Origin of the sequence: Candidatus Aeolococcus gillhamiae, from assembly GCF_016464765.1 — a bacterium.
In the GTDB taxonomy this organism is placed as follows: Bacteria; Chloroflexota; Dormibacteria; order Aeolococcales; family Aeolococcaceae; genus Aeolococcus; species Aeolococcus gillhamiae.
Genome location: NZ_JAEKNS010000040.1, coordinates 1 through 56821 on the forward strand (window position 1 = coordinate 1; position 56821 = coordinate 56821).

At 69.4% G+C, this 56821-nt stretch carries 56 protein-coding genes and 2 tRNA genes; 17 read left to right on the forward strand and 41 right to left on the reverse strand.

What is annotated here, in order from left to right:
* Positions 1-419: sulfurtransferase (locus JF886_RS03240; protein ID WP_337309562.1), on the reverse strand; the 419-nt coding region annotated here is incomplete at its 3' end.
* Positions 420-487: 68 nt separating this feature from the next.
* Between JF886_RS03240 and JF886_RS03245 the strand changes: the two genes are divergently transcribed.
* Together JF886_RS03245 and JF886_RS03250 are read left to right on the forward strand one after the other, a co-directional pair.
* Complete coding sequence (locus JF886_RS03245; protein ID WP_337309563.1) at positions 488-1732, forward strand: L,D-transpeptidase; 1245 nt, start codon at positions 488-490, stop codon at positions 1730-1732.
* Positions 1733-1779: 47 nt separating this feature from the next.
* Complete coding sequence (locus JF886_RS03250) at positions 1780-2694, forward strand: class I SAM-dependent methyltransferase (RefSeq protein WP_337309565.1); 915 nt, start codon at positions 1780-1782, stop codon at positions 2692-2694.
* On the opposite strand, the gene JF886_RS03255 is transcribed toward JF886_RS03250, so the two are convergent.
* The 3 genes from JF886_RS03255 to JF886_RS03265 form a co-directional block, all read right to left on the reverse strand.
* Complete coding sequence (locus JF886_RS03255; protein ID WP_337309567.1) at positions 2684-4174, reverse strand: flippase; 1491 nt, start codon at positions 4172-4174, stop codon at positions 2684-2686. The genes JF886_RS03250 and JF886_RS03255 overlap by 11 nt on opposite strands.
* Positions 4175-4185: 11 nt before the next feature.
* Positions 4186-5451, reverse strand: coding sequence for a ribonuclease H-like domain-containing protein (locus JF886_RS03260; RefSeq protein ID WP_337309569.1), 1266 nt, complete (start codon positions 5449-5451; stop codon positions 4186-4188).
* A gap of 93 nt (positions 5452-5544) precedes the next feature.
* Positions 5545-7257, reverse strand: coding sequence for a sialidase family protein (locus JF886_RS03265; protein ID WP_337309575.1), 1713 nt, complete (start codon positions 7255-7257; stop codon positions 5545-5547).
* Between the two features lie 290 nt (positions 7258-7547).
* Between JF886_RS03265 and JF886_RS03270 the strand changes: the two genes are divergently transcribed.
* Positions 7548-7970, forward strand: coding sequence for a hypothetical protein (locus tag JF886_RS03270; RefSeq protein ID WP_337309577.1), 423 nt, complete (start codon positions 7548-7550; stop codon positions 7968-7970).
* On the opposite strand, the gene JF886_RS03275 is transcribed toward JF886_RS03270, so the two are convergent.
* The 4 genes from JF886_RS03275 to JF886_RS03290 are packed head-to-tail and all read right to left on the reverse strand — an operon-like array spanning position 7885 to position 12656.
* A complete protein-coding gene (locus JF886_RS03275) occupies positions 7885-8550 on the reverse strand; it encodes a DNA-3-methyladenine glycosylase family protein (protein ID WP_337309578.1) in 666 nt (221 codons plus the stop codon). The genes JF886_RS03270 and JF886_RS03275 overlap by 86 nt on opposite strands.
* Before the next feature lie 28 nt (positions 8551-8578).
* On the reverse strand, positions 8579-11044 hold the full coding sequence (locus tag JF886_RS03280) for a DEAD/DEAH box helicase (RefSeq protein WP_337309580.1): 2466 nt from the start codon (positions 11042-11044) through the stop codon (positions 8579-8581).
* Positions 11045-11095: 51 nt separating this feature from the next.
* Positions 11096-12019, reverse strand: a complete 924-nt coding sequence (locus JF886_RS03285; RefSeq protein ID WP_337309581.1) for a DNA-3-methyladenine glycosylase family protein — start codon at positions 12017-12019, stop codon at positions 11096-11098.
* 43 nt (positions 12020-12062) lie between these two features.
* Positions 12063-12656: a GNAT family N-acetyltransferase gene (locus tag JF886_RS03290; protein ID WP_337309583.1), complete on the reverse strand. Its 594-nt coding sequence runs from the start codon at positions 12654-12656 to the stop codon at positions 12063-12065.
* A 99-nt stretch (positions 12657-12755) separates the two neighbouring features.
* Between JF886_RS03290 and JF886_RS03295 the strand changes: the two genes are divergently transcribed.
* Complete coding sequence (locus JF886_RS03295; RefSeq protein ID WP_337309584.1) at positions 12756-13748, forward strand: DnaJ C-terminal domain-containing protein; 993 nt, start codon at positions 12756-12758, stop codon at positions 13746-13748.
* On the opposite strand, the gene JF886_RS03300 is transcribed toward JF886_RS03295, so the two are convergent.
* The 7 genes from JF886_RS03300 to JF886_RS03330 all read right to left on the reverse strand — a co-directional run bounded on the left by JF886_RS03300 (position 13745) and on the right by JF886_RS03330 (position 19905).
* Positions 13745-14296, reverse strand: coding sequence for a TlpA family protein disulfide reductase (locus tag JF886_RS03300; RefSeq protein WP_337309585.1), 552 nt, complete (start codon positions 14294-14296; stop codon positions 13745-13747). The two genes, JF886_RS03295 and JF886_RS03300, sit on opposite strands and share 4 nt — an antisense overlap.
* A 40-nt stretch (positions 14297-14336) precedes the next feature.
* Positions 14337-15158, reverse strand: coding sequence for a dihydrofolate reductase family protein (locus JF886_RS03305; protein WP_337309586.1), 822 nt, complete (start codon positions 15156-15158; stop codon positions 14337-14339).
* Between the two features lies 1 nt (position 15159).
* Positions 15160-15957 (reverse strand): VIT1/CCC1 transporter family protein, encoded by a 798-nt coding sequence (locus JF886_RS03310; protein WP_337309588.1) that lies wholly within the window; start codon positions 15955-15957, stop codon positions 15160-15162.
* Positions 15914-17194, reverse strand: coding sequence for a sensor domain-containing phosphodiesterase (locus tag JF886_RS03315; protein ID WP_337309590.1), 1281 nt, complete (start codon positions 17192-17194; stop codon positions 15914-15916). Before JF886_RS03315 ends, JF886_RS03310 begins: the two co-directional genes overlap by 44 nt.
* Positions 17195-17314: 120 nt before the next feature.
* Positions 17315-18238, reverse strand: coding sequence for a YihY/virulence factor BrkB family protein (locus JF886_RS03320; RefSeq protein WP_337309592.1), 924 nt, complete (start codon positions 18236-18238; stop codon positions 17315-17317).
* 10 nt (positions 18239-18248) lie between these two features.
* A complete protein-coding gene (locus JF886_RS03325; RefSeq protein WP_337309594.1) occupies positions 18249-18803 on the reverse strand; it encodes a GNAT family N-acetyltransferase in 555 nt (184 codons plus the stop codon).
* A gap of 1 nt (position 18804) precedes the next feature.
* Positions 18805-19905, reverse strand: a complete 1101-nt coding sequence (locus JF886_RS03330; protein WP_337309595.1) for an isocitrate/isopropylmalate dehydrogenase family protein — start codon at positions 19903-19905, stop codon at positions 18805-18807.
* A gap of 96 nt (positions 19906-20001) precedes the next feature.
* On the opposite strand from JF886_RS03330, the gene JF886_RS03335 reads away from it, so the two are divergent.
* The 8 genes from JF886_RS03335 (at position 20002) to JF886_RS03370 (ending at position 27762) form a co-directional block, all read left to right on the forward strand.
* Positions 20002-20853, forward strand: coding sequence for an HhH-GPD family protein (locus JF886_RS03335; protein ID WP_337309596.1), 852 nt, complete (start codon positions 20002-20004; stop codon positions 20851-20853).
* A gap of 9 nt (positions 20854-20862) precedes the next feature.
* Positions 20863-21840 carry a methionyl-tRNA formyltransferase gene (locus JF886_RS03340; protein WP_337309597.1) on the forward strand — a complete coding sequence of 326 codons (978 nt, stop codon included), beginning with the start codon at positions 20863-20865 and terminating at the stop codon, positions 21838-21840.
* An 18-nt stretch (positions 21841-21858) separates the two neighbouring features.
* The gene (locus JF886_RS03345; protein WP_337309600.1) at positions 21859-22293 is read left to right on the forward strand and encodes a response regulator; all 435 of its coding nucleotides are present in this window, start codon (positions 21859-21861) and stop codon (positions 22291-22293) included.
* Positions 22294-22306: 13 nt separating this feature from the next.
* Positions 22307-22717, forward strand: a complete 411-nt coding sequence (locus JF886_RS03350) for a hypothetical protein (RefSeq protein WP_337309602.1) — start codon at positions 22307-22309, stop codon at positions 22715-22717.
* Positions 22718-22765: 48 nt separating this feature from the next.
* The gene (locus JF886_RS03355) at positions 22766-23605 is read left to right on the forward strand and encodes a polyprenol monophosphomannose synthase (protein ID WP_337309603.1); all 840 of its coding nucleotides are present in this window, start codon (positions 22766-22768) and stop codon (positions 23603-23605) included.
* Positions 23606-23643: 38 nt separating this feature from the next.
* Positions 23644-25032 carry an ArnT family glycosyltransferase gene (locus JF886_RS03360; RefSeq protein ID WP_337309604.1) on the forward strand — a complete coding sequence of 463 codons (1389 nt, stop codon included), beginning with the start codon at positions 23644-23646 and terminating at the stop codon, positions 25030-25032.
* Positions 25033-25070: 38 nt separating this feature from the next.
* Positions 25071-26219 carry a putative hexosyltransferase gene (locus JF886_RS03365; protein WP_337309606.1) on the forward strand — a complete coding sequence of 383 codons (1149 nt, stop codon included), beginning with the start codon at positions 25071-25073 and terminating at the stop codon, positions 26217-26219.
* Between the two features lie 103 nt (positions 26220-26322).
* A complete protein-coding gene (locus tag JF886_RS03370) occupies positions 26323-27762 on the forward strand; it encodes a hypothetical protein (protein ID WP_337309608.1) in 1440 nt (479 codons plus the stop codon).
* 17 nt (positions 27763-27779) lie between these two features.
* Here JF886_RS03370 and JF886_RS03375 read toward each other — a convergent pair.
* Positions 27780-27852, reverse strand: a tRNA-Phe gene (locus JF886_RS03375).
* A gap of 83 nt (positions 27853-27935) precedes the next feature.
* Between JF886_RS03375 and JF886_RS03380 the strand changes: the two genes are divergently transcribed.
* Together JF886_RS03380 and dtd are read left to right on the forward strand one after the other, a co-directional pair.
* Positions 27936-28571, forward strand: a complete 636-nt coding sequence (locus JF886_RS03380) for a hypothetical protein (RefSeq protein WP_337309610.1) — start codon at positions 27936-27938, stop codon at positions 28569-28571.
* A complete protein-coding gene (gene dtd / locus JF886_RS03385) occupies positions 28568-29035 on the forward strand; it encodes a D-aminoacyl-tRNA deacylase (protein ID WP_337309612.1) in 468 nt (155 codons plus the stop codon). The genes JF886_RS03380 and dtd overlap by 4 nt, the downstream gene beginning before the upstream one ends.
* 8 nt (positions 29036-29043) lie before the next feature.
* On the opposite strand, the gene JF886_RS03390 is transcribed toward dtd, so the two are convergent.
* From JF886_RS03390 to lipA, 10 genes are all read right to left on the reverse strand, one after another.
* On the reverse strand, positions 29044-29772 hold the full coding sequence (locus JF886_RS03390; RefSeq protein ID WP_337309614.1) for a hypothetical protein: 729 nt from the start codon (positions 29770-29772) through the stop codon (positions 29044-29046).
* 150 nt (positions 29773-29922) lie between these two features.
* Positions 29923-31593: a catalase gene (locus tag JF886_RS03395; protein WP_337309617.1), complete on the reverse strand. Its 1671-nt coding sequence runs from the start codon at positions 31591-31593 to the stop codon at positions 29923-29925.
* Between the two features lie 116 nt (positions 31594-31709).
* Positions 31710-32042: a hypothetical protein gene (locus tag JF886_RS03400; RefSeq protein WP_337309619.1), complete on the reverse strand. Its 333-nt coding sequence runs from the start codon at positions 32040-32042 to the stop codon at positions 31710-31712.
* On the reverse strand, positions 32039-32494 hold the full coding sequence (locus JF886_RS03405; RefSeq protein ID WP_337309621.1) for a PIN domain-containing protein: 456 nt from the start codon (positions 32492-32494) through the stop codon (positions 32039-32041). Before JF886_RS03405 ends, JF886_RS03400 begins: the two co-directional genes overlap by 4 nt.
* A gap of 38 nt (positions 32495-32532) precedes the next feature.
* Positions 32533-32606 (reverse strand) — tRNA-Val (locus tag JF886_RS03410).
* A gap of 38 nt (positions 32607-32644) precedes the next feature.
* Complete coding sequence (locus JF886_RS03415; protein WP_337309623.1) at positions 32645-32908, reverse strand: hypothetical protein; 264 nt, start codon at positions 32906-32908, stop codon at positions 32645-32647.
* A gap of 33 nt (positions 32909-32941) precedes the next feature.
* A complete protein-coding gene (gene rpiA, locus JF886_RS03420; RefSeq protein WP_337309625.1) occupies positions 32942-33643 on the reverse strand; it encodes a ribose-5-phosphate isomerase RpiA in 702 nt (233 codons plus the stop codon).
* Positions 33644-33677: 34 nt separating this feature from the next.
* Positions 33678-33998: a hypothetical protein gene (locus tag JF886_RS03425; protein ID WP_337309627.1), complete on the reverse strand. Its 321-nt coding sequence runs from the start codon at positions 33996-33998 to the stop codon at positions 33678-33680.
* 205 nt (positions 33999-34203) lie between these two features.
* The gene (lipB, locus tag JF886_RS03430) at positions 34204-34929 is read right to left on the reverse strand and encodes a lipoyl(octanoyl) transferase LipB (RefSeq protein ID WP_337309629.1); all 726 of its coding nucleotides are present in this window, start codon (positions 34927-34929) and stop codon (positions 34204-34206) included.
* Positions 34930-34931: 2 nt separating this feature from the next.
* On the reverse strand, positions 34932-35882 hold the full coding sequence (gene lipA / locus JF886_RS03435; protein ID WP_337309631.1) for a lipoyl synthase: 951 nt from the start codon (positions 35880-35882) through the stop codon (positions 34932-34934).
* Between the two features lie 72 nt (positions 35883-35954).
* Here lipA and pruA point away from each other — a divergent pair, with 72 nt between their 5' ends.
* Both pruA and JF886_RS03445 read left to right on the forward strand, forming a co-directional pair.
* Complete coding sequence (gene pruA, locus JF886_RS03440; protein WP_337309633.1) at positions 35955-37583, forward strand: L-glutamate gamma-semialdehyde dehydrogenase; 1629 nt, start codon at positions 35955-35957, stop codon at positions 37581-37583.
* A gap of 5 nt (positions 37584-37588) precedes the next feature.
* Positions 37589-38014, forward strand: coding sequence for an iron chaperone (locus tag JF886_RS03445; RefSeq protein WP_337309635.1), 426 nt, complete (start codon positions 37589-37591; stop codon positions 38012-38014).
* A gap of 21 nt (positions 38015-38035) precedes the next feature.
* Here the strand turns inward: JF886_RS03445 and JF886_RS03450 are convergent, their stop codons facing one another.
* The 10 genes from JF886_RS03450 to ftsE all read right to left on the reverse strand — a co-directional run bounded on the left by JF886_RS03450 (position 38036) and on the right by ftsE (position 48440).
* Positions 38036-38566 (reverse strand): GNAT family N-acetyltransferase, encoded by a 531-nt coding sequence (locus JF886_RS03450; RefSeq protein WP_337309637.1) that lies wholly within the window; start codon positions 38564-38566, stop codon positions 38036-38038.
* A 55-nt stretch (positions 38567-38621) separates the two neighbouring features.
* Complete coding sequence (locus tag JF886_RS03455; RefSeq protein ID WP_337309639.1) at positions 38622-40085, reverse strand: dihydrolipoamide acetyltransferase family protein; 1464 nt, start codon at positions 40083-40085, stop codon at positions 38622-38624.
* Positions 40086-40097: 12 nt separating this feature from the next.
* Positions 40098-41081 (reverse strand): alpha-ketoacid dehydrogenase subunit beta, encoded by a 984-nt coding sequence (locus tag JF886_RS03460; protein ID WP_337309641.1) that lies wholly within the window; start codon positions 41079-41081, stop codon positions 40098-40100.
* Positions 41081-42025 (reverse strand): thiamine pyrophosphate-dependent dehydrogenase E1 component subunit alpha, encoded by a 945-nt coding sequence (locus tag JF886_RS03465; RefSeq protein ID WP_337309695.1) that lies wholly within the window; start codon positions 42023-42025, stop codon positions 41081-41083. The genes JF886_RS03460 and JF886_RS03465 overlap by 1 nt, the downstream gene beginning before the upstream one ends.
* Positions 42026-42103: 78 nt before the next feature.
* Entirely contained in the window at positions 42104-43507 is a 1404-nt protein-coding gene (gene lpdA, locus JF886_RS03470; RefSeq protein ID WP_337309643.1) for a dihydrolipoyl dehydrogenase, read from the reverse strand.
* A gap of 68 nt (positions 43508-43575) precedes the next feature.
* A complete protein-coding gene (locus tag JF886_RS03475) occupies positions 43576-44100 on the reverse strand; it encodes an RDD family protein (RefSeq protein ID WP_337309645.1) in 525 nt (174 codons plus the stop codon).
* Between the two features lie 84 nt (positions 44101-44184).
* Positions 44185-45585 carry a S41 family peptidase gene (locus JF886_RS03480; protein WP_337309647.1) on the reverse strand — a complete coding sequence of 467 codons (1401 nt, stop codon included), beginning with the start codon at positions 45583-45585 and terminating at the stop codon, positions 44185-44187.
* Entirely contained in the window at positions 45582-46808 is a 1227-nt protein-coding gene (locus JF886_RS03485) for a murein hydrolase activator EnvC family protein (RefSeq protein WP_337309649.1), read from the reverse strand. The genes JF886_RS03480 and JF886_RS03485 overlap by 4 nt, the downstream gene beginning before the upstream one ends.
* A gap of 40 nt (positions 46809-46848) precedes the next feature.
* Positions 46849-47745 carry a cell division protein FtsX gene (locus JF886_RS03490; RefSeq protein ID WP_337309651.1) on the reverse strand — a complete coding sequence of 299 codons (897 nt, stop codon included), beginning with the start codon at positions 47743-47745 and terminating at the stop codon, positions 46849-46851.
* On the reverse strand, positions 47742-48440 hold the full coding sequence (ftsE, locus tag JF886_RS03495; RefSeq protein ID WP_502711385.1) for a cell division ATP-binding protein FtsE: 699 nt from the start codon (positions 48438-48440) through the stop codon (positions 47742-47744). Before ftsE ends, JF886_RS03490 begins: the two co-directional genes overlap by 4 nt.
* Positions 48441-49042: 602 nt before the next feature.
* On the opposite strand from ftsE, the gene JF886_RS03500 reads away from it, so the two are divergent.
* Positions 49043-49174, forward strand: a complete 132-nt coding sequence (locus JF886_RS03500; RefSeq protein ID WP_337309655.1) for a hypothetical protein — start codon at positions 49043-49045, stop codon at positions 49172-49174.
* 7 nt (positions 49175-49181) lie between these two features.
* Here JF886_RS03500 and prfB read toward each other — a convergent pair.
* The 5 genes from prfB to JF886_RS03525 all read right to left on the reverse strand — a co-directional run bounded on the left by prfB (position 49182) and on the right by JF886_RS03525 (position 56136).
* Positions 49182-50289, reverse strand: a protein-coding gene (gene prfB, locus JF886_RS03505; RefSeq protein ID WP_337309657.1) for a peptide chain release factor 2 whose coding sequence is annotated in 2 segments (ribosomal slippage) — positions 49182-50222 and positions 50224-50289 — 1107 coding nt in all. Because the reading frame shifts where the segments join, the coding sequence is not laid out codon by codon here.
* A 53-nt stretch (positions 50290-50342) separates the two neighbouring features.
* Complete coding sequence (locus JF886_RS03510; protein ID WP_337309659.1) at positions 50343-51686, reverse strand: sialidase family protein; 1344 nt, start codon at positions 51684-51686, stop codon at positions 50343-50345.
* A complete protein-coding gene (locus JF886_RS03515) occupies positions 51679-52200 on the reverse strand; it encodes an RNA polymerase sigma factor (RefSeq protein ID WP_337309661.1) in 522 nt (173 codons plus the stop codon). Before JF886_RS03515 ends, JF886_RS03510 begins: the two co-directional genes overlap by 8 nt.
* 325 nt (positions 52201-52525) lie before the next feature.
* Positions 52526-55468, reverse strand: coding sequence for a preprotein translocase subunit SecA (secA, locus tag JF886_RS03520; RefSeq protein ID WP_337309663.1), 2943 nt, complete (start codon positions 55466-55468; stop codon positions 52526-52528).
* Between the two features lie 44 nt (positions 55469-55512).
* Entirely contained in the window at positions 55513-56136 is a 624-nt protein-coding gene (locus tag JF886_RS03525) for a ComF family protein (protein ID WP_337309665.1), read from the reverse strand.
* Positions 56137-56821: the final 685 nt, after the last annotated feature.

Consider the following 56821-nt stretch of genomic DNA (forward strand, 5'->3'; position numbering starts at 1 on the left):
GTCCAGGCGCCGACGCCGCCATCGAGGACGCGCACGTCGCGGTGGCCGTGGTGGCGCAGCAGCCACCAGGCGCGGGCCGCGCTCAGCCCACCGCCGGCGTCGTACACGACCACCGTCGACCCGCTGGTCACACCGGCCCGCCGCATCGCGCTCTCGAAGACGGCCGCCTCGGGGAGGGGGTGGCGGCCTCGGCCACCGCCCGGCGGTCCGGCGAGGTCGCGATCGAGGTCGACGAAGCATGCTCCGGGGAGGTGTCCACGCCGGTAGTCGCCGGCACCGGGCGGCCCGGTCAGGCTCCAGCGGACGTCGAGCAGGACCAGAGGCTCGGCGCCGTCCATGAGGGCGGCAAGCTCGGCGACTGCGATGGTGGGACCTTGCTCTGCGCCGGAACCCGGGAGGTCCGCTGGACGTTCTGTCATCATGAACCGGCGCACATATGTACTTCCGCGCGGCTTGGATCGGTGACCTCATGGTACGGTTCGATTCGATGATTTCTCGCCGAATTCTCCTGCTCGCCGCCACGTTTGGCGGCGTGGGCATCCTGGCCGGCTGCTCCGCCCCGGTCGCGGGGGGCGGCCCCGCCTCCAATGGCAGCGCCAACGCTGTGCTCGCCGCGGCCGCGCCTGACGTCACCGTCACGCCCGTCGACCACGCCACCGGTGTGGCGCTGGACGCCCCGGTGACGGTCACCAGCAACATCGGCACCCTGACCTCGGTGAGCGTCACCAAGGTCGGCGGCGCCGCCGTCCCCGGCGCCATCGCGGATGACGGACGGACCTGGACGGCCAGCGACGGCCTCGATCTCGCCGCCCAGTACCAGGTGACCGCGAACGCCAGCGGCCCCGGAGGCACGCACACCTCGACCGCCGTGACCTTCGCCACGGTGCGCTCGGTGTCGGCACGCCTGCTCACCACCAGCACGCCGGATGACGGCGCCACCGTCGGCGTGGGCGCTCCCGTCGACCTGCACTTCAACACCTCGGTGCCGCAAGCGCAGCGCGCCGCGCTGGTGCAGCACCTCCACGTCGTCTCCAACCCGCCCCAGACGGGCGGCTGGCACTGGTTCGACGGCGCCAGCCTGCACTACCGGCCCGAGAATTACTGGCAGAGCGGCACCACGGTCACGGTGACCGCCAACTTCCACGGCCTCAACGCCGGCAATGGCGTGTACGGCCTGGCCAGCTGGACGAAGAGCTTCACCGTCGGCGCCAAGCACGTGTCGATGATCGATGACACCACGCACACGATGAAGGTGTACACCAACGACCAGCTGGTGAACACCTGGCCGGTCAGCCTCGGCAAGTCCGGGTTCCGCACCCTCGAGGGCACACTGGTGGTGCTCTACAAGGCGCAGAAGGTGATGATGGATTCGTGCAGCACCTTCGGTGGGGCCGCCTGCCATCCCGGCGGTGCGAACTACTACCACGACTACGTGTACTGGGACACCGCGGTGTCGACCAACGGCTTCTTCATCCACGCGGCGCCGTGGTCGGAGGGCTCGCAGGGGTTCGCCGACGTCTCACACGGTTGCATCAACCTGAGCACGTCGCATGCCGCCACCTATTACAGCTACGCGATCCCCGGCGACGTGGTGATCATCAGCCACACCGGCAACATCGCCGACCTCTCCAACGGCGAAGCCGACTGGCAGATCCCCTTCGCGCAGTGGGACAACAGCGGCGTTGCGCAGGGGTCGAACACCGCTCCCCCCTCGACTGCCGGCGGTCCCTAGCGCAGATCGCGCCGCCCGCCGAGGTGGGTTGGCTAAGCTAGCTCGCGATGTCCATGCGCTACACGATGCGGGTGCTGCGTGCCAACCGCGTCTGGGGCCGCGTCGCGCGCGAGCGCCTCACTGAGCCGATCCACCTCAACCTCGCCTCGGCGGCGGTATGGGCGTTGGGCTCGTACACCCGCAAGATCGACTGGGATCTCATCTACAAGCAGCCGTACGCCTACAGCGTGCTCAAGGCGGCGCGCTTCGCCAAGTACCGTGACATCCACACCGTCAGCCTGCTCGAGTTCGGTGTGGCGAGTGGCGCCGGCCTGATGAACATGGCCGAGATAGCCCGCCATGTCGGCGAGGAGCTCGGCATCAACTTCCGCCTCTACGGCTTCGATACCGGCCAGGGCATGCCCCCCGCGCGTGACTACCGCGACCATCCGGAGTACTACCAGCAGGGCGACTTCCGCATGGACCTCGACGCGCTGCGCGCCAACCTGCCCGCCAACACCAAGCTGGTGCTTGGCGACCTCAACGAGACCATCCCCGCGTTCCTGCAGTCGCTGCCCAGGGGTGAGCCGATCGGCTTCGTGTCGATCGACGTCGACTACTACTGGTCGACGGTAGAGGCCCTGCGCGTCCTCGACGGCGCCCCAGAGCAGTACCTGCCGACCACGGTCATGTACCTCGACGACGTGCTCTTCGACGGACACAACCGGTGGCAGGGTGAGCTGCTCGCGATCGAAGAGTTCAACGCTGCCCACGATCGCCGCAAGATCGAGCTGGCCGCGCTGCTGCCGACGCAGCGCATCTTCCGCAATCCGCAGTGGTTCCGGCAGATCTACTCGCTGCACGTGATGGACCACCCGGTGCGGTCGGAGGTCCGCTCCTCCTCCACCAGCCGCCACATCCCCAACCAGTACCTCGTCGACCGCGGCCACGCCGACACGTTCGAGGTGCCCGTCAGCCGCTAGCCCGGCGGCGCAGTCCCAGGGTGCGGCGCAGGATCGCCTTCTCCTCGTCGTCGGCCGTCCGGAGCAGAATCAGCACGGCTGCGTAGATCACCGCTGCCACCGCGGTGACCGCGAGCACGGCAAAGCGGCCGTGGGGATGGACGAACGCGATGAAGCCCCCCATCACCAGGCCGGCGATGAGCGGCTTCCAGCAGATGTGCACCAGCCGCAACGTGCCCAGCGCGCCGCGCAGCGCGAACCATCCCGCCGCCACCAGGCCGACCTCGGTGGCGACTGTCGCCCAGCTTGCCCCGATGTAGCCGAACTGCGGGATCAGCACCATGTTGAGCGCGAAATTGATGGCCAGCCCGCACAGCGCCACGTAGGCGTACAGCTTCTGGCGGTTGATGGCGTTGAAGATGGCCGCGAAGGTGTTGTCGACGAACATGACCGCGATGGCGATGCCGAGGATCTGCAGCGCGGCGGCGCTCTGCGGGTACAGGCCCAGGATCTCGTTGAACTGAGGCGCCAGGAGGAAGATACCGACGCTGATCGGCCAGCCCATGATCGCCAGGCCCTTGAACAGCTTCTCCGCCGCGGCCAGCACCCGGTTGGGTGCGTTGCGGTAGTAGATCGACAGCACCGGGAAGATCACCGTGCGCAACGTCGCTGGGATGAACAGCAGCGCCTCGAAGGGGCGGTACGCGAACGTGTACCAGCCCACCTCCGCGTAGGAGCGGTAGTGCTGGAGGATGGGAACGTCGAGCTTGAAGTACACGGTGGTGAGCACGTAGGTGATCGCCAGCGGGATGCCGGCGCGGATCCACGTGCGGAAGAGGTTCACGTCCAGCTCCCAGCGCGGGCGCAGGATGCGCGTGCCAAGCAGGACCGCGATGAAGTACACGGTGGCGAACGCGTAGCCGGCGACGTACGCCCACAGGAAGAAGCCGGTGCCGGCGTGGATGTGTGCTCCGATCAGCGCCAGGACAAGCACCACCGCTGTCTCGGGGATGATCTCGGCAACCTCGAAGTTGAGCCGCTGCAACGCGTACAGGGTGCTGCGCAGAAGCAGCGAGTAGCCGCTCACCACGAGCAGCGCGAAGCCGGGCAGCAGGAGGGACTCGATGCCCGAGAACCACAGGCACCCGGCCAGCAGCGGCAGCGCCACCGCCACCAGGAACAGCTTGATCGAGGCGACGTTGTTGAAATAGCGAGCCAGGTGCTGCGGGTCGCGCGCCCCCTCGCGGATGTACAGCGCGGTGAAACCGATGTCGACAACCGCGCTGACCAGGGCAGTGTAGGTGACCACCGTCTGCATCTGTCCGAATCGGGTGTCACCGAGCGCGTTGCCGATGGCGACGACGCCGATGAGCGCGAGCACCCGCGACGCGACGCGCGCCAGCAGTATGAGGATGGTGAAGCGGAGCGCCCTCGACCCGAGCCCGCCGGTGGAGTCAGTCGTGACGGTGCCGGGCGTCTGCGGCGGCGTCGTCTCCTGCAAGGTGGCTCATTCTACGAATGCAATCGACGCTGCAAGCGGGTTTCGCGACGTACCCACTCCTCGTCGCCCGCGTCTCCCCCACCGCCCAGCCTCGACCACCAGCGGCCCAGCTCGCTGCGGGTGCCGCGCACGCTGCGGCACACCTCGAGCGCGGTGCCGAGATCGCCGGCGCGCTCCAAGCGGATGGCGAAACCGCGGGCGGCGCGCAGGTCGCGGGGGTCCTCGACGTGAAGACGCCGCCACAGCTCGAGCGCCTCCTTCATCTCGCCGCGCCGCTGCAGGACGACGGCGAGGCGGTGCGCGGCTTGACGCGCCCACGGATCGATGCCGGCGTCGATGGTGCTGCGCAGTTCCACCTCGGCGGCGTCGGCGAGCCCGTGGCGCTGGAGGTGGCGCGCGAGGTGGTACGGGTCGGCGGCGTGGGCGGGACGGATGCGCTCGCCACCAACGTGGGCGGCCAGGCGGGCGCCCACCACCACGGTGCTGACGATGTCCTGGAGGTTGTGCTCCACCACCCCGGCGACGACCGCGGGCCGTGCGCCGCGCAACCACGCGCGATAGCGTCCCGGCGCCTCGATGCCGGGGACGTCGTCGACGCGGTGGTGGTTGAGCAGCGACATCTCGGCGTGGCGCAGGGTGCAGGCACCGAGTCGCTCCCGGAAGAGGCGGCGGACCGGGCCGAGCAGGTCGCCGTGGAGGCGCGGCTCGACGCCGGTGGGGTCGAGGCGGTTGAGGGTGCATCGCGCCGCCAGGACGGGGATGTCGAAGCTGCGCCCGTTGTAGGTCAGCCAGAGGCGATGGCTGCGGATGCGCTGTGCGATGGCGGTGAGCATGGCCGCCTCGTCGCCGGGGTCGACGAGCAGGAACTGCTCGCACTCGAGCACCTCGCCGCGCTGGACGCCGAGGGCCACCAGGAAGGCCATGACGCCGCTACCGCGCAGGCCTAGGCTCTCGATGTCGAGCACGCCGACGCCCTCGCCGCTCACCCAGGCGGGGCCGCCGTCACCGGAGGGATGGCCGAGCAGCGCGAGGAGGTCAGCGACCGGCGGTGCCGCTGCGAGGCCGGCGGCCTCGAGGTAGGGGACGAGGTCGACGGTGTGGGGGCGGACGAAGGTGGCGCCCGCCGCCGTCTCGACCACGCGGAAGCCGAGCTCGGCAGCGCGCCCGCCGAGGTCAGGCTCGGGCGGCCTGGGGCGGGGAGCGAATGCGCCAGTGCCGCCGAGCTGGGCGATGCGCGCGCGCAGAGCGCTGACGGTGGCCGCCCTGGCGTCGATCACCCGCGCAGGGTAGCGAACACCTGTTCGCCTGGCAACGGGGTTGCGGGGTTTGGCAGGGCGCCGCGCACGCCCTGCCATCCCCCTACCGGGGCGCTACGGCGTGTAGGCGCCTCCGAAGATGTCGCTGTTGCCGAACCGCGGCGGGCAATCCGTCGCCGGCGACGGCTTGGGCAGGCGAGTGACGGCCAGGAACGACTGCCGGTAGGCGTTCATCACCGGGCAGACCTGCGCCGCTCTCACGTCGTTCCACACCGCCACGCCCGATGTCCGCGTCGCGGACACGTAGTTGTAGTCGCCGAGGAACTCGCAGCACAGGTTGTTCTCCGACGAGCCCCGCGCGTCACCGACCGCGCCGCGATGCAGGGTTCCGAAGCCGCTCAGCGTCTGGTCCACCTGGGAGACGCGCGCGTGGCGGACCACGCCCTGCATCGGGCGCGGCGTCGAGGTGGTCTCACGCCACGGCGCGATGAAGGCGTCGTAGGTGAGGTACACGTTGGTGCCGTCGGGTGAGATGGCGATGGCCGGGAAGTCCGGACGGTCACCGCCCTGCTGCGCAGCCACCGCCTCTGTCCAATGCCGCCCGCCATCCGAACTGGTCCGCACCAGAGCCTTCTCGTGGTTGAGGCCCTGGCGGGCGTCCGACCAGGTCATCACGATCTGGTCGGTGGCGTCCTTGCCGGTCGGGGCGCCGTTGGCGATGTCGATGCTCGGATCGCTGCCCGTGCGCGCGCCGGCAATGCCGTCGAAGGTCAGGCGCGGATCGCCATTGGCGACGTGCACCGGGTCCGTCTTGCCGACGTCGATGACGCTGGTCACCGTGCGCGGGGCCTCGAAGGTGCGGCCGCCGTCGAACGAGCGCGCCAGCATCTGTGCCGAGGTGCCCGGGTAGTTGTCCGAGAGCCACATGACGTACACCACGCCGTGGCTGTCGGTGCGGATGGTGCAGCCGCTGGGACCTGCATTGCCACTGGAACCGGGCAGGATGGTCACCGGGTTGGACCAGCTGCTGCCGCCGTTGGTCGAGCGCGCGAACACCAGCGGCGGCTGATTGTCGACGGCGTTGAACGACGCCCAGCATAGGTAGGTGTTGCCGAAGTAGTCGCTGCTCGACGCGTTGTCGGCCCACAGCGCCTCCTTGTCACTGAAGATGGTGGGGTCGAGCTGGCGCGAGGCCACCACCGGTGCCATCCAGGCGTTCTTGGCACCCGCCGCGGCGTTGGCGACGTTGTCGGTGCGCGAGACCGCGATGCCCTCAGCGCCTTGCGGGATGGTGGTGCTGGTGAGGAAATCGGAGGTCAGGCTTGCGTAGTAGAGGCGCGACCCGTTCGACCACGAGAACCCATGAGGGCCGGGCTTGGGGCCGAATGCCAGCGCCGGGTCGCCGTCTCCCACCAGCCCCTTCTCATAGAACTTCGGCACGGTGCCGATCGGGCCGACCTTGGGCGTCCCGGTGCGCGCGCTCCACCCCGTGTAGGTAGGCTCGGTGTAGCTCGTGCCACCGTTGAACGAGAAATAGACACCGTTGTCTGAAATACCCGGCGTGAATGAGCAGTGGCTGCCGTTGCACGGAGCGTTGTCGATCTCATCGTTGGAGCCCGACACGACCACGTTGGGATGTGTGGGGTCAATGGCGACGGAGACCGCGGGCTCATTCTGTTTGTTGCGCGGAAAGTGCGTGCTGGGGCTGCCGACGTTGACGCGCGTGTCGCGCGTGTTGTGGTCGCTCGCCGTCGCCGCTCCACCCGAGCCGGCGTTGAGCGCCAGAACCACGGGGATCATGCCGAACACCATCAGGCTGCGTCGCATCGCGGTACTTCCTCCACCCTTACGTGTACGTGCGGCTCAGGAGTATCCGCGATTCGAGGCGAGGACTTCAATCGTCTCTACCCCGGCAAGACCACCGAGCGACCGACCGGCGGATGCTGAGCAGCGCCGTTGCGACCGTATACTGCGAGGGCAGCGCAAGCTGCATCCCCCTTCCTGTGGAGCGGTTGGCGGTTCGTCCGCCGACCGCTCCCTCAGGGGCTTCTCCGTTGTGCTTTGCGCACGCCCGGCGGCTCGCGTGCGATGCCGCGGCCCCTCCCTAGAATCGCCCGATGGCCCGTCCCCTGACCGTCGCCTCCGTCGCCTGGTCGGTGGCCATCGCCTCCGCGATCACCGGACTCCTGCTGCCCAGCCCGCAGGAGCGCGTCTCACTCGGCCTCTTCGCCTTTGCCGTGGCCGTGGGCCTGTCGGTGGCCATCGTGCTGATCGCGGACGGCCTGCGCCACCGTGCCCGGCACGGTGCCGGCGTGGCCGGGGCTCAGTCGCCGCTCGGACGCCTCGAGTACCTGCCGGCGGTGACCACCCGGACCAAGCTCATCCGCTGGCGGGGCGGGCGGTCCCGGGTGGCGCGGCGGCGGACCGGCACCAATGCACCGGGATCCCTGCACCTCACGGGGTCAGCGTATCCACCGCGCGCCAGCAGTACCAGGCAGCCGCGGACCGATGCGGTCGAAGCGAGTCCCCGAGCGTCGTGAGCTCCTTCGCGGTGGGCATCGCCGCCTGCCCGTGTATCAGCGTCCAGCCCTTGCGCACGCCGTAATCGTCGACCGGCCAGATGTCCGGGCGGCGCAGGTCGAAGAGGAGGAACATCTCAGCCGTCCACCGCCCCACCCCGCGCACCGCGGTCAGGCGGGCGACCACCTCGTCGTCGGGCATGCTCGCCAGCTGGTCGAGCGGGATGGTGCCGTCGCTGATCTTGGTGGCCAGGTCGATGAGCGCTGCCGCCTTGGCCCCGGACAGGCCGGCGGCGCGCAGCGTCTCGACGGGGCTGGCCAGCACGGCGTCAGGCGTGGGCGGGTCGGTGCCGTAGATGGCGAGGAAGCGGCCGTGGATGGCGGCGGCGGCACGGCCGGCCAGCTGCTGGTAGGCGATGGCCCGGGCCAGGGCGTTGAAGGCATCGCCGCTGGGCGGGCGCGGCGCGAACGGCCCGGCGGCGCGGACCACGGGTGCGAACGCCGGGTCGAGACGGACCAGGCGCTTGGCGATCGCCGCAGGCGACCGCAGCGGCTTGGTGATGACCGGTGGCGGCGATGCCGCGGCCGTTGTGGCGCGCACGCGCGTGACCGTACCGCGCCGCCGCCGATCAGCGGGCCAGGTCGAGAAGACGCAGCGTGGCCGACTTGCCGTCCACTCGCGCGCGGCTCGGGCCCACGCAGGACGGGCAGCCCGTCTCGCACCCACAGCCGGTGACCAGCTGGGTGCTCATGCGCACCAGGTCGGCGCTTCGCTCGTGGCACCGCTCGGCGAAGCCGACACCGCCCGCCACCGAGTCGTAGATGTAGACGGTGGGCCAGCCCACCTCCTGTGCGATCGCACTGCGATCGGCCGACGGACGCCACCCGGGCGTGAACTCCTGCGGTTCGGTCGCCGGCGCCACGGCATCCGCTCTCGGAGTGCCGAGCACCGCGGCGGGTGACGGACTGGCGCGCAGCTGCGCCTGCGCGCCGATGTCGCGCGGATCGCACATGCAGAGCAGGGAAGCCGCCGAATGGAGCACCGCGGCGAGACCGCTGAGGCCGGAGTCCAGCCCGGCGCGGTCGATGCCGGGGAGCTGCTCCGGGTCGAAGGCGGTCCAGGCGGCGATGGTGTGCAGGTCCTGCTCAGGCAGGGTGATCGGCCCGGCGCCGATCGTCTCCTGGGTGAGGAAGCGCACCTTCTTGTAGATGGTGGCGAGCCGGCTGACCCGGACCTCCCCGAGCGAGCGGCGGCAGACGTCGCCGACCGGGCCCTGGTAGCGCTCGAGGATCTGCAGGGTGGTCCGTGTCTCCGCGAGCGTGAAGTGATCGACGCTGACGGGGTGGACGTAGGCCCGTTTCTCCTCCCAGTCGAGCCGCTCGACGTGGAACTGGCGGCCCTCGTGCAGGTAGATGGCGTCGTCGTGCACCAGCACGGGCGCGGCGAACTGGTCCACCTCACCGATCACCCGGCCATCGCTGCCGGGACGCCCACCCCCGCTCCCCGCCCACGGGCCCTGCGGTCCCTGGCCCGGCCCTCCTGCACCGGTGGAGGTGTCGATGATCACCACGTTGGTCGCAGCGGCGCGGCGCAGGGAGATCGCCTCCGCCGGGAAGGCGTCAGCAGCCCAGTGGTAGCGCGAGCCGCTGCGGTGGACGAGGCCGTCGTCCCTGAAGAGGTCGAGGAGCGCGCCGGTGGTGTCAACGCCGGCCTCGCCGAACGACTCGCCGGTTTCGAAGGCGAGCTCGAAGGCCGCTGCCTGGAGGTGTCCGCCGAGCACGAGCAGGTTGTCGGGGTTGATGAGTCCGTGCTCGGGGGGCGCCTCGAGGACGTAGCGCGGGTTGTTGACCAGGAACTGGTCGAGCGGTGAGTCGGTGGCGATGAAGACGCCGAGCGACTCGGTGTTGCGCCGCCCTGCCCGGCCGAGCTGCTGCCAGGTCGAGGCGATGCTCCCCGGGTAGCCGACAAGGATGGCCGCATCAAGGTTGCCGATGTCGATGCCGAGCTCGAGCGCGTTGGTGCTGACGACCCCGCGCACGCTGCCGTCGCGCAGCCCGGCTTCGATGGCGCGCCGCTCCAGCGGCAGGTAGCCACCGCGATAGCCGCGCACCGGCCCGGTGCCGCCCTCGCGCGGCGCCGGGTGCAGCCGTTGCAGGTAGGTGAGCAGCACCTCCACGCTGGAGCGGCTGCGGGCAAAGGCGATGGTCTGCAGGTTGCTGGTGAGCAGCTGGGTCATCAGCCGCCTCGCCTCCAGCGTCGCGGACCTGCGCACTCCCATGGTGCCGTCGACCAGCGGCGGGTTCCAGAACCACAGCCGGCGCGCGGCACGGGGAGCGCCGTTGCGATCGACCAGGTGAACCGGACGTTCGAGCAGCTTCTCGGCGAGCTCGCGCGGGTTGGCGATGGTGGCGCTGCACGCGATCACCGTGGGATTGCTGCCGTAGAAGCGGCAGAGGCGGAGCAGGCGGCGGAGGACGTTGGCGAGGTGCGAGCCGAACAGGCCGCGGTAGGCGTGCAGCTCGTCGATGACGATGTAACGGAGGTGCTGGAAGAGACGGACCCAGCTGGTGTGGTGCGGCAGGATGCCGCTGTGCAGCATGTCCGGGTTGGTGACTACGATGTTGCCGTCGTTGCGTACCGCGCGGCGCAGGCCCGGAGCGGTATCGCCGTCGTAGGTGGCGGCGCGCAGGCCCTCAGGAAGATGCTTGGCGAGGTCCTGCAGGCCGGCGAGCTGGTCCTGCGCCAGCGCCTTGGTGGGGAACAGCCACAGCGAGCGCGCGTCAGGGTCGTGCAGCCACGCGTCGAGAACGGGGGCCGCGAACGCCAGCGTCTTGCCGCTCGCCGTCGGCGTCACCACCACAACGTCCCGGCCGGCGAGTGCGTGCTCGATGGCCTCGGCCTGGTGGATGTACGGACGGTCGATGCCGCGCCGGTCCAGCGCGGCCAGCAGGCGGGGATCGAGCGGCGCCGGCCACTCCGCGTATTGGGCGGCGTTGGCCGGGATCAGCTCCTCATGGACGATGCGACCCTCGACGGTGGCGCTGGCACGCAGCCGTGCCAGGGCGCCGGCGACCGGATCGGCGAGGGTGGCCACGGTGGCGGAGTGTAGCGAACATCCGTTCGGGTGGCAATGCTCACCGCCCGCTCAGCGGGCGCGGATGTCCTGCCGGCTGAGCCGCGGACCGTAACGCGGCGCGCCGCGACCGCCGGACATGAGCAGGCGGATGACGCGGCCGCGCTGGCCGGCGTAGGGCTCGAGCAGCTGGAGCATGCGCGCGTCGTCGGCTCGCGGCTCGCCGGCGAGCGCGTAGGCAACCGCGTTGGGCAGGTGATAGTCACCGAGCGGCACGGCGTCCGGGTCGCCGTGACTCACCGCGGTTACCTCGGCGGCTGTCCACGGTCCGATGCCAGGCAGTGACTGCAGGCGGACGCGGGCCTCGGCGGCGGGCAGGGCGGCGAGCGCGTTGAGCGAGCCGGCGCGATGCGCAGCAGCCACGATGACGGTCGCGCGCCGGCGCTCGACGTTGCACTCGTGGAAGGTCCAGTACGGGGTGCGCGCGATGCGACCGGGGTCGGGCGGGAGGAGCAGGCCGGCGTCCCCGGGCGCCGGCTCTCCGAGCCGGGTGACGAGGTCCCGGTAGGCCCGGCGGGCGTCGAACCCGACCACCTTCTGGGCAAGAACCGACCAAACCAGGGCGTCGAACACGGCGGTGCCGGAGGTGAGGCGGAGGCCCGGCGTGCGCCGCCGCGCCTCCGTCACGACGGGGTGCCGCGGCCGGAGTGCGGTGGGGTCGTCATGGAGGCCCGCCAACCGCGGAGCGAGCTCGAGGGCCTGCACGGATCCGGGGCCGACCGCCCCGGCGACGAGTTCCCGACCATCGACGCGGAGATGGAGGGTCGCAGGGCCGCCCGGGGTGCGCAGAGCGCGCCACACCTGGCCGACCGCGACGCGGGTGGTGGGGTCGTGCGTGCCCTGGCGCAGGGGGAACGTGGTGGTGGCCAGGTCGACCGGAAGGTGGGCTATGGGGAAGCGCCGCTCGGGGACCGGGACGTCGGCAACCGTGGTCACCCGGTCCACGATAGCCGGGACCTGGCCGCGACCTGGTGGCTCGTCAGCGCGGCAGGCGCCACATGGTCGTCACGACAGGCCCGTTGCCCGGGTAGGAAAACTCGCCGACCGGCTCAAATCCGACGCTCCGGTAGCGTGCGTCGTTGCGCGGGTTCGACGACTCGAGGTATGCGGCGTGATGCTCGGCGTCGATGAGGGCCAGGTCGTGGGCGAGGAGCCACATGCCGGTGCCGCGACCGCGATGCTCCGGGTGCGTGCCGAGCAGCGAGAGGTAGTAGTGCGGTTCGGCGTGCGGATGCGCAGCGTCGAAGCGACTGAGAAGCTCGCGGAAATCCGCCTCCCCAGGGCCGAGTTGAAGGGCAAACTCATCCACCTGAGCCTCCTGCTCCGGCCCCAACTCGGTCTCTCCCGGTGGGATCCACACGGAGGCCGCGGCACCGCCGTCCGCCAGCCAGGTCCACGAGTGGCGGATCCCGCCCTCGACGAACAGGTGCCACAACGGTGCGCGCTGTTCGAGGGGGAGGGTCCGCAGCGCGCGGCTCCACAGCGGGTCCTGTGCCAACGCCAGGCCGAAGATCGTAGCGACCAGGTCCACCTCAGCCGGGGCCGCACGTCGCGCGGACGGCGGATTCTCCATGGGCGCGACTGTATCGGATGGCCGCTGGCCGCCAACGCGCGGCGCATTTGTCGCGTCTGTCGTTTTGCGGTCCGGCGCGATCGGGTACAACGTGGGGCAGTGGCCACAGCCTTTCAGGACTATTACGCGATCCTCGGGGTGCCCAAGACGGCCACCCAGAAGGAAATCAAGGCCGCCTTCAGGAAGGCGGCGCGCAAGCACCACCCCGACCTCAACCAGAACGACCCCGCGGCCGAGCGCCGCTTCAAGGAGATCAACGAGGCCAACGAGGTGCTCAGCGATCCCAAGAAGCGCGGCCTCTACGACGAGGTTGGCCCGCGCTGGCGCGAGTATGAGGCTTGGGACAAGGCGGGACGTCCCGGCCCGTCCCCGTTCGGTGCGGCGCAAGGCGGGTTCGGCTCCGGCGGCGGTCCCCAGGTGGAGTACCGCACCGTCTCGCCGGACGAGCTGGAGAGCATGTTCGGCGACGCCGACCCCTTTTCCGACTTCTTCCACTCGATGTTCGGGCGCTCCTCCGCCGGAGGCGCGCGCTCGCGCACCCGGGTGGCGCCGCGGCGCGGTGAGGACGTCGAGGGGACGACCGATATCACCCTGGAGGAGGCCTACACCGGCACCAAGCGAATCATCGAGCTGAGCGGCGGCGGACGGTCGCGCCGCGTCGAGATCAGCATCCCCGCCGGTGTTGCCGACGGCGCCCGAGTGCGAGCCGCCGGCCAGGGTGGCGCCGGCAGTGATGGCGCCGGCTCCGGCGACCTCTTCGTGCGCGTGCGGGTTCGTCCGCATCCCCGCTTCACGCGGGACCGCAGCGATCTGCGCGAGCAGGTCGAGGTGCCGCTCGACGTCGCCCTGCTGGGCGGTGAGATCCCGGTGCGGACGCTGCGGGGCACGACCGCCCAGCTGAGCATCCCTCCCACCACCCAGAACGGGGCGAGGCTGCGCCTCCGCGGCCTGGGCCTGCCCAAGCTCCATGGCGACGGCCATGGCGACCTCATCGCGGAGGTGTCCGTGCGCCTGCCCAGCCAGCTCACACCCGCGGCCGAGCGGCTCGTCGAGGAGCTGCGGGCGGAGCGGGAGGGCGGTGCGACGACCTAGGTGCTGATGCCGAACAGAGAGTGGATCCGAGCGCGCAGGTCGTCTTCGCCGATCGCTCCCGGGACCACCGTGACGAGCCGGCCGTTGCTGTCGTAGAACGCGGTGACCGGCATCCCGCGGGTGCCGAGGGCATCGTGCAATCCGCTGGCCTGGCTGCCTCCGACGTCGCGCGCCAGCGGCCAGCCATCGATCCCGTACTGGTGCGCCATCGCCTGGCCGTCGCCGGTCTCCTCGGAGTCGATTCCCGCGAACGTGACCCGGCCCGAGAGCCGGTGGGACAGCGCGGCCATCCCGGGCAGCTCGCCGCGGCAGGCGGTGCACCACGAGGCGAAGAAGTCGAGCACCACGGGATGGCCGCGCAGGTCGGCCAGCTTGAGGGTGCCGCCGCCGTTGAGCCGGGGCAGCTCCCAATTGGTGGCGCCGGTCGACGTGATGGCGGGCTGGGGCGCGGAGGACGTTCCGCGGATCGCGAAGAACACCCCGGCGATGACCACGACGAGCACCATCGCTGAACGCCATGCGAGTGCGCGCGAATGCGGGATGGTCACGCCGCGATTGTCCCACTGCAACGCGCGCGCACAGCTCCAGCTACGCGTTGCCGGCGGCGTCGATCCGGTAGCGGAGCAGCAGATGGTTGTCGGCGCGCCGCACCGAACGCAGCGTGCCGCGCCGCGTGAAGGACGGTAGCGCGACTCCTTCGACAAGGCTGCGCCGCTCCGCCGAGTGGTTGCTGCGACCGGCCAGCTGCGGCGCCACCGTCAAGAAGAGATCGATCGGCACCCGGCCGTCGAGCAGGGTGCCGAAGAGGTGCGGGCCACCCTCGCACAGGACCGGTCCTCCCTCACTCAGCTGCCGCGCCGCCTCGACGACGGCCGCCGCGGAAACCGGTGCGGCGCTGGTCGGTGCGCCGGTCCGGGCCAAAGCCTCGGCTGCGGGGAGCACGCCGTCGGCGGAGAGCACGTGGAGCGGCACGGCCGGCCGGCCCACCGCCTCGGCGTCGCGCGGCAGCACGTTCGAGCCGGAGACCACCAAGAGCGGGGCGGGGTCTGCCGGTAGTCCCGCCGCCGCGCGCAGCGCATCCATGTCGGCAGCGCGTTCGGGCGCCAGCGCGCGCGGCGTCCACTGGTGGTTGGTGGTGGCCCGCAGCGTGCCGACGCCCACCACGATGACGCCGGCGACCGAACGCAGCATCGCCATCAGGGTGCGGTCGGCAGCGATCCCTCCGCCCACTGCGCGCGAGTCGTCCGTGTCCTTGCCGAAGCTGACGATGCCGTCGATGGTGCTGACAAAGTTGACCGCAACCCGGTCGCTATCGAGACGCAGGGCGGCGCCGTACTCCTCCTCGAGGACGCACCGCGGCGGCGACGTCTCGATCTCGGCGAGAACCTCGAAGAGGCCGGACGGCTGCACCTCAGGCGCCGGTGTGCACTCCCACCGCCGTCCCGATGCCGTAGGTGACGGCAGCGACGACCGCGGCGATGACGATCTGGCGCAGCGCGGTGCGCACCGGTGAACGCCCGGTGAAGTACGCAAGCGCGACCCCGACTGCGAGCGCAGCCACGGCCCCGAGAATGATCGAGGCCAGCACCGCCGCAGTGCCGCTGCCGAAGAACCAGGGGAGGAGCGGGACCAGGGCGCCCACCGCGAAGCTGCCGAACGAGGAGGCCGCCGCAGCGGGGGGCGACCCGATCGAGCCCGGATTGACACCGAGCTCCTCGCGCGTGTGCACCTCCAGCGCGAGCTCGGGATCGCTGGCCAGGGCGGTGGCCACCTCTTCGGCCGCGCCCACCGGGACGCCGCGGGAGACGTACAGCGCCACCAGCTCCTTGTGCTCAGATTCGGGGTGGCGGCGCAGCTCCTCGCGCTCGATGGCGACCTCCCGCTGGATCAGCTCCTTCTGGGCGCTCATCGAGACGTACTCGCCGGCGGCCATGGAGAACGCACCGGCGACGAGCCCGGCCAGGCCGGCCAGGCGGACCACGCCCGCCGCGGGGTGGGCGCCGGCGACGCCGAGGATGAGGGAGACGTTGGTGAGCAGACCGTCGCTCACACCGAAGACGGCCGCGCGGGCGGCGCCCCCCTGGACATTGCGGTGATGCTCGGGGCGATGTGCCGGAACCTGCATCGGCACCGCCGGCCTGACCTTGAGCTCCACGCTCAAGAGATTACTTCGCCAGCGGCAGAACGCGGACTCGGCCGCGTCGCTCATCCGCCTGGGAGGGGCGGCTGGGCGCGACAGTCCGTACCGCCTCGCCGGGACGGCCGAAGTAGTAGCCCTGGGCGCAGTGCACACCCAGGCGCTTCAGCGACTCGGCCTCCTCGACGGTCTCCACGCCCTCCGCGACCGCCGTCGCGTTGATCTGCTCGATGAAGTAGATGAGCCCGTGCAGCAGCGCGCGTCGCGCCAGGTCACGATGGATATCGCGGATCAGTGACATGTCGAGCTTGACGATGTCGGGCTTGGTGCTGAGGATGTGGCTAAAGGTGGCGAAGCCGGCGCCGGCGTCGTCGACCGCGTAGCGCATGCCCCGGAAACGAAGCCGCGCCACCGAGCTGTTGAACTGCGGGTAGTCGCCGATGGCAGCGTGCTCGGTGACCTCGATGACGATGCGGTCGGTGCCGTTCTCGATGAGCGTGGCGAACTCGGTGCTGACCGCAGTCTCCGGTGACACGTTGATCGACAGGTACGTGTCGGGCGGGAGGGTGTCGAGGTGCTCGAGCGCGGACCGTACCGCGGCCAGCTCGAGCTCGGGCCCAAGGCCCACCTCCTCGGCGGCGGCGAACCAGACGTCGGGCGGCTGCGGGGTCTCCCCCTCGAAGCGGGCCAGCGCCTCGAAACCGACGGCAGCGCCGCTGACCAGGTCGACGATCGGTTGCAGGACGGTGGTGAGCCGCCCTTCGCGCAGCACCGCGCGGATCTGGGCGCGCTTCTGGCGGCGGGCAACGGCCTCGCGCTCCTCGCGCTCCAGCTGCTCGGCGTAGATGCGGGCGAGCATGCGCATGAAACGCACGTCGCGCTTGCCCACGCTGTGGTCGGGGCTGCGGCTGACACACGCCATCGATCCCCAGACGCGCCCATCGGGCAGGCTGACCGGCACGCCAACGTAGCTGCCGATGTTGGCCTCAAGGGTGACCTCCATGGCGGAGGCGATGGGGTCGGCGGCCGTGTCGGGGATGGCCTCGCTGAGGACGCCCTCGGTCATCGCCTGGCAGTACATCCAGCCGCGCGGGACGCGCAGCTCCGAGCTGAGCCGGAAGAGCGCGGCATCGCCGGCGACATGGCGGAAGACCTGCTCGCCACCGGCGAACTCGGCGACGAACGCGACGTCAGTGTCCAGGTATTCGCGGGCCGCCTCGAGGATGTCGTCGATGAGCATCCGGGCGGGCTCCTCGAGGGCGAGCGTGGTCAGCGCGTTGTCGCCGGGCGTGCTCTCTCCTGCGATCACATTCCGTCCATGTGGTTTCTTCGGCTCCGTCACAGGCGACACTCTGCGCTGTATGCCGGGCCTCGCCCCGTGGTTTCCGCCCTGCGACACACCTGTGACGGGTCGAGCAGAATTTTCGGGTCAGCGGGTGGCGGATCCGACGGCTCGTTCCTTGAGGAGAGCCTCTCCATCCAGACCGCCGGCCGGCAACCCCGGCGCGTCGCAGCTCTCGGCATCACGGCCGATCTCGGCGTTGAGCGCACCGCCAAGCACGATGATCTGGGAGAGCAGGAAGAAGTAGAAGAGCAGCACGAACACCAGCCCGAACGTCTGTCCCCACTGGGGCGCGTTGGTCACCAACTTGAAGTACAGCGGGAACACCAGGGTGAGCGTCTCGAACAGCACGCCGGCGGCGATGGCGCCCGCGACGATGTCGCGCACGTGCTGTTTGCGGTGCGGCACGACGTAGTAGATGATCCCGAAGAGCAAGCTGGCGTCGACGATGCCTGCGCTCACCTGGAGAAGGATCCCGGCCACCCCGCCGTGCAGGAAGCCCGGCAATCCGGGGATGGACTGCAGCAGTGAGAGCAGGCTCCCGCTGAGCAGCAGCGGCAGCGCCATGACGATGAAGACCACGACCATGCCGATCGCCATCAGCTTCTGCTGCAGGAAATCGCGCGACTTGCAGGGGTAGAGGCTGTTGAGCCCATTCTCGATGGCGCTGAAGAGGCTGGCGCCTGACCAGAGCAGGCCGAGGACGCCGACGATGGCGAACAGCCCGCTGCTACGCCGGAAATCGTTGAGAGCGGTGATCAGCTCGCAGGAGCCGCCGCTGCTCTGCTTCGCCTGGCAGGACGGGAACGCGGCCAGCACCTGCTGTTGAATGGTGGCCCGCGTGGATGGATCGTGCAATGCGAGCCCGACCGCGCTGATCACCAGGAACACCATCGGGAAGAAGGCGAAGAACAGATTCCAGGCGATGATCGTCCCCCAGTTCGGCCCCTGGGCGTTGAGGAAGCGGCCGATCGCCCGGACCGGGAGCGACCGGAAGAGCCTGTCCTTCACCCCGGCGATGCTAGGCGATGGGGGCGATCCGCTCGGAGTACAGGGGATGGTCGCGGAACACCGCCATCAGCTCGACGTCGGTGAGCGCGCCATCACGCCAGTAGTGGCGGCGACGGATGCCCTCGCTGACGAAACCCGCCTTCTCGTAGCTGCGCCGGGCACGGTCGTTACCAGCGTACACGTACAGGTGCACCTTCTCCATGGCCAGGAATCGGAACGCGTACTCCACGGAGAGCACGCAGGCCTCGGTGCCGTAGCCCTTGCCCCAGTGGTGCGGCGGACCGATCCAGATCCCCCAGCCGCAGTGGCGATTGTGGTGGTCGATGTCGTGGAAGCCGGTGGATCCGACGAATGCGCCGTCGGCGATGGACTCGATGGCGAAGTTCAACGCGCCCGGGGTGGCCGGTTCCGTTGTCCAGGCCCTCGCCTGCTCCAGGGTGTACGGCCCGTGCGCCCACTGCGCCAGGTACGCCACCACCCGCGGGTCGGCGAGGGCTTCGGCGATCGCCGGAGCGTCGTCGGGGCGGAACGCGCGCAGCCGTACCAGCTCGCCTGTTATGTCCATCTCAGGAGGGGACCGCGGCCCGCTCTAGCTCGGCGATGATGGCGTCGGCCACCTGCGACGTGCTCACCGCGGTGGGATCGTCGCGGCTCGACTTCATGTCGTAGGTGACATTGCTGCCGTCGGCGACGATGGCTGCGATCGCGGCCTCGAGGCGGTCGCCGGCCTCCTTCTCGCCGATGTGTCGAAGCATGAGCACGCCGCTCAGCATCATCGCCATCGGGTTGGCGACGTTCTTGCCCGCGTACTTCGGCGCACTTCCGTGGGTTGCCTCGAAGACGGCTATCTCATCGCCGGTATTGGCACCGGGCGCGAGGCCGAGGCCGCCGACGAGGCCGGCGCAGAGGTCGCTGAGGATGTCGCCGTAGAGGTTGGGCATCACCATCACGTCGTACAGCTCGGGCTTCTGCACCAGCTGCATCGCCATGTTGTCGACGATGCGCTCCTCGAACTCCATCTGCGGGAACTCCGTGGCCACCTCCTCGGCGACGCGCAGCCAGAGCCCGTCGGTGAACTTCATGATGTTGGCCTTGTGCACGGCGGTCACCTTGCGGCGGCCGTTGTCGATCGCCCACTTGAAGGCAAAGCGGAAGACGCGCTGCGTGGCCGTGACGCTGATGGGCTTGATGCTGATGCCGGAGTCGTCGCGGATGCGCCGGCCGCCGAGGCGCTCGATATTCTCGATGAGGTCGAGCGTGTCCTTCTCACCCTCCGCGAACTCTATGCCAGCGTAGAGGTCCTCGGTATTCTCACGCACGATCACCAGGTCGACGTCCTGGTAGCGGCTGCGCACCCCGGGGTACCACTTGCACGGACGCACCAGGGCGAAGAGGTCGAGCTCGCGACGCAGCGCCACGTTGACACTGCGGATGCCCTTGCCGACCGGGGTGGTCAGCGGGCCTTTGATGGCCACCTTGTTCTTGCGGATCGAGTCCAGGACGTGATCGGGCATGGGCTGCCCGAACTCCTCGACGACGTCGAGCCCGGCGTTCTGCACCTCCCACTCGATGTCCACGCCGGTGGCGTCGATGACCCGGCGCGCCGCCTCGCTGACCTCGTAACCGATCCCGTCACCGGGGATCAGGGTGATGGTGTGGCGCGCCATGGAACTGCCTCCTTCGTCTCTTTCCGCGGCGGAGTCTCGCAGAAGGCGATGGGAGGAGGACGCAGTTCCCCCTTGGTCTCCTGCGACACTGGCACCGTGTGGACCGCCGGCCTGCAGGAATGGTTCCAGGCCAACGGCCGTCACGACCTGCCGTGGCGGCTGACCACAGACCCCTGGGCGGTGCTGGTGAGCGAGGTGATGCTCCAGCAGACGTCGGTGGCGCGCGTGCTGCCGCGCTGGGACCGGTTCATGACGCGCTGGCCGAGCGCGGCGGCGTGTGCCGCCGATCCGCTCGACGAGGTGCTCCGCGAGTGGCACGGGCTGGGGTATCCACGTCGGGCGCGAGCGTTGTGGCTGGTGGCCGCGACGGTCAGCGAGCACGGTTGGCCCCGCGACGAGACGGGTCTGCGCGCGCTGCCCGGGATCGGCGTGTACACGGCGCGGGCACTGCTGGCGTTCAGCGACCTCGGCGTGGACGCGCAGGCGCCCCCTCGCGACGTCAACCTCGGGCGTGTGGCCGCGCGCGCAGCCCTCGGGTGCGAGCCACATGAGGTGGCGCCGGCGCTGCTCGACACCGCTCTGGTCGTGGGCCGGCCGCCTGCGATGTCGATGCGCGACTACAGCTACGCGCTGTTCGACGTTGGCGCCACGCTCTGCCGCGCCCGGCCCGACTGCGCCGCGTGCCCGCTCCGTGAGGCCTGCGCCTGGCGAGCTGGCGGCCGCGCGGTGGCCTTGGCCGCACCACCCCAGGCGCCGTACCGCGGCAGCGTCAGGCAGCTGCGCGGCGCGCTGCTCGAGCAGGCTCTGCGCACCCCACAACCCACTGCAGGCGAGCTGGCGATGGCAGTCAGCGCCGTACCCGGTGCGACCGCTGACCGCATCCGCGCAGCGCTCGACGGGTTGATCGCTGACGGGCTGATTGCGGGCGAATTGGCACTGCGGCAGTAGGATTCGGCGGTGGCAACCTTCTCTCCCGCGCTGGCCGAGGTCCGGCGCACACTGTGGGAGCGAACGGAGTTCTCCTTCATCCCCGACCGCAACATGCCTGCCCTGGAGGGCACGGCCGCGCAGTCCGGGCAGGCGCGGATCCTGTTCGCGGGCTTTCCGTCCGACTACAGCCTGGCGTTCCTTCTCGCGCTGCTGGAGCTCGACGTGCAGGTGGTCGGCATCCTCACCTCGCCCGGCGCGCACGAGGCGATCCTCGGCGACAACGCGCTCAGCAGGATCGCCGATCACCTCGAGATCCCGCTCCTGCGCGCGTGGCGCGTCAACGACGAGCATTCCATCCTCGACCTGGCCGCGCTGCGCCTCGACGGCGTGGTCATGGCCAGCTTTGACCAGATCATCCACTCGCGCGCTCTGGCGGTCCCCAAGCACGGCTGGATCAACATCCATCCCAGCGCGCTCCCGGCGCGCCGCGGGCCCGAGCCCGTGTACTGGACCATCGCCGACGGTGACCCGATCGCCGGGATCACCCTGCACCGGGCTGTGCCCAAGGTGGACGCGGGGCCGATGCTCGCCCAACGCACCGTCGAGGTCTCGCCGAGCGACACGTCGGGGACGCTGACGCGACGTCTCTGCGAGTTGGGAACTGAGGTGCTCGGCGAGGCGGTGAACCGGCTGCTCGCAGATTCGCCCGGCGAGCCAATCGATCTGACCGGCGCCACCTACGCGCCGTCCGTCGGTCACCGCCACATCGACAACGCGCCATCCGTCGACGCGGGCCTGCGCCTCATCCGCGCGGGCGTGCCCAACATGCCCGCGTGGACGGTGATCGACGGCCGCATCGCATATGTGCTCGCGGCGCACAGCGGTGCGCCCGCAGCAGGGCTGCCAGGCATCGTCGTGTCCGATGGTGAGATCGCAATCGACGAGCATCGACCGCAGTGCGGATGCCATCACAATCTGGTTTCCTGCCCGCACCGTCAGGAATGAGCCAGTAGGATCACCGACGTGGACAACTCGCCGATCCTGGTTGTCGAGGATGACGACCTGGTCCGTTCGTTCCTTTGCCGGGCCCTCGCCGGCATCTACGCTGACGTGGATGCATGCGCGACCGGCAAGGACGCGCTGCGCGCCGTCGACGCTCGTCGCTTCGGCGCGATCCTCCTCGACGGCCTACTCCCCGACACCCACGGCATCGAGCTCGCCAAGCAACTCATCGTCCACCCCAAAGCGACCCGCAGTGGCATCTGCTTCGTCAGCGGGTCGCTGCGCCACCCGCTGGTGATGCGCGACGGTGTCAGCGCGCTGCCCAAGCCACTGCGCCTGCGCGAGCTGCTCGAGGCCGTCGGCCTGCTGATCAGCTGGTCCAAGGACACGGCCAGCGCGCCGGCAGCACGACTGGCCGCGCTCAACGTGCTCAGCGCCGGCCTTCTGGTCACCTGACCGGATGCCGTCGATGGAGTTGCCGCCCATCTCCCAGCTGCCGTGGGCGGTTGGCCACGACCGATTCCTGGCCGCAGCCGGGGCGGTGACCGGGGAGGGGGCCTGCTGCCTTTTCGTCATCGACGAGTCCATCCCCGCGACCGCCCGCTCCGGGTATGCAGCCCTGGTGATCGCCTACGCCCGCGCCAACGAGCCCGTGACCATCCTCGAGGGTGGCGCCGCCGCGCTGCTCATCCGCGAGGGCGGTGTCGCGTCCGGACAGGTGGCCGCGCGACGGCTTCTCCAGCAGATGAGCAGGCTGGGCCTTCAGGACACGCTGCGGGCCGGCGTGGCCCCGCTCGGTGGCGGCGTCGACGCCGCGCTGGCCAGGGCACGCGAGCTCGCCGTGGGCGCGTCCGCGGGCGAGGTGGCCGTCTCCGCCTGAACCGCGCCCTGAGGGTCAAGGCAATCGAACCACTGTCAGAGTCGCCCGATGCCGTCGAGTGACCGGGGCCAGGTGACCGCGCCCAGCGAGGAGACGGCGCACCCGGATCCGGGCGGCGTGGCAGGGCGGTCCGTGCCGCGGCGGACTGCGCTCGTCGTGCTTGCCACCTACAACGAGCGCGGGAACCTGCCCATCGTCCTCGAGCGGATCTGGGCCGCGACGGACATCGACGTGCTGGTCGTCGATGACAACTCGCCCGACGGGACCGGCGCGGTCGCCGACCGGATTGCCGATCGCGAACCGCGACTCCAGGTGATCCACCGCGCGGGCAAAGCGGGGCTGGCCAGCGCGCTGTTCCGCGGCTACGCGCACGCGTTCGAGCACGGCTATGAGCTGGCCATCGAGATGGACGCGGATCTGTCGCATCCCCCCGAGGCGCTCCCAGCGTTGATCGCGGCGTGCGCAACCGCCGACGTGGCGATCGGCTCGCGTCGCGTCCCGGGTGGTCGTGTCGTCGGTCGTCCCGTGTGGCGAGTCGCGTTGACCGCAAGCGCCTGCATCTGGGCGCGCGCCGTGCTCGGTCTGCCGATGCACGACTGCACCAGTGGCTATCGCTGCATGCGCACCGAGGCGCTGCGAGTGATGGACTTCAGCCGCATCCGCTCGAGTGGCTACGGGTTCCTGATCGAACTCGACTGGGCGATCAAACGAGCCGGCCAGCGAGTCGTCGAGATTCCGATCACGTTCAACGATCGCGCCCACGGGCTGTCGAAGATGCGGATCGGCATGATCCCCGAGGCAATGATCATGGTGCTGAAGCTGCGCTTGCGCCTGGTGCCGGCAGCGGTTCGCGACCGTGCCGAGGTGGCTGCCGGCAAGTCGCGCTGATGCGATCGTGGTTCGACCGGAATCGGCCGCAGGCGCTCATGCTGCTGGACATCGGCATCGTTGTGGTGATCACCGTGGCGAGCCGCCTGCCCGTCCTGGGAGTCGGCGAGATCGACTGGGACGAGGGCGTGTATTGGCTGTCGATGCAAACCATGCAGAGCGGTCATGCACTGTACGCATCGGTGTACAGCTCGCAGCCTCCTGCGTTCCTGCTGTTCACCGAGCCGCCCTGGGCGCTGCTCGGCGGCGGCATCGTCGCCGCGCGCGCGGTCATGCTGGCCTGGGGCGCGATCGCGGTGGTGAGCGGCGGCGTGATCGGCTGGCGCCTGGGCGGTCGTGTGGCGGCGCTGGCCGCTGCGGGGACCCTCGCGGTCGACCCCATGATGGTCCGCCAGTCCGTGATCCTTCAGGCTGACGGGCCGGCGACTGCGCTGGGCGTGGCGGCGGTCGCCCTCGGTGCGCTCGCCCTGACCTTGAGAGGCCCGCGCTGGCGCACCCTGGCGGCGGCGCTGGCCGGAACCGTCCTGGCGCTCGGCTTCCTCACCAAGCTCCTCGATGTCGCCATCGTCCCGCCCCTGTTGGTGGTGCTGGCCAGTCGCGGCGCCGGGCGCCGGTTGCTGCCGGCCGCGATCGTAGGCGGCCTGCTCGCCGCCGCGGCGACCCTGCTCCCACTGCACGACGCCTGGCAGGCGATGTGGAACCAGTCGGTCGGACTGCACCTCGACACTCGGTCGGCGACGTCCGGCATCAGCGTGCTCGACGCCCTAAGGATTCGCTGGCACCTTGCCGTGGTGGCGCTGGTGGGGGCAGTGATCGGCTGGCGGCGACATCGCCTCTTGGTGACCACCGGCGTGGTGTGGCTGACGGGCGCGCTGCTGGCGATGTCGGTCACGCATCCCCTCTGGCCCCACCACGCGGTGGTGATGTCGCCTGCCTACGCGCTGCTCTCCGCCGCCGGCGTGTCGGCCGCATTCGAGTGGCTCGGCCGACTGACACGTCGCCACGTCCGGGCCGCCACCGCGGCGTTCGCCGCGGGGCTCATGGCGGCCGCGGGGCTCTTCCTCTGGTCCGGCCTCCGCGGGCTGCAACCGACCACCGATTTCCGCGCGCTGGCGAGTGCTCTCGGTGCGCACACGTCCGCGTCGGCTCAGCTTGTTGGCGACGATCAGTACGTGCAGGCACTCGCGCATCGCGCGGCGCCGCCCGGGTACGTCGACACCTCGAACACCCGCCTGTATGCGGAACCGGGCGCGCTGCAGGGGCTGGAGGCTGTCGCCGACGGCTCACGGCCTGTCTGCGCCGTGCTGTTCTCGAGCGGGCGATTCGCGCATCTCCCCGGCTTCACGGCATGGGTGTCGCGACGGTACCCGGTGGTCGTGGACCTCGGCGCCTCGCGTTCCCTGTACATCGCTCCCGGGTGCGGCTGATGGGATCCGCTCTGCAGCGGGGCCATCGTCTCGGCCCAGTGACGGCTGTCCTCATCGTCGGGTTGGTGACGCGAGCCGTCCTGGTTCCCATCACCCACGGATCCGATTTCACGGTCTGGGACCTCGCCTCGCGCGCGACCCTCGACGGGGTCAACGTGTACGCCCATCACCCAGCGTACAGCGGGGGCCCATACCCGTACTTCCCCCTGTTCCTCTATGTCGAGCTGCCCATGCAGTGGCTTGCCCTGCACACAGGTGTGTCGTTCACCATCCTCGGCAAGCTGCCGATCGTTGCTGCCGACCTGCTGGCCACCCTTCTCGTCGTGGGCGAGCTGAAGCGGCTGGACGTCACCACGCGGCTGCAGGCCATCGCGGCGGCGGTGCTCTTCCTCAATCCGCTGGTGCTCTACAACGGCGCGTTCTACGGGCGGTTCGACAGCGTCTGTCTGGCGCTGTTGCTGCTGGCCTTTCGCGCCTATCAGAGAGACCAAACGGCGACTGGGCGCTTCTCGATCTGCTATGCGCTGGCGATCGCCGCCAAGACCTTCCCCATCTTCCTGCTGCCCTGGCTCGCCCGGCACAACCGCAGCGGGATCGCGCGCCGGCTCGTCACGGTCGCCGGCGTCCTCTTCGTTGTGGCGGCGCCCTACCTCATCACCAGCCCTGCAGCGTTCGCGACCGACCTGCTCTACAGCGCTGACAAGCTCCCCGGAGGATTGTCCTGGCAGGTAGTTCTCCACGGCTTCCCCGCCGGGCTCCAGGTCGGCACGGGCGATGTCCTGCTCGGCGTCTTCGTGGTGGCGGCGGCCGCCATCGCCTTGGTCGACGATCTCGCCCTGGCGGCAGCGGCGACACTGGTCGCGTTCCTCCTGCTCAGCAAGCAGGTCATCGAGCAGTACCTGATCTGGCCGCTGCCATTCCTGATTATCGTCGGCGCCGGGCGCCGCTCCCGGGCGGCGTGGTTGCTGATCGCGGAGGTCACTCTCGCAGGCATGCTGGTCAACGCCCACTACCATCCATTTGGCGTGCAACCGGTCGCGCTCAACGTCGTGTTGGCGCTTGCCGTCGCGGCTACGCTGGCCTGCATGATCCTCAGCGAACACACCCGCAGTTCGATCGGGAAGGCCGGCGGTGCTCCGCAGGCGGGCGCGGCGGCCGCTCACGTCGCGGTCGGGGCCGGCAATTAGCGTGGACAGCGCCATCGAGCCTCGCCCAGCCAGTAACCCGTCGGCCCCGTTCGAGCGGCCACGCGAGCGGAGCACGCAGCTGACCCGGGGCATCATCGTGGCGATGGCCGCGCTTGCGCTGGCGCTGGGCTTGTACCAGCTGAGTCGCCCCAACATGCTGTTCGGGGTCAGCGAGTACGACGACGGCGCGTACTTCGGCTCGGCCATCCGCCTCGTCAACGGCGCCCTGCCGTATCGCGACTTTGTGCTGGTCCAGCCACCCGGTTTCACGCTCCTCGCCAGTCCGGTCGCGCTGCTGTCCCACCTCATGGGAACCGACGCTTCGCTCGCCGTCGCGCGGATCTTGATGCCTATGGTGGCCGCGCTCAACGTCGTGCTGGTTGGGGTGCTGGTACGCCATCGCGGTCCGGTCGCAACCCTGGTGACAACCGGGGTGATGACGGTCTTCCCGGCAGAGATTCATGCGACGCACACGCTCCTGCTCGAGCCGTTCCTCGATCTATTCTGCCTGGTCGGCGCCGTGCGGATCTTTGACGGCGACCGGTTCACCAGTCGAACCCGGAGCCTGGTCATGGGAGGGTTGGCGTTCGGCTTCGCAGGCTCCATCAAGGGGTGGGCGCTGATTCCCGTTCTGGCGATCATCGTGCTCTGTTTGCCGCAGGTCCGCCGCCGGCTCATGCCGTTCGCGAGCGGCGTGGCCCTCGGCTTTGCGCTTCCCACGCTACCGTTTGCGCTGCTCGCGCCGGCTTCGTTCTATCGCGAGGTGGTGTCGACCCAGCTGGGCCGGATCGCGGGATCGGGACGCGTCGGCGTGGGCACTCGTCTTGGCGACCTCACCGGATCCTCATCTCTCACCCCCAACGCGGGGTCGAGCCTCGGCGTTGCCATCGTCCTGCTGGCGGCGCTCATCGCGCTGACGATCGCAACCGTTGTGTGGCGCGGGGGACACCCGACCACCTTTGAGTCGTTCGTGTTCGGATCCATGCTTGGAATCGGGGTCCTGCTCATGGCCCCGGCGGAGTTCTACGATCACTATGCGGCGTTTTTCGCGCCCTTCGCGGCGATGGCGGTGGGCTGCGGAGTGGGGTTGGTCGCGGCGCGGGCGACTCGCCGCGTCGCGATGGCCGTGGCGGCAGTCGGGGTTCTCGCACTTGCCGCCAACCAGGTGCGGGTGGTGAGCGGGCTCCACGGGACGGACCTGACCTCCACCGTGGGCGCCGTCATCCCCGCGCACTCGTGCGCCCTGTCCGACAGCGCCGCATACCTGATCACGATCAATCGCTTCGTCTCCGACCGGCCCGGTTGTGCCGACAACATCACCGACCCATACGGCACCACCATCTCCAACGGCGGCCGCACCGCCGCCGCGGTGGCAGTGTGGCAGCATGCCATCGAGAACGCTGATTACCTGGTGCTGTACTCCATCCGCAATGGCAGAATCCCTTTGGTGCCAGCCCTCCGCGCCGAAATTGCGGACGACTTCAGCAGCGTGAAGACGGGCAGCCTGATGGTCTTTGTGAGGAACGGATTCCCCATCGGCTAGCGCATCAGGTTGTGGCGTGCCGAGGGACAGGATCGAACTGTCGACACCAGGTTTTTCAGACCTGTGCTCTACCAACTGAGCTACCTCGGCGCGGTCGGGTAGTGTAGCGGGGGTTACCGCACCCTCCCTGTGCCCGACCGGCTGCAGGCCGGCGGCCCTCCTACAATCGAGCGATGAGCCGGGTCATCCAGGTACGCGTGCGACGGGTTCCCCTCGAGGCGCGCGAGCTGCTGCAGGAGCGATTCGGCGGTCTCGTGAGCGGCCGTGAGTGGCGTGACGGCACACCCTGGCTCGCCGATTCGTTCTCGCGCGACCTGCTGCCCCAGCTCTTCTTCGACAACGCGCAGGAGGAGGCGCGAGTGGCGGGCGAGGAGCGCCCGCTGTCAGCCGCCGGGTTCGTGAGGATTGCCGGTGACGAGGCTGATGCGCTTGCGCTCGCGTTCATCGCCCGCGCTGTGTCTGAGCACCTGGCAGCCGACGTCGAGCTGCGTGACCCGGACAACCCCATCGCCAAGCTGCGCCACGTCGTGCTCGTCAGCGGTCGCCTGCGCAACGGGCTCGCGCTGGAGAGCATTCTCGTGCGCCGCGTCATCTATCGGCGCATGCCGGATGGATCACGCATGGAGATGATCCCGCCCCACGGGCGGAGTTCCGCGTTCGGGCAACGCATCGGCGACCACGGAGACAGCAGTTGGAGCTTCATCGTGCACGACATCCGCGTCGTCGATGAGTCCTTCCTCGACGCTGAGGCTGAAGCGATGCGCATCTTCCGTGGCTTCCGGGCCATGCCTTCCGACGATCGGGCATGAGGGCGGTGGTGCAGCGCACCGCCCGCGCCGCCGTCAGGGTCGAGGGTTCGACCGTCGGGCACATCGGCGCCGGACTGCTCGTCTTGCTGAGCGTCGGTGCGGATGATGGTGACGCCGTCGCGGTGCGACTGGCCGGCCGTGTGGCCACTCTGCGCATCTTTCCGGACGACGCCGGGCGTATGAATCGTGACCTCACCCAGGCCGCTGGAGCGGTGCTGGTGGTGAGCCAGTTCACGCTCCACGCCGACACCTCCAGGGGTCACCGACCATCGTTCATCCATGCCGGGGCAGCGCGGGAGGCTGAACGCCTCTACGGCGTGTTCGTCGCCGCGCTGCGCGATCTCGGGCTCCAGGTGCAGACGGGCCAATTCGGCACTCACATGGAGGTGGAGCTGGTCAACGACGGCCCCGTGACGCTCGTCCTGAGCAGCGGTGAGGACGCCTGGAAGGCCGACGCCGGCTGATTCGCCCCTCAGCCGCCGCGCCGCGCCCGCAGCGACACCAGCTGTTCGTTCTCGCCACCCGTGCCGGCGTAGCGGAAGAGCTCCGGAGGCCGCCCCCCTGTCCCAGCCGGGGAGCGGAACCTGGGCACCCTGGCCCGCAAGGCGGCGACCTCCCGGTCGGGCACAGGGCGCAGCAGGCCGCTGTCGCGTAGCTCCTGGATGCGGCGCCGGAATGTGCGATCGCTGCCCTCTGGGCCGCCGTGGAGCGCCACGTGGACGCGCAGCAGATCGTCGCCTGTGAAGACGTCGCCCAGGAGGGCGGCCGCGCCACCGACCTGCCGGGCGTCCTGCCTGAGCCGCTCGGTCGCCTGGCGGAGCGCGGCGCTGTCCCGCGCCTCGAGCCGCAGGCCCCTCCCCGCTGCCGACCAGGCGCCGGGGCCGGACACGTCCCCGGCCGGCGCGGTCGCGTAGTACCAGGCGGTGACGGTCCGAGCCCCCCGTCCGGGGTCGTCGTCGATCTCCACCAGATGGAGGCGATCGCCGCGTCCGCCGCGTTTCGAGCTGAGGTCGACGCCCGCCGTCGCGGCCAGCCGGAGGGCGGCGGAGGCGAAGCGCTCGCGCGGTTCCACGTCGCCCTTGGGGAGGCCGCGACGCACCGTGAGCACCTGGAGCGCGCGGCTCGGAGCGACGCCCGGATCGGCGTCGAAGCCGAATACCGCGATTCCCGCTGCGATCCCCGCCTGTGCTCCCCGCGCCATGATCAGCCCTCCTTGTTTAGGCTGATGATGGCACAAACTGGCGTTTGAGAGTCCCTTGGCCGACGCGACTGACGCGCTCGCCGTGCAGCGGCACTGGGCCGGGAGCCCCGCGGAGAGGGGGCGGGACCGCCGTGGCCCCGCCCCCGCGTCTCAGCGGCTTGCCGCCTTCTCCCGGGCGTCTGCGGCGGCCACGTCGGGCACGTCCGCGCGCTCGTTCGGCACCGATCCGGTGACCTTCCTCGTCGTCGGTTGGCGCGGGCCGGCCGAACCGAGGTTGGCCAGACGGCGGTGATCCTCCGCGGTGAGCTCCTGGGTGGCCAGCGGCTCCAGCTTGCGCACCGAGTCGATTGACACCTCGATGGCGTCGGCGACCCGACCACCGAGGTCGTCGTCGATGAGCAGCAGGTGCCACGCCATCCGCTCCTGGAGGAGCTTCTCGCACTGGCCGAGCGCGTCCGAGAGGTTGCGGACGAGGTCGTCGCGCTCCCACTCCTCCATCGTCTGCCAGCGGTCGGCGGCCTGCTGGTAGTCGTTGCGGCGCGGGATGCTGGCGCGAGTGAGGCGACCGCTGATCACCGGGCCGGTCTCGGCCGGCCCGCGTGCCTCCGCTTCGGACAGTCCACCGCGAAGCGAGGGCTCGTAGGTGATGTGCGGGTTGGTGTGGCCGTCGACGCTGTAGGCCATCTGTCCGTCACGCTGGTTGGTGTTGACGTGCACACCCTCGGCCGGATGGTTGGCCGGCAGCTGCAGGTAATTCGGTCCCACCCGGTAGCGCTGCGTGTCCGAGTACGAGAAGGTGCGCCCGACCAGCATCTTGTCGTCGGAGAAGTCGAGCCCGTCGACGAGAACACCTGTCCCAAACGCGATCTGCTCGTTCTCGACGAAATTGTCGACAACTGCACGGTCGAGCACCATGCGTCCCGCCGGGCGCAGGGGGAACTGGTCCTCCGGCCACACCTTGGTGTCGTCGAGCGGATCGAAGTCGAGCTCGGGATGCTCATCATCGCTCATGATCTGGACGAGCAGTTCCCACTCGGGGTGGTCACCACGCTCAATGGCGTCGCGGAGGTCGAGGGTGGCACTGCCCAGCTCGGTGGCCTGCACGAAGGCCGCCTGCGCGGCCGTCAGCGAACGCACGCCCTGCTTGGGATGCCAGTGGTACTTCACCAGCACACTCTCGCCTGCCGCATTGATCATCTTGTAGGTGTTGACGCCGAAACCCTGTTGGTGGCGGTAGTCGCTGGGGATCCCGCGCGGGCTGAACACGAACATGATCATGTGCATCGATTCCGGCGACGCGGCGATGAAATCGAAGACGCGGTTGGGATCCTGGCGCTGGAAGGTGACCGGGTCCGGCTTCTGCGAATGGATGAAGTCCGGGAACTTGATCGCGTCGCGGATGAAGAAGACGGGAAGGTTGTTCCCGACGAGGTCCCAGTTGCCCTCCTCGGTCTTGAACTTCACCGCGAAGCCGCGCGGGTCGCGGGCGACCTCCGACGAGTCGCGGCCGCCGGCCACCGTCGAGAAGCGGATGGCCAGCGGGGTGCGCTTGCCCTTCTCCTGGAAGAGCTTGGCGCGCGTGTACTTCGACGCCGGCTCGTCGCCGATCTTGCCGTCGGCCTCGAAATACCCGTGCGCGACGGTGCCGCGCGCGTGCACAACCCGCTCGGGGATGCGCTCACGGTCGAAGTGGCTGATCTTCTCGAGGAACTGGTAGTTCTCGAGGGTCGCGGGGCCACGCGAGCCGACGGTGCGCTGGCTCTGGTTGTTCCAGATCGGATGTCCCTGCCGATTGGTCAGGTTGCGGCGACTCTCGCTCACGTTCTCTTGGGCCTCCTTCACTTGCACCGAACCGCGCCCTGGCTCGCGGGGGGCCACACCAGTATGTGCCAGAGGCAGCCGCCAGCGCGTTCGACGGGCAGTGGGCCAGCCGTCGCCTACTCGAACCGGGCGGTCGACGCGCCCAGGAGCGTCTGCACGGCCGCACTCGTCTCCGTCGGGCTGCCTTGCGCAACCGCCACACCCTCGGCGAGGAGGAGGTCATGGGCCGCCCAGATTCCGAGGTTCAGAACGGAGGCGAACTCACGGAGCGTGACGCGTCCCTGGCGGTATGCGTCGAGAGCGTCGCGCTTCGACAGTTCGCGCAATCCAATGTCGACCAGTTGCCGGATGGCAGTCGATCTGTCCTCGCGCCGCTGGCTTGCGAACATGTCGATGCGCTCCAAGAGATCGTCATCGAGTGTGGTGTTGACCCTGACCGCTTTCCTCATTGAAGCTGCTCCCGGTACGCATCGGCCAGCTCCTGCGTAATTCGCCCGCTCGCTTCGAGTGCGCTCAATCCTTCAATGCCTTCGCGTGCGGACATCGATCGGTTCTTGACCGCGAGGATGACCAAATCAGCGGTCCGAATCCACGCAATGCCGAGTGAGCGGGCCCTGCGACCGAGCGCAAGATCGTTCGCGATCAGCATGCCAATGCTCTGAGCGGCATCGAGAATCCGTGCGTCGACCGGGGCACTCCCAGAGGTCGGGGTCTGCGGAATGCTCGCCACTGCGGCCGATAGCGCAGTCGCGTCTGGGTAGCCGCCTCGGCGCCCCTCATCAACGATCTCCGCGTGGACCACGTCAACCAGGACCGGGTCGACAGAAACGGTGCGGAGGATGTCGAGCAGCCCAGCCCTCGCCAACGAGATCCAAGTCGAACTATCGACCACTGCACGCATGCGTGCACAGTAGCACACTTAGTGTGCGCGGACCTCTGTGGGCGGGGCAGGGATCGAACCCGCGGCCTTCTCGGTGTAAGCGAGACGCTCTGACCAGCTGAGCTACCCGCCCAGAGCGGCACTGTACTGCCGCTCAGCCGCCATGGGCCGCTAGCGCGGAGCCGGCAGCGCGTCCACCTCTGACGTCGCCAGCGACGTGTGCACGGCATCCTCGTCGATGTGCGCGATCTGCGCCGCCACCACCTCGTGCTCCTCGCCAACCAGCGGCAGCCCGCGGCGCACCGCCACGCCGTGAAAGATGTCGGCGCCCTCGTCGGCGAGCACCCGCGTCACCGTCCCGATCTCGCCACCCTCGCGGTCGAGCACCTTGTGGCCCTGCTTGATGGCCCCCCAGGCGAGTGTCTCTCCGGCCACGCGGCCACCTCCAGAACCCGGCAGATTCGTCGCTCAGGATAGGGCCGCCGGCGCTCCATCCGCCGGCTCCAGCCGGCGCAACTCCCCGTCCAGCCCGGCCACGATGACCAGGTCGGCCATCCCCAGGAACAGGCCGTGCCCCACCACCCCCGGGATCGCATCGAGCCGCGCTGCCAGCCCCTCGGGATCCGCGATTGGCTCGAACGCCCCATCCGCGATCAGGTTGCCATTGTCGCTGCGCAGCGGCTCCCCGGCAGAGTCCAGACGCAGCTCGAACGATGCTCCTGTCTGGTCCAGCAGCGTCATGGTGTGGTGCCAGCCGAACACGAGCAGCTCCACCGGCACGAACCCCGCGAGGTGCGAGCGCAGCTTGCTCTCGTCGGCGACGACGACAAAGCGCGACGCCGCCGCGGCCACGATCCGCTCCCGCACCAGTGCCCCGCCCATCCCCTTCAGGAGGCGCAGGTCGGGGTCCACGGTGTCCGCGCCGTCCACCGCCAGGTCCACGCCGACGGCGCCGAGCTCCATGAGCGGGATGCGCTGGCGCGCGGCCAGAGCGGCGCTGGCCAGCGACGTCGCCACCGCAGCCACCTGCAGCCCGTCGGCCACCCGCGCCCCCACAGCCTCGATAAACCACCGTGCGGTGGTCCCCGTGCCGAGGCCCAGCGTCATGCCGTCCTCGACCAGCAGCGCAGCGGCTTCCCCCGCGGCGCGCTTGGCGGCCTCCTGATCCATGGAGCGGCAGGCTAGCAGCCGCCGCGCCCGGAAACTAGGCGATGCGGCGGCGCAGGTCCTCGAAGGCGATCAGCTGGTCGGCGCCGTCGGGCTGGCGCATGAACGCCTCCTGCACGCCGAAGATCGCTTCGATGAGCTCAGCGGGATTCACCCCGGGCCGGGCGATCACTCCCCGGCGCCGCAACGCGATCAGCACCCGGCTGGGGACGGCCCCGCCGCGAAGGTTCACCTCCTCGAGCTGGGTGAGCAGGCCATCGAGTTCGCAGAGCGCGTCGCGACGAGACGCTCGCCTCTCCTCCTCCTCCTCGGCCCAGGACAGCTGATTGAGCACACGATTGCGGACGAAGGTGGCCATCGGCGGATCCCTCGGGAAGCGCGTCCACTCGGGGGGTGGGAATGATGTGATGAAGACGATCCGAGCGGGTGGGCGATCCTGGGGCCGCATGGTAGCGGTTTCGGTCAGCTTTGACCAGAGGTTTGTGGGTTTGCGCCGGCTTGTTGGCGAGGAACTGGTACTCCGGCGACAAATCTTCAGACCTGTGTGACCTCCAGCGCACCCATCAGACAGGGACAGCCGCCGCCTCCGCAACCGCGCCGCGCACCGCCTCGCCGCCCCGCTTCGGCCGGCGGCCGACCACCCGGGCCAGCTCTGTGGCAAAGCGCACCGCGACGTCGTGGAGCCTCGGCGCAGGCCGCACGCCCAGCGACGCGAGCGACGCCACCCCGGCGCCCTCGATCCCGCAGGGGATGACCTGACCGAACCAGTCGAGGTCGGTGCTCACGTTGAGAGCCGCGCCGTGGGTGGTTACCCCCGACGCCAGCTTCACCCCGATCGCCGCGAGCTTCTCCTCTCCGACCCAGATACCCGTATAGGGCGGACGCCGCATGGCCACGACGTCATACGCCGCCACGGTGGCGATGAGCGCCTCCTCGAGCGCGCGCAGGTGGGCCACGACGTCGCCGCGTCCCGGCTCGCCGGGCATCGGGAAGACACCGGCGATCTGGAAGATCGGGTAGGCGACGAGCTGTCCCGGCCCATGGAACGTCACCGAGCCTCCCCGGTCCACGTCCACGTACTCCGCTCCGAGCGAGAGCAGGTGCTCGGCACCGCGCGGGACGTGCGCCGCTGAGCCGTTGCGCCCCATCGTGTACACCGGCGCGTGCTCGACGAGCAGGACGACATCCTCGATTGCGCCCCGCGCCCGCGCCGCCGCCAGGTGCCGCTGCAACGCCCACGCATCGCTGTAGCCGACGCGGCCGAGCCAGAGGTACTCGAGAGTGGCCACCGTCAGACCGCGCTCGCCGCCACCGCCTGTTCGTGCGCGTGGTACGAGCTGCGCACCAGCGGCCCGCTCTCCACGTGGCTGAAGCCCAGCCCCAGGCCACACTGCTTGAGCGCGGCGAACTCCGCCGGCGTCCAGAAGCGGATCACCGGGTGGTGCTTCAGCGAGGGGCGCAGGTACTGGCCGATGGTCACGATCTCCACGTCGTGGGCGCGCAGGTCACGGAGCAACTGCTCGACCTCGTCCATCTCCTCGCCGAGGCCCACCATCAGCCCGCTCTTGGTGCGGCTGCGCGGCTCGAGGCGCTTGGCCTCCTGCAGCAGCGAGAGGCTCTGCTGGTATCCCGCCTTCGGTCGCACGCGCGGGTACAGCCGCTCGATGGTCTCGAGGTTATGGTTGAAGATCTCCGGCACCATGGCCATGACCACGCGCAGCGAGTCGACGCTGCCGTTGAAGTCCGGGGTGAGCACCTCGATGGTCGTGCCCGGCGACTGCCGGCGGATCTCGCGGATGGTCTCCGCGAAGATCTCGGCGCCGAAGTCGGGCAGGTCGTCGCGGTCGACCGACGTCACCACCGCGTGTGCGAGGCCCATCTGCGCGACCGCGGTGGCCACCCGGCGCGGCTCGTCGGCGTCGACGTCCCCACCGCGCTTCCCACTGGTCACCGCGCAGAAGGCGCAGGCGCGGGTGCACACCTCGCCAAGGACCATGAAGGTGGCGGTGCCGTGGCCCCAGCACTCGGCGATGTTGGGGCAGCGGGCCTCCTCGCACACCGTGACAAGGTCCAGCCCGCGCATCAGGCTCTTGATCTGGGTGTAGCCCTCGCCCGCGGGGAGCTTGACCGTGAGCCAGTCGGGGCGACGCTCGACCCCATCAGGCAGGAGGCGCTGGTGCATGGGCCGGGTGTCGACCGGCCGGCCCGCGCGCGGGGTTGACGTCAGCGGGATCTCGCGCATGCGTTTCCACTGTACAACGCACCCGGCCGCCATCGGCGCAGCCCCGCCAGTGCGCTGAGCCACAATCGGGCCATGAGCGTGCAACCCCCGCCGCCCCGCAACGAGCCACTCCTCGAATACCGCCCCGGCTCGCCGGAGCGCGCCGCCGTCCGCCAGGCCATCGACGACCTCACCGCCAACGCGCCGCACCGCCTGCCGCTGCACATCGACGGCAGCGACGTCGAGGGCACCGGACAGCTATTCACCGTGATTGCGCCACACCGCCACCAGCTGGTCCTCGGCGAGGGGCACACGGCGACGGAACCCGAGGTGACCTCCGCAATCGTCGCCGCCCTGCGCGCCCGCCGGGAATGGGCGGAGGCATCGTTCGAATCGCGAGCCGCCGTTTTCCTTCGCGCCGCCGACCTGCTCGCCGGTCCGTGGCGGGCGCGGGTCAACGCGGCGACGATGCTCGGCCAGAGCAAGACGGTCTACCAGGCGGAGATCGACGCCGCCGCCGAGCTCGTCGACTTCTGGCGCTTCAACGTCCACTTCGCCGCCCACCTCAATGACGACCAGCCGATCTCTCCGCCGGGCGTATGGAACCGCATGGAGCTGCGCGCGCTCGAGGGATTCGTGCTGGCGATCACACCGTTCAACTTCACCTCGATCGCGGGCAACCTGCCCACCGCGCCGGCGATCATGGGCAACACCGTGGTGTGGAAGCCGGCCACGACGCAGCAGCTCGCTGCCACCGCGCTGATGCAGGTGCTCGAGGAGGCAGGCCTTCCCCCCGGCGTCATCAACATGGTCACCGGACACAGCGGCGGGGTCGCCGCCGCCGCCCTCCCCCATCCCGACCTCGCCGGCATCCACTTCACCGGGTCGACCGGCACCTTCCACAGCATCTGGTCGGTGGTCAGCGACAACCTCGGCGGCTACCGGACCTATCCGCGCCTCGTCGGCGAGACCGGCGGCAAGGATTTCGTCGTCGTCCATGAATCGGCGTCGATGGACGCGCTGCTCGTCGGTCTGCTGCGCGGTGCCTTCGAGTACCAGGGCCAGAAGTGCTCGGCGGCCTCGCGCGCGTACGTCCCGCAGGCGATGTGGGACGAGCTGCGCGGACCGCTCGCAGCGGCCACTGAGTCGCTGCCCATGGGCGACCCCACAGACATGCGCAACTTCATGGGCGCGGTCATCGACCAGAGCGCCTTTCGCACCCACGCCGACGCCATCACGGCCGCCCGTGCGGACGACAGCATTTCGCTCGTCGCCGGCGGCGAATGCGACGACAGCGAGGGCTGGTTCGTGCGACCCACCATCTTCGAGACGCCCGATCCGCATCACGACCTCATGGAGCGCGAGCTCTTCGGTCCGATTCTCACAGTCCATCCCTATGAGGAGAGCGACTGGGAGACGATCCTGCGCACCGTCGACGGGACCTCACCGTATGCGCTGACGGGTGCGGTGTTCGCCTCCGACCGCGGGGCCATCGACGTGGCGTCGCGCGTGCTGCGCAATGCCGCCGGCAACTTCTACATCAACGACAAGCCGACCGGCGCGGTGGTCGGGCAGCAGCCGTTCGGCGGCGCGCGCACCAGTGGAACCAACGACAAGGCCGGCTCACCGCTCAACCTGCTGCGCTGGGTGTCGGCGCGGACGATCAAGGAGACCTTCAACCCCCCGACCGACTGGCGCTACCCGCACCAGCTGCCCGACTGACGTACGTGACCCGCCAATCGGGCAACTCCATCGTCCCGACGCGGTACGCCTACCTCGCAAGCGGCCACACCGTCGGCGACAATGCCGTCATGGACGACGAGGTCGCTACCTACATCGACGCCATCCCCGCCGAACATCGACCACTGTTCGACCGACTCCAGAACCTCATCCTCGCGCAGCACCCGGATTCCCAGGTCGTGCTCTCGTACAAAATCCCGACGTACACGGTGGGACGCCGCCGTCTGCATGTAGGCGCCTGGAAGCACGGGGTCTCGCTCTACGGCTGGGGCGCCGACCGCGCCGCCGGCTTCCTTGCCCGCCATCCTGACCTGAAGACAAGCACCGGCACGATCAGGCTCACCCCCGACGCGGCCGCGAGCATCTCCGACGGTGACCTGCGCGCGCTGATCAGCGCTGCCCTCGACGCCTGACCGCGGTCATCCCCGGTTGGGCTACCAGACGTCGCCGCCGCGCCAGTCGCAGGTGATCTCCCCATCGAGGTCCAGGCCAGCGGCCCCCGGGAGCACGAGGATGCATCCATCCTCATCGGGCGTGCGCACCACCCCGGTCGGCGTCAGCGCGGACGTCACGCCTCGCCACGGCTGCCAGCCTCGAGTCGTGTAGAAGCCGAGGCCGTCGTCGGTCGCACCAAGCGCGCCGAGCTCGAAGGCGCGGGCGATGACCTCCTCCACCGCCTCCATGAGCATGGCGCCGTGGCCGAGCCCGCGCCGATCCGCCCGCACCGCGACCGCCTCGACATAGCCGGTTCGGAACACCCTCCCCCCGACCATCAACCGGCGCTGCACGACCGAGGCGTGACCGATCACCTCGTCGTCCTCCCACACCACCGCGTGGACGCCCCCGAGAGCATGTTCCCAGTCGTCCTCGGTCATGTCGTCGAAGGTCGCGTACAGCAGTGCTCGCGACGCGCTGAGGGCTCTCTCCCCGATCTCAGCCGTGTGACCGACCCGCAGCATGGTCATGCCCCCCATCGTCTCGCAAGACACACACGGGCGGCAGCGAACAGATACGGTCGCGCTAGAGCAGGGCTCCGCTGTCGTCGATGCCCTCGAGCAGCTCCTTGACCTTCTTGACGAACCGCGTCGCCTGCAGGCCGTCGTTGATGCGGTGGTCGAAGCTGAGCCCGATGTTCATCATCGGCCGGATCGCGATGGCGTCGTTCACCACCACGGCACGCTTGATCACCGCGTCCATGGCGAGGATCCCGGCTTGCGGCTGATTGATGATCGCCTGGGTGAGCACGGTGCCGAGCGCGCCGGTGTTGTTGAGGGTGAAGGTGCCGCCCTGAATCTCGTCGAGCTTGAGCTTGTTGGCGCGGGCTCGATCACCGAGATCCTGCATCGTGGCCGCGAGCCCGGCGATGTTGAGCCGGTCGGCGTTGCGGATCACCGGGACGATGAGGTTGTCCTCGAGCGCCACGGCAATGCCGAGGTTGAGGTCGCGGTGGATGATGATCCCCTCGTCGCTCCACGATGAGTTGAGCGTTGGGTACTGGCGCAGCGCGTCGCAGACCGCGCGCGCCACGAACGGCAGGTAGGTCAGCTTGGCGCCGTAACGCTGCTCGAACTCGGCCCGACGGGTCGTGCGCAACTTGGCCACGCGCGACATGTCGACCTCCATCATCATCCACGCGTGCGGCGCGACGTGGCGGCTGCGCACCATGTGCTCGGCGATGGCGCGACGCGTCGGCGTCAGCGGGATCAGTTCGTCGCCGTCGGCGCGCTGCGGTTGCGGTGCCGCGGCGGGAGCCGGCTGCGTGGCCGGAGCCGGTTGGCCGCCGGCCGTGGGTTGCGCCTGTGTGGCCGGCTGCGCCGGTGCGGGCGGTGGCGCACCGCCGCTGGCGTCGCGTCGCTGCACGTAGTCGAGCACGTCCTTCTTGGAGATCCGCCCCTCGAGCCCGGTGCCCTGCACCTGCGCGAGGTCCACCTCATGCTCGCGGACCAGCATGCGCACCGCCGGGGTCAGGTGGTACGTCGCACCCGCGCTCCCGTTTCCGTTCCCGTGCGCGGGCTGCGGCGGCGCACCCTGCTCCTGCCCCACCGGCGCCGCGGATTGCTGGGCACCGGCGGTGACGGCCTCGCGCTGCTGCGGCTCCTCCTGCTGGACGACCTCCGGCTGGTGTTCCTGCTCAGCAGGAGCGGGCTGCTCGGGCATCGGCGCCTGCTCGGCCACGCTCACGTTGGCCGCCTCGGCGGGCGCAGCCTCGTCGCCCTGGTGCCACGCGGAGTTGGCCTGGCCCTGCTCGACGGTCTCGATGGTGCAGATCGGCTCGCCGACGGCCACCACCGCGCCCTCCTGCGCGATGTGCTCGCCCATGCTCCCCTCGGCGGGTGCGGGAATCTCGGCGTTGACCTTGTCGGTCACCACCTCGGCGATCGACTCGTACTTGGCCACCAGCTCGCCAGGCTGCTTGAGCCACCGGGCGATGGTCCCTTCGGTAACGCTCTCACCGAGCTGCGGCATCGTGACTGTCATGGCCATGGTGTGATGTCCTCAGTATGCGGCCAATGTGCGCAGTGCAGCCTCTAGCTTGTCGGGCGTGACCAGGTAGAACTCCTCGAGCGCGGGCGCGAACGGCATCGCCGGGATCTCAGGGCCACCGATGCGCATCACCGGTGCGTCGAGGTATTCGAAGCACTCCTCGGCCACAATTGCCGACACCTCGGACGAGATGCTCACCGCCAGGTTCGGCTCCTGCGCAACCATCACCTTCCCGCACTTGCGCGCACTGGCAATGATCGCCTCACGGTCCAGCGGCCGCAGGCTGCGCAGGTCAACCACCTCGCACTCGAAGCCGTCCGCGGCGAGCCGCTCGGCAACTTGCAGCGCAGTGTGCACCATGATCCCGTACGTGAAGACGGCGATGTCGGCGCCCTCGCGCACCACCGCGGCCTTGCCGAGTGGCACCGTGTACTCGTCGTCGGGCACCTCTCCCCTGACCGACCGGTAGGCGCGCTTGTGCTCGAAGTAGAGCACCGGGTCCGGGTCGCGCAGCGCGCTGATCAGCAGCCCCTTGGCGTCGTAGGGCGTGCTCGGCACCACCACCTTGAGGCCGGGAACCCCGCAGAACATCGCCTCGATCGACTGTGAGTGGTACAGCGCGCCGTGCACACCGCCGCCGAACGGCGCGCGCACCACCATCGGCACGCTCCAGGCGTCGTTGCTGCGGTAGCGCATCTTGGCCGCCTCGCTAACTATCTGGTCGACCGCCGGCATGATGAAGTCCTGGAACTGGATCTCCGCGATGGGGCGCATCCCGTACAGCGCGGCTCCGATGCACACGCCCACGATGCACGACTCGGCGAGCGGTGAGTCCATGACTCGCCACTCGCCGAACTCCTTCTGCAGGCCGTCGGTGGTGCCGAACACGCCCCCCTTGGCGCCGACGTCCTCGCCGAGGATCATCACACGCTCATCGCGACGCATCTCGTCACGCATGCCCTCGCGGACGGCTTCGAGAAAGCTCTTGATGGGCATCAGATTTCCTCGCCGTGCACGTGCAGCATGGCCGTCTCGGCAAGCGGGGTGGGCGCCTGCTCCGCGTAGCTGGTGGCCTCGTCAAGCTCCACCACCAACTCGGTGCGCATGCTGTCGGCGTCGCCCGGGGCGAGCACGCCGAGGTCCTCGAGCATGCCGCGGAAGCGCGGCAGGCAGTCCTGGAGGCGCTCGGCCTCCAGGACTTCGGAGCTGCGGTAGCGGCGCTGGTCGTCATCAGAGCTGTGCGACGTCAGCCGGTGCACCTTGGCCTCCAGAAGGGTCGGGCCCTTGCCGCTGCGGGCACGCTGCACGGCGTCGAGGGCGACGCGGTAACACGCGATGGCGTCGTTGCCGTCGACGCTGATGCCGGGAATGCCATACGCGATCGCCCGATCCGACACGTTGGGCGTCGCCATCTGCTTCTCCACCGGCACGCTGATGGCGTAGCCGTTGTTCTCCACAACGAACACCACGCCGAGCTTGTGGGTCGCCGCGAAGTTGAGCGCCTCGTGGAAGTCGCCACCGCTGGTGCTTCCCTCACCCATTGCGGTCACGCACACGGCGTCCTCGCCGCGCATGCGCATGGCCAGCGCGATGCCGGTGGCATGGAGCAGCTGTGTGGTCACCGGGGAGCCGGTGCTGATGATGTTGTGGGCGCGCGACCCGTAGTGCGCGGGCATCTGCCGGCCGCCGCTGTTGGGATCCTCCGCTTTGGCGAGCACCGAGAGCAGGTGATCGCGCGGAGTCATCCCCAACACCAGCGTGAGCGCCAGGTCGCGGTAGTAGGGGGCGAGCCAGTCCTTGCGGGGCACCATGTTCATCCCCACCGCCACCTGGATCGCCTCGTGGCCCATGCCGCTGATCCAGAAGGGCGCGACACCCTGGCGGTTGAGCACCCACATGCGCTCGTCGAGAACGCGCGAGCGCAGCATGTGTCGGTACATGCTGCGCAGCGTGTCGGCGTCGAGGTTCTCCCTGTTCACCGGGTCGGTCTTCGCCACTGCCACGTTGGTGTGCTCCTGTTAGATGTGGAGGGCCTCACCGGACACCGCCAGGGCGGCCTCGGCAAGTGACTCACTGAGGGTGGGATGCGAGGCAACCGCACGCGACATCTCGAAGGGTGTCGATTCCAGCAGCGCTCCCAGCGCGGGGCCGTAGATGAGCTCGGTTACCTCGTGGCCGATGATGTGCACGCCGAGCACGCTGTTCGTCGCCGTGTCGGCGACCACCTTGGTGAAGCCTCCCGTCTCCCCCCACACCACGGCGCGGGCGTTGCCGCGGAACGGGAAAACACCGACGCTGACGTCGTGACCAGCCTCGCGCGCCTCGGCCTCGCTGAGCCCCACCGAGGCGATCTGCGGCGTGCAATAGGTGGTCCGTGTCACGAGTCGCGGGTCGAGCCCGTGCGGATGGCGGCCGGCGATCGCCTCCACGGCGATGACGCCCTCGTGCATGGCCTTGTGGGCGAGCTGGAAACCGCCGGCGACATCGCCGATCGCGCTGATGCCAGCCGCGCTGCTGCGCTGCTCACGGTCGACGGTGATGGCGCCGCGTTCAACGGCAACACCCTCCTGCTCGAGACCGATGTCCTCGACGTTGCCGGCGCGGCCTATCGCAACCAGCAGCACGGTGGCCTGTAGGCGCTGTTCACCGTCCTCGCCGCGGACCATCACTGAGACACCACCCTCGTTGCGCTCCACCGTGGACGGGTCGAGCGTCATGCCCACGAGGCAGCGGATGCCGCGCGCCTCGAACTGCTTGCGGAGCTCGCGCCCGATTGCCTCGTCCTCGAGCGGTACCAGCCGCGGCGCCATCTCGACGAGGGTCACCTCGCTGCCCGCGCTCCGCCAGAAGGAGGCGAACTCCACGCCCACCGCGCCCGCTCCGAGCACGATCGCGCTCGGCGGCACGCTGTCGAGAAAGAGAGCGTCATCGCTGGTGAGCAACTGCTGCCCGTCGGTGGCGACGTCGGGCAGCTGCCGCGGGCGTGAGCCGGTGCCGACAACGACGTGGCCGGCCTCGAGCTCGACCCGGTCGCCGCCGGCGTCGGTGGACACAACCACGCGCCCGGGGCCGTCAAGTCGGCCGCGGCCCTGCACCACGGTGGACTTGGCTTTCCGGAGCAGGCCCTGGACACCTTTGTACAGGCTGGCCACCACGTCATCGCGGCGAGCCGCAGCGATCCCATAGTCGAAGCTCACCTCGCCGGTATTGACGCCGAGGCGGTGGCCGTCGCGAACCTGGTCGAGCAGAGCGGTGCTCTGAAGCAGCGCCTTGGTGGGGATGCAGCCGCGGTGCAGGCAGGTCCCCCCCACCTTCTCGGCCTCCACGACGGCCGTGCGAAGGCCGAGCTGCCCGGCGCGGATGGCTGCGACGTAACCGCCCGAGCCCCCGCCCAGGAAGACCACGTCGAAGCGCTCTGGCACGCGCCCGAGTATAGGTCTGCCCCCTGAGCCCGGTCCGGGCTGATCAGCCGCCGCGGCGACGAGCTGGGTCAGGCTCGCCCGCCGCCCCGTACCACGAAGCTGCCGGCGATCTTGTCGTGCCAGCCCTGCTTGCGCGGGTCGAATCCCACCCAGATGAGCCCGATGTAGATGGGGATGGTGGCAATGATGAAGCCGACATAGCGCAGCAGCGAACGGCCGAGGCCGAGGTCCGCGCCGGTGGCGGCACTGACCACGCGCATCCCCAGCACGCGCTGGCCGAGGGTACCGCCGTATGCCCAGAGCACGATGTAGTAGAGCACCGGCACGAGCAGGATCACGTAGAAGAGCGGAGCGATCTGGGTGGGGCCGCACGACGGGTCACTCGCATTGGTGACTCCCTCAGGACAGAGCACGGTGATCACCCCGGTGGCCTTGATGAGTCCGAAGGTGACGGCCCCGACGAGTATCGAGTCGATGATGTACGCGACCACGCGGATCCAGAATCCCGCGTAGCCCGAGGCCGTTGGTGCCGGCGCACCGTATGGCGGCGCGGGCGGGGGGGCACTTGGCGGTGGCGGTGGGTGCATGGCCATGGAGCCTCCTCCCTGTGCTGGTCGTTGCAGCCCGTCGTTGGGCCGCGCGCAGGGTATTCGGTTGCGGTGCGTCCGTGTGCGCGCTTACGCACCCAGCACAGTGAGCGCAGCCTGCAGTTGCGCGTCGCCGCTCGGCGGCGGCGACTGCGCCTGCAGCTGGAATCGCGCATCGGGACCGGGTAGAGACACTATCCGGTCCGGCGTGATGCCACTGCCCTCGATGCTTTCCCCGTTGGGGCCGTACCAGCGCTCCACCGTGAGGTGCAGGTCGGCGCCGTCGGGCAGCGGGAAGTCCACCTGGACTGAGCCTTTTCCGAACGTCTTCTCGCCCACGACGGTCGCCCGCTTGTAGTCGTGCAGAGCCGCTGCAGTGATCTCGGCGGCGCTCGCCGAGTCGCCGTCGACGAGCACGGCCATCGGCTGGGCCAGCGCCACCCCGCCGGCCTGGATGGTGTCGTTGGACACCTCTTCGGCGCTGCTCGGGGAGCCATTCGCGCTGAGCCGCCCGCGGCGCACCACCACGTTCTTGTGGGTCGCCGTCGGCTGCACGAACTCGCTGACCAGCGACTGCGCAGCGCTGACATATCCGCCGCCGTTCTGACGCAGGTCGAGGATGATCGACGTGGCTCCGCCGGCGATTCCCTGCTGCAACTGCGTGCGCGCGACCGAGCCCGTGTCGCTGTCGAATCCGGTCACCTGCACGTAGAGCACATGGCCGATGAGCTTGCTGTACACGGAGGGAATCTGCAGGTTGGCCCGCGTCGCCGCCAGGGTGAGCCGAGCCCCGCCGCGCATCACGGTGAGGCGCACTGTGCTGCTGACCGCGCCGCGCACCAGGGCCGCCGCCTTGGTGATCCGCGTGGTCTCGTCACTGCCCAGCGAGGCGAGGGTGATGCCGGCCACGGCGATGAGCTCGTCGCCGCGATGCACTCCTGCGCGGTCGGCCGGCTGGCCGACGAGCACGTTCTCGATCACGGCGCGGTCGGGCGCGTCTCCCGTCACGCACAGCGTGCCTCCGGCACAGCGCGGCTCCACCCCAATGCCGATGCTGCCGTCACGCCGGCCACCGAGCGTCGAGTTCAGCTCCTGGTACTGCGCAGCGCTGAGGTAGGCAGAGAAGCGGTCGTTGTAGGAGTCGTGGAGCACCTGCACCATGCCCTGCTCGGCGCCCAGGGTGCCCTGCGCCGGCGGCACGCCCCGGATCACGTAGTTCTGCTGGATCGCCTGCCACTCGGCGGCGATGCTGGTCTGGTCGATGGACGCCCCGGCGCCGATGTGCGGAAAGATCCGATTGATGAAGGAGGCGTAGGACGAGGTGGAGAGGTTGACGGCCAGCAGCGCGGTCAGGTAGCAGGCCGCCACCACGCCGAGCGTGCTGAGCACCGTCGCCGGTGGTCGTGGAAAGCGGCGTCGCAGCGCCCGATGCTCATCGGACCATTCGTCCGGCGCGCCCGGCACAGATCCGGCGCCCGGTGGTGCGCTCACGAGAGATAGGCGAACGGGTTCACCGGGTTGTTGTTCAGGTCCACCTCGAAGTGCAGGTGGCACCCCGAGCTGTTTCCGGTGCTCCCCTCGTAGCCGATGAGCTGCCCGCGGTGGACGATCTGACCATCGCCGACCGCGAACGACGACATGTGCCCGTACACGGTGACCCAGCCGTTGCCGTGGACGATGATGACGTGGTTGCCGAAACCGTAGTCACTGTAATAAGTGTGGGCGATGCCGCTGTCAGCGGCGCCGATGTTGGCTCCGCACGCCGCTGCGATGTCGATGCCGCTGTGGAAGTGCCGGGTCGAGCAGTTGGGGTCGTACGGCTCGAACGGGTAGGTGGTGCAGCCGAAGCCCTGGGTGATCTCGCCGGTCAATGGCCACGCGAAGTGGCCGTTGCCGCCACCTGCGGCGAGCGCCGCCGCTTCCTGGGCCTGCAGCCGGGCGATCTGCGCGTTCAGCTCCTTGGTGGCCTTCTCCATCTCGGCAAGCTGCTGCTGGTCGCGCGCCTGCAGCGCCACCAGCCGTGCCTTCGCGCTCTGACGGGTGGAGAGCGCGTCGTTGAGCTGCACCACGATTCCCTTGAGCGTGGCCAGCAGCTGCGACTGCTGGGTCTTCTCGGTGGCGATGTGATCGACGTCGTTCTGGATGGTCTGCTCGTCCGAGGTGATCGTGGCGATCAACTGCTGCTCGCTGGCGCCGAGGCGGTGGACGTCGAGGACGTGCTGCCAAAGGCTGTTGAAGTCGCCGGAGTTGAGGAAGTTGGCGAAGTCGCTGGAGGCGTTCTGCGCCTTGTACATGACCACGATCTCGAGGTTGAGCTGATGCCTCTCCAACGCCAGGTGGGCCTGGGTGGTGGCCAGGTTGGCCGACGCGGTGGCGAGCTGGAGCACGATGGCGTCGAGCTGCTTCTGCGCGTCCGAGACCTGGCCCTGGGTGTGCGAGACCTGGGTGTCGAGCTCGCCGATGGCCTTCTGCAGGGCCGCCTCCTGGTTGGCGGCGGCAACGAGCTCGGCCTTGAGCCGGGTCATGTTGGCCCCGTCCGCAGCCAGGGAATGCTTGGCGGTGCCGATCTTGTCGGTGATCGCGTCGGCGGTGGCGCGGTGCTGATTCGGTCCCAGCGTGGCCATGGCGAGCACCGCGCCGAGCGCCACGGCGACGACGGAGCGCGTGACCAGGCTGCGCCGGTGCCGCACCTGCGGCGTCACGGGCGCGTGCACGGAGGAGCGCATGGCCTGGTGTGTCGCTCTCGGCTCGCCGTCAGGCGGCGAGGAAGCGACGCACCCCCAGGTAGCTGCCCAGCGCGCCGATGATGGCTCCGCCCACGAAGAGACCGGACAAGACCACCAGCGTGAAGAGTCCGTCGAACGGGATCGCGAAGAGCGCGCCCGAGGTGAGCGACACCACCAGGCGGTACACGCCCAGCACCACCAACCCGGCGAGGATCGCGCCCAGCACGCCACCGAAGATCCCCTCGAGCAGGAACGGCCAGCGCACGAACCAGTCGGTGGCACCGACCAGCTTCATGATCTCGATCTCGGTGCGGCGCGCGTACACAGCGGTGCGGATGGTGTTCATGATGATCACCAGGCTCACCACCAGCAGCATCAGCGAGACGAATCCCACCACGCCCTCGATGATGTTGATTGCCGCCTGGATCTTCGGGGTGACGTCGGGGTTGTAGTCGGTAGGCTGGGTGGAGTCGACGATCGGGTTGGTGCGCGCGACCTGGTCGAGCTGGACCAGGTAGCGCAACTGTTTGACGTCGACGTTGAGGGAGGCCGGCAACGGGTTGCTGCCGAGCGCGGTCACCGCGGTGGCGATGTCGGTGCCCTTGCTGGCTGCCTCCTGGAAGGCCTGGTCCTTGTTCTCGAACGCCACGGCGTGCACGCGCGTGTCGGTCTGCAGCTGGTGCTGGAGGTTGACGATCGCGGCCAGTGAGACGCCGTCCTGGATGTAGATCTTGAGCTTGCTGGCGCGCGACTCCTGGTCGTGCAGCACGTTGGTGAGCAGGTGCGTTCCCAGGGCCAGCGCCCCGACCAGCACCAGGATCAACCCCATTGTGCAGACGCCGGCGAGCGAGACGCCGAGGTTGCGCCGGAAGTTCTGCATCGACGAGCGCACCGCGAACCAAAACGCCGAGACGAAGCGTCTCATACGGTCGTCTCACCCTCGCGCAGGTACTGGCCTTCCTGCTCGTCACGGATCACCCGCCCGCCTTCGATGGCGATGACCCGCCGGCGCACCAGGTCGACGACCTCGCGGTTGTGCGTGGCCATCAGCACGGTGGTGCCGCGGTGATTGATCTGCAGCAGCAGCTGGACGATGCCCCACGACGTGTCCGGGTCGAGGTTGCCGGTGGGCTCGTCGGCGAGGAAGATGCGTGGCCGCGTCACCAGGGCGCGGGCGATCGCAACGCGCTGCTGCTCACCACCGCTCAGCTCGTCGGGGAACTTGTCGATCTTGTCCTCCAGGCCGACGATCCAGAGCGTCTCCTCCACCTTCTCGCGCATGTGCCGTTGGCCGGGGCGGGTCACCTGCAGCGCGAACGCCACGTTCTGGCCGACGGTCAGCGTGGCGAGCAGTTTGTAGTCCTGGAAGACGATCCCGAACTTGCGACGCAGTTTGGGCAGCCGGCGACGCGACATCCGGGTCACCTCCTGGCCGTCCACGAAGATGCGTCCGCTGCTGGCCGGCTCGTCGCGGATCAGGAGACGGACCAGCGTCGACTTGCCGGCGCCGCTGGCTCCGACCAGGAACACGAAGTCGCGCTGGTAGATGGCCAGGTCGATGTCGCGCAGGGCGACGGTGCCGCTGGGGTACGTCTTGCCGACGCCGTGAAAGCTGATCACGGGGCGCAGCGCGGGGTCGCTGGCCAGCGCCGGGCGTTGCGCGAGCGCCACGCTCATGCCGCTGTCGCCGCGGGCAGCATCGACTGCCGGTGCACGAGACGCGGGTCGCCGTCGAGGTGGTTCACAGCGAGGAATTCCAGCGCCCGGCAGGCCCTACTCCACTCCCGCCCAGCCGGGTGGAACGGTGGGAGGTCCCGCCCGGTTCGCGTGCGACGTGGAGCGAATTGAGACCGGTGAAGGGACGCGGCCGAGTATACGACCGGCTCTCAATCTGCCCCTGTGAATGCGACACATCCGCGACATGCGCTGCCGCGTTGTGGCGACAGTTCGACGCGTTCGCGTGGTGTGCGTCGTGTTGTTGCAGCTCAAGGGAACAGGTGTTCCCACAGCAGTTGCTACCTGACGGTCTGTGGCTCGCCATCGGGAGGCAGCGCGACGCTGACGCACGCAGGCGATCATCACGATTGATCATGCGGCTTCGTGACACAACGCCAAAAGAAGGTATGGCAGACTGCCAGGCGATGGCCGCCCCCGTGGTGTGTCCGCCCTGCGGCGGCACGCGCCTGATTCCTCTGACCTATACGGCCCCGGCGGGTCACAGAGTGGAATCCGATCCCATCGCCGCGGAGCGCTCCCGGCGCATGCACAAGTGCGTGGACTGCGGCCACGTGCTGGTCGCGGGTGCGAGCGGGCTGCGCAAGCGCCGGCCGCTGCCCCGCCTGCAGTCGCGCTGAGCGCGGGCTACGCTGCCGCCTCGCGCGCGGACCAGCGCAGGTATCCCTCCATGAAGGGGTCGAGGTTGCCGTCGAGCACGCTCTGCGCGTTGCCGACCTCGACGCCGGTGCGGTGGTCCTTGACCATCGTGTACGGGTGCAGTACGTAGGAACGGATCTGGCTCCCCCACTCCGCCGGCATCGACTCCCCACGCAACTCGGCCACGTGCTCGGCGTGCGCCGCCTGTTTCAACGCCAGCAGTCGCGACCGCAAGACACGCCAGGCCACGTCGCGGTTCTGGTGCTGTGAGCGCTCGTTCTGGCAGGTCACCACCACCCCCGTCGGGATGTGAGTCAGCCGGATCGCCGATGAGGTCTTGTTGACATGCTGCCCGCCGGCGCCGCTGCTCCGGTACACGTCCTCGCGCACGTCCTTGGGGTCGATGTCGATGTCGACGGCGTCCTCGATCTCCGGGGTCACCTCGACAAGCGCGAACGACGTGTGCCGGCGTGCGGCTGAATCGAACGGGCTGATGCGCACCAGCCGGTGCACGCCGCGCTCGGACTTGAGCAGGCCGAAGGCGCGCGCGCCGATGATCCGCAGCGTCGCCGACTTGATGCCGGCCTCGTCACCGGCGGACTCGTCGATGAACTCGACGGTGTATTTCTTCTCCTCGGCCCAGCGCAGGTACATGCGCATCAGCATCTCCGCCCAGTCCTGCGAATCAGTTCCGCCGGCGCCGGCGTGGATGCCGAGGATCGCCGGGTTGTCGCTGTACGGGTCGCTGTAGAGAAGCTCGAGCTCGCGCCGGTCCAGCTCCTTCTCGAGGGAGTCGAGCTCCGCCGACACCTCCGCGGTCACCCCGTCATCGGGCTCGGCTTCGACCATCTCGCCGAGGTCGACGGCGTCGGCCGTCCGCTTCTCGATGTCGGCGACCGACGCGATCTCCTCGCGGAGGCGCGACGCCTCCTGGGTCAGCGTGGCGGCGTTGCGCGGGTCATCCCACAGGGATGGGTCGTTGATGAGGGCTTCGAGCTCGCGCAAGCGTGCTCGTTTGGCGTCGAGGTCAAAGATGGCCGAGCAGATCGGCTGCCCGGGCCTTGACCTCCTGCGCGCGCGTCGCCAGCTCACCCATGACTTCGAGTGTACCCAGCGACGCGCGCCGCCAGCCTGTGAGGCACGCGACGGCTAGAAGCGCACCGCGCGCCAGCTCAGGCCGCCGTCATGGCTCAGGAAGAGCACGCCCGACTGCCCGGGCGCAAGCACAACCACGCCCTGACTGTCGGTGGTGAAACCGAGGTCGGCAAACCCGGCTCCGCCCGTCTGGTCGGCGCTGTAGGGAGTCTTCCAGTGAGCGCCTCCGTCATTGCTCAGCTGGATCGACCCGGGTCCAGCGGTGCTGACGGCGAGCGCGACGGTGCGGCCATTGGGCGTCGCGGCGATTCCCGAGAAGTCACCGGTCTGCGGTGGCGGACTGGTGGACTGGAAGCTGGCGCCACCGTCGTGTGAGACCTTCATAGTGCGGGTCACCATCGATCCCCCAGCGGATCCGTTGACCGTGCAACTCGCATACACCGTGCTGGCGTTGGCGGCGGCGATGCCGACCGGCTGCTGCGCGGGACATGGTGACGAACGCGCCGTCCAGGTGGTGCCATCGCTGGTGCTGTAGACGTGAGTGGACCCCACGACCAGCCATCCATGGGAGCCCACCAAGCTCAACTGGCCGTAGCCACCGTTGGTCGTGGCGACCCCGGGTGCCGTGCTCCAGGAGTCCTGGGTGGTGGACGCGTGATACAGGGTAGCGGGCATGGACGGGCCGGCGCTCGCCGTCTCCCGAATGGCCCAAGCATCCACCACTCCGGCCGAGGTCTCCAGATCGCTGATCACACCGCTGGCCTGCACACCCGGAAGCGCTGCCGCGTACCAGGTGGCTCCGCCGTCGTGCGTGACCTGCAGCTGGGCACCGGCCGCGACCCATCCGTCCAGAGGGTCGGCGAAGCGAATGATCCCGAAGGGAGCGCTGCCCGCCAGCTCGATGCGCGGGGCCGGAACCCCCTTCCATGTCGCGCCGCCATCGACCGTTCGCAGGATCGACGTGCAGGGCCGCTTCGCGCAGGGCGCGGTGCCGAGCACCCATCCCTGGTAGGGCGATGTGAACGTCGCCGACACGCCGGTGAAGCCGGGCGGAACCGGTCCGCCCGGTGGGAGCGGCGGCGGGGGCGCGGTGCGCACCAAGGGAGTCGGACTCGTCGACGGGCCGGGCACCGGCGTGGTGCCGTTGGTGGGCGCCCCAGTTTGCGCAGGCGCGCTGACAGGCGCCGTGTTGTGGTTGACCAGCGCCACCACGATCACCGCGGCAACAGCGGCGACGCCGGCGATGCCGCCACAGATGGCCGTCCACCTGCGCCTCAGCGCGGCGCGATTGTCCGCTGACATCATCACCCTCCCCGTCACATCGGGTGCCGGCTGCTGCGCCACCCGTTGGTAGTAGTCGCGGAGACCGCGGGCCAGGTCGTCATCGCGATCAGGCATCGCTCATCTCCTTGCGCAAGGCGGCAAGCGCGCGTGCCAGGTGGCTGCGCACCGTCCCCGGTGCCACCCCCATCAGCGCGGCGCATTGGTCGGCTGAGTAGCCGCGGTGGTAGCTCAGGACAAGGGCCGCGCGCTGCTGGGGCGATAGCTTCGCCTGGGCACGGTCGAGGTCGAGCAGCCGCCCCTGGAAGCGAACGTGCTCGGCGCCCGCGGTGGTGACGTCCGGCTCGCGCACCAGCCAGCGGCGCAGCCCCTGGCGGCGTCGGATGCAGTGGCGCACGCAGATGGTGGTCAGCCACTGTTCGCGCTTCTCCTCCTCGCGAACCGCATCCCACTTCCGCCACGCAAGCAGGAAGCTCTCCTGGACCGCGTCCTCCGCGTCGCCGGGATTACGCAGGATCGAGAGCGCGATGTGAAAGAGGCGCCTCTGCTGTGCGCCCACCAGGCGTTCGAGCGCCGCGCGGCGCTCCCACTGGTCAGCGGCCAGGACGCGCATCGCCGCGGGTGGGGTCATACAGAATGAGAGACCCCCTCCTCACGAATGTGTTACTCACCGGCCCGCAGCGTATCGACCTCCAGTTCGAAAGGTGGCGCATCTGAACCGAGAGCGACCTTTGCGCTCCTGTGATGCGCCCACATTTCCGCTCCTACGCTAAGCTCGGGCCAGCGCTCGGCGGCCGCACGCTGCCGACGCGCGACACCAGTGAGGGAGGTACCAGATGCTCGCCTTGAACCTTTTGGGCACCAAGGAAATCATCGTCTACGTCGTCGTGGTCGTCGTTCTACTCGCCGGCTTCTTCTACATGCGGGGGCGTTCAGGCCCCTGACGTCACCCCGGCCTAGCGGCCGTGGCACATCTTGAATTTCTTGCCGCTGCCACACGGGCAGGGCTCGTTGCGCCCCACCTTTCGCTTGCCGGCGCCAACTCCGACGCCGCCCGTTGGCACCCCGGCGCCCGCTTCCTTGCGGCCGTTGCCGTTGCCATTCCCGCCGGACAGCGGGCGCGTGCCCGAGGCTGAGCGCTCCACCACATTGGTCACCGTCGGCTGCAGCAACGGGCTGAGCGGGGCGGGCTTGCCGGTGGCGCGGGCCAGAGCCGCGCTCGCCGCGGCCGCCGCCGGTCGGGCGGGGGGCGGTACATCCTCCGACATCTCTGCGCCGGCGCTGTCGGCACGCCCTGCCCGCGGCGCGGCCGCCTCATTGGCCGCTTGGGTCGGTTCCTCGGGTGGTGTCTCGACGCGCTGGATCTGCACATGCATGAGCAGGCGCACGATGTCGGATTGGATGTCGGCGGTGAGCCCCTGGAAGGACTCAAAGGCTGCCTGCTTGTACTCGACCAGGGGATCCTTCTGGCCATACGCCTGGAGATTGATACCCTCGCGCAGGTGCTCCATGTCGGTCAGGTAGGCGCGCCACTTGGTGTCGATGACGTTGAGCATCAATGATTGCTCAACCGAGCGCATCAGCTCCTCTCCGTACTGCTGCTCGCGCTCCTCATAGAGGGCGGTCATCTCGCTGATCAGCGTGTCCTCGATGTCCTCGACGGTGTCGCCGAGGCTGTCGACGTTGATGGTCTCCAGCTCGGGCAGCGGCGCGATCTGGCGCATCCGTTCCCACAGGCCATCGAGGTCCCAGTTCTCACGGTGTCGTCCCTCGCAGTAGCCGGGCGCCTCCTGGCGCACCGTCTGGTGCAGCATCGACATCAGGTTCTCGCGCGTGTCGGTGCCCTCGAGGATCTTGCGACGCTCGCCGTAGATGATCTCGCGCTGCTTGTTCATGACGTCGTCGTACTCGACGACGTAGCGGCGAGCGTCGAAGTTGTGGCCCTCGACACGTGACTGCGCGCCCTCGATCTGGCGCGACACCAACCGGTTCTCGATTGGCACGTCTTCCTCGATGCGCAGCCGGTCCATGATCCCCTGCATCCGCTCGCCACCGAACACGCGCATGAGGTCGTCCTCGAAGGAGAGGAAGAAGCGCGTCTCGCCGGGATCGCCCTGGCGGCCGGCACGCCCACGCAACTGGTTGTCGATGCGGCGGGACTCGTGGCGCTCGGTACCGATGATGTACAGGCCGCCGGCCGCGGCCACGCCGTCACCGAGCACGATGTCGGTGCCACGACCGGCCATGTTGGTGGCGATGGTCACCGAGCCGCGCTGGCCGGCATCGGCGACGATCTGCGCCTCGCTTTCGTGGAACTTGGCGTTCAGCACGCTGTGCGGGATGCCCTTCTTTTCCAGCAGCAGCGACAGCCGCTCGCTCTTTTCGATGCTGGTGGTTCCCACGAGAACGGGCTGCCCGATCTTGTTCCGGTCAGCTATTTCATCGCCAACCGCCTTGAACTTCGCCTCCTCGTTCTTGTAGATGAGGTCGGTGCCGTCGTCGCGGATCATCGGCTGGTTGGTGGGGATCGGCACCACCTCGAGCTTGTAGATCTTGTCGAACTCCTCGGACTCCGTGAGCGCCGTCCCGGTCATGCCGGCGAGCTTGTCGTAGAGGCGGAAGAAGTTCTGGAAGGTGATCGTGGCCAACGTGATGTTCTCCTGCTGGACCTTCACGCCCTCTTTGGCCTCGATCGCCTGGTGAAGACCGTCCGACCAGCGCCGGCCCGGCATGGTGCGCCCGGTGAACTCGTCGACGATGATCACCTCGCCCTCGCGCACGATGTATTCGCGGTCGCGCAGGTAGAGTGCGTTCGCCTTGAGCGCCTGGTTGATCTGGTGGGCCTCGGTGACGTGCTCGAGCTCGTACACGTTGGTGATGCCCGTCCACTTCTCGATCTTGGCGACGCCCTCGTCGGTGAGGGCGGCCGATTTCGACTTCTCGTCGATGGTGTAGTCGTCCTCGGCGACCAGGCGCGGGATCAGCCGCGCATACGTGTAGTACTTCTCGGTGGGCTCGTTGCCCTGCCCGCTGATGATCAGCGGGGTGCGGGCCTCGTCGACAAGGATCGAGTCGACCTCGTCGACGATCGCGTAGTGGAGATGGCGCTGCACGCAGCGGTCGAGCGACTGCGCCATGTTGTCGCGCAGGTAGTCGAAGCCGAGCTCATTGTTGGTTGCGTAGGTGATGTCGGCGGCATATGCCTCGCGACGAGTACACGGACGCAGGTGCTGCAAACGCGAGTCGGGGTGGGTCTCGTCGAGGTACTCGGGATCGTAGATGTAGCCGAAGTCCGGGTTGTCGACGGGACCCGGCACGATCACCGCGACCGACATCCCGAGCGCCGTGTAGAGCGGTGCGTTCCAGCCCGCGTCGCGGCGGGCCAGGTAGTCGTTGACGGTGACCAGGTGGGCGCCACGCCCCTCCAGCGCGTTGAGGTAGAGCGCCAGCGTCGCCACCAACGTCTTGCCCTCGCCGGTGCGCATCTCGGCGATCTTTCCCTGGTGGAGCACGATGCCCCCGATCAGCTGCACGTCGTAATGGCGCATCCCGAGCGTCCGCCGGGCGGCCTCGCGGACCACCGCGAAGGCCTCGGGGAGGAGGTCGTCGAGCCCGCGGCGCCTCTCGCCGGCGCGCTCGGCGGCCTCCTTGCGGGCGTATTCCGCCTCGACGTCCTCCTCCTCGTCGCCAGTGAGCCCGTGGGTGAAGGTCTGGCCGAAGGTGAGGTCCGGTCCGGCCACGCCAAGGCGAGCCCGGAATTCGTCGGTCTTGGCGCGCAGCTCGGCGTCGCTGAGCGCCTGCATCTCGGGCTCGAGCGCGTTGATCCGGTCGACGGCGCCGCGATGGCGCCTGATCTCGCGGTTGATCGGGTCGCCGAGGATCTTGGTGAGGACGGGCATCAGGAGTTCAATTCTCGCAGGCCATCGGCGCGCGAGCGCGCCGGCTACAGCACCGCAGCAAGAACCGCAACCTCCACCTGGGCCGCTCCCGCGTCGAGAAGAGCGCCCCGGGCGGCGTTCGACGTCGCCCCGGTGGTGAGCACATCGTCGACCACCCACAGGCGCTTCCCGGCTACGTCGCAAATCGCCGCGAACGCACCGGCCACGCTGGCCTGACGCGCCGAGCGGTCCAGCGTGCTCTGCGGCGGCGTCTCCCTCGTCCGCTCCAGCAGGTCGGCGATTGGCAGGCCGTGGAAGTCCGCGAAGGCCCCGGCCACCACTCTCGCCTGGTTGTAGCCCCGTTCGGCGAGGCGCCCCCTGGAGAGCGGCACTGGGACGACCATCGCACCGACCGGTGGCGTGAGCCGGGAGGCGCCGAGCCAGGCCAGGGCGCGCAGGGCGGTCCGGCAGTCGCGGAACTTGCCGTGGTGGAGGACCTGGCGCACCTCGTCGTCGTAGACGAAGGCCGCACGGGCTCCGGCTCCGGCGATGAGCGGAGGCGGAGCCACCTCCAGGAAGGCGACGCACGCCTCGCAGAGCACCTGGCCGGCGTCGCCGCAGCTGGCACAGCGAGCCGGCGCCAGACTGTCGAGAACGGCGGTTCGCGCGCGCGACATCCACTCATACATTTCTGTGTAAGTATGGGCTCGCGCTGGCCTGCGCCGCTCGCTCGTGCGCACAATGCCGAAGCCATGCAGAGCGAGTTCAGCCATGAACCGTCGATGTGGCTTCCCGCGGTCCGGCATGCGCGGGCGCGCCGATGGTGGCGAAGCATCCGCCACCACGCTGGTGCCGTCCGCCAGTCCTTTCGGCCCGTGGCCCACAGGTCCCGGCCAGACGGCCCGGATCATGCCCCCGGCGGCGAAGGAGCGGGCCGGCCGGCGCCCGTCTCACCCGCGCCGCCGTCGCTATCGGCTGCTGCCGCTATTGCACTTCCGTCGGATCCGATTGAGCCGCCGGACGCGCGCTATGAGCGCCGTCGACCGAGCACGCGCTAGCGACGCTGCGGTGCCGACGACGCCGCGGGGCGGCTTCGCGTGGCTCACGTTGTGACACGAACCGTCGCGCAGGTTGGCGGCCGCCGAAAGTTCGCGGCGAGGTCCAGGTTCCAGCAGACGGTGTGCACGCCCGGGTTGGCACCGGTGGTGGGCATCTTCATGACGAAGCTCTCAGCTCCTCGCGGTGCAACTGGCGACGCGGCGAGAGCGGATCCAGCGCCGACGGTGCTGAGCTGATCACCTCCTTGACGGATGATGCGATCCACAGTAACCTGATCATATGATCAAGTCAGATGGTCAGGATCGAGTCGCTCCC

Excerpts from the sequence above, each read along its gene's own strand:
- lipA (WP_337309631.1), bottom strand. The coding sequence starts at position 35,882 with ATGCGCGAGATCCCGCTGACGTCAACCCCGCGCGCGGGCCGGCCGGTC.
- JF886_RS03355 (WP_337309603.1), top strand. The coding sequence starts at position 22,766 with ATGCCGTCGAGTGACCGGGGCCAGGTGACCGCGCCCAGCGAGGAGACG.
- JF886_RS03350 (WP_337309602.1), top strand. The coding sequence starts at position 22,307 with ATGGAGTTGCCGCCCATCTCCCAGCTGCCGTGGGCGGTTGGCCACGAC.
- JF886_RS03475 (WP_337309645.1), bottom strand. The coding sequence starts at position 44,100 with ATGGCCATGCACCCACCGCCACCGCCAAGTGCCCCCCCGCCCGCGCCG.
- JF886_RS03490 (WP_337309651.1), bottom strand. The coding sequence starts at position 47,745 with ATGAGACGCTTCGTCTCGGCGTTTTGGTTCGCGGTGCGCTCGTCGATG.
- JF886_RS03465 (WP_337309695.1), bottom strand. The coding sequence starts at position 42,025 with ATGTACCGACACATGCTGCGCTCGCGCGTTCTCGACGAGCGCATGTGG.
- JF886_RS03525 (WP_337309665.1), bottom strand. The coding sequence starts at position 56,136 with ATGTATGAGTGGATGTCGCGCGCGCGAACCGCCGTTCTCGACAGTCTG.
- JF886_RS03455 (WP_337309639.1), bottom strand. The coding sequence starts at position 40,085 with ATGGCCATGACAGTCACGATGCCGCAGCTCGGTGAGAGCGTTACCGAA.
- JF886_RS03510 (WP_337309659.1), bottom strand. The coding sequence starts at position 51,686 with ATGCCTGATCGCGATGACGACCTGGCCCGCGGTCTCCGCGACTACTAC.
- JF886_RS03325 (WP_337309594.1), bottom strand. The coding sequence starts at position 18,803 with ATGGACATAACAGGCGAGCTGGTACGGCTGCGCGCGTTCCGCCCCGAC.
- JF886_RS03290 (WP_337309583.1), bottom strand. The coding sequence starts at position 12,656 with ATGGAGAATCCGCCGTCCGCGCGACGTGCGGCCCCGGCTGAGGTGGAC.
- JF886_RS03380 (WP_337309610.1), top strand. The coding sequence starts at position 27,936 with ATGAGCCGGGTCATCCAGGTACGCGTGCGACGGGTTCCCCTCGAGGCG.
- JF886_RS03245 (WP_337309563.1), top strand. The coding sequence starts at position 488 with ATGATTTCTCGCCGAATTCTCCTGCTCGCCGCCACGTTTGGCGGCGTG.
- JF886_RS03310 (WP_337309588.1), bottom strand. The coding sequence starts at position 15,957 with ATGAGCGACGCGGCCGAGTCCGCGTTCTGCCGCTGGCGAAGTAATCTC.
- JF886_RS03405 (WP_337309621.1), bottom strand. The coding sequence starts at position 32,494 with ATGCGTGCAGTGGTCGATAGTTCGACTTGGATCTCGTTGGCGAGGGCT.
- dtd (WP_337309612.1), top strand. The coding sequence starts at position 28,568 with ATGAGGGCGGTGGTGCAGCGCACCGCCCGCGCCGCCGTCAGGGTCGAG.
- JF886_RS03390 (WP_337309614.1), bottom strand. The coding sequence starts at position 29,772 with ATGGCGCGGGGAGCACAGGCGGGGATCGCAGCGGGAATCGCGGTATTC.
- JF886_RS03515 (WP_337309661.1), bottom strand. The coding sequence starts at position 52,200 with ATGACCCCACCCGCGGCGATGCGCGTCCTGGCCGCTGACCAGTGGGAG.
- JF886_RS03360 (WP_337309604.1), top strand. The coding sequence starts at position 23,644 with ATGCTGCTGGACATCGGCATCGTTGTGGTGATCACCGTGGCGAGCCGC.
- JF886_RS03250 (WP_337309565.1), top strand. The coding sequence starts at position 1,780 with ATGTCCATGCGCTACACGATGCGGGTGCTGCGTGCCAACCGCGTCTGG.
- pruA (WP_337309633.1), top strand. The coding sequence starts at position 35,955 with ATGAGCGTGCAACCCCCGCCGCCCCGCAACGAGCCACTCCTCGAATAC.
- JF886_RS03450 (WP_337309637.1), bottom strand. The coding sequence starts at position 38,566 with ATGACCATGCTGCGGGTCGGTCACACGGCTGAGATCGGGGAGAGAGCC.
- JF886_RS03425 (WP_337309627.1), bottom strand. The coding sequence starts at position 33,998 with ATGGCCACCTTCGTCCGCAATCGTGTGCTCAATCAGCTGTCCTGGGCC.
- JF886_RS03460 (WP_337309641.1), bottom strand. The coding sequence starts at position 41,081 with ATGCCCATCAAGAGCTTTCTCGAAGCCGTCCGCGAGGGCATGCGTGAC.
- JF886_RS03370 (WP_337309608.1), top strand. The coding sequence starts at position 26,323 with ATGGCCGCGCTTGCGCTGGCGCTGGGCTTGTACCAGCTGAGTCGCCCC.
- JF886_RS03330 (WP_337309595.1), bottom strand. The coding sequence starts at position 19,905 with ATGGCGCGCCACACCATCACCCTGATCCCCGGTGACGGGATCGGTTAC.
- rpiA (WP_337309625.1), bottom strand. The coding sequence starts at position 33,643 with ATGGATCAGGAGGCCGCCAAGCGCGCCGCGGGGGAAGCCGCTGCGCTG.
- JF886_RS03265 (WP_337309575.1), bottom strand. The coding sequence starts at position 7,257 with ATGCGACGCAGCCTGATGGTGTTCGGCATGATCCCCGTGGTTCTGGCG.
- JF886_RS03270 (WP_337309577.1), top strand. The coding sequence starts at position 7,548 with ATGGCCCGTCCCCTGACCGTCGCCTCCGTCGCCTGGTCGGTGGCCATC.
- JF886_RS03400 (WP_337309619.1), bottom strand. The coding sequence starts at position 32,042 with ATGAGGAAAGCGGTCAGGGTCAACACCACACTCGATGACGATCTCTTG.
- secA (WP_337309663.1), bottom strand. The coding sequence starts at position 55,468 with ATGCCCGTCCTCACCAAGATCCTCGGCGACCCGATCAACCGCGAGATC.